This window comes from Hymenobacter seoulensis, from assembly GCF_054780535.1.
Window position 1 is genome coordinate 57672 of sequence record NZ_BAAGWD010000009.1, and the last position, 42717, is coordinate 100388.

Sequence of the window (42717 nt, forward strand, 5' to 3'; positions counted from 1 at the left end):
TTCGGCCTGGGCATTGTCGTAGCACTTAACTCAGCGGCTCATGCTACGCACTAGGTGCCGCTCCGTGAGTAAGCGTCGGTAGGCGTTACTGCAGTACTGTCCGCCCCGATCAGAGTGGACGAGTAACCCCGCCGCCGGCTGCCGGCTCAGCAGCGCTCGACGCAAGTTACTCACGACCAGTTCTTCAGGCATACTACCGAGCACCTGCCAACCGACCACGCGTTTGGTATAGACATCCTGAAACGCGGCCAGATAGGCCCAGGCGCCATTTTGCAGCGGTAAATAGGTAATGTCGCCCACCCATACCTGGTCGGCCGCAGTGGGCGCTGGCCGGTCCAGCACGTGATTCGCCGCCACGCGCGGACCATGCTCGCTTTGGGTCGTGCGGGGCACAAATGCCCGCGGTTGCACGGCCACGAGCTCGCGTCGGCGCAAGGCGTGGCGGATACGATGACGACCAATCCGGTGCACTTGCGCCTGCAGTTCGGCCCGTAAGCGACGGGTGCCATAGCGTCGTTTATGCTGCACAAACGCCTGACACAATGCCTTTTCCCACGCCGGCACGCAGGAGCGAGCTGCTGTTTTTTGCCGCCACCGGTAGTAGCTGGCCACCCCCACTCCAACTACTTGACAGAGCCGACGCACGGGTTGCGTAGCTTTTTGCCACTTGTAGAGTAGTTTAGGGCTGATGCCGAGCTGCCGAGCCGCGGCTTGGGTGCTACGGCTTTCACCAGCCAGGCGCAAGGCTTCCGCTCGGAAGGCCTCATCCTAGCGGCGGCGCTTGCGGGGCGCACTGTTGGTTGGTTTCGAACTCAGGACAGAAGGAAGTTAACGCCCTTTTCTGTCTCACTTAGTTAGACCCTCTCATACTACCCTCAAACCAAGCTAGCTATTTGTGCTTATTTCTTCTCCGGCGTCCCAGTAGGCGAGTAGGGGAAGGGTAGGGTTAAGCGAATTTCATGGTCTTGCCCCGCCAGGTTGCGATAGCGGGCAGCGCGCATCACCCGCAATGCTTCTTCGTCACAGCCATAGCCTAGCCCGCTAACGACGACAACGTTTTGCGGGACCCCTGCCTGGTCGATCAGCAATTGTAAGGTCACCTCTCCGCGCACGTACTGAGCTTGAGCCGCGGCCGGATACCGTAACTAAGTCAACGCTTTGCCGGGCATCCCCAACGCAAGCGGCGCTGGTGGACCGGCAGTAGGACAGGCTCGTGCGGTACGTAGCCTGTACCGAGTTTGTATCCGTTGAAATGCTACATTTAGGACGTACTATTCTTTCTGGCTTCATGGCAACGCTACCGGCCCCTGCGTTTGAAATTCATTTAAATGAGGAAACTATTGCGCGTTACCTCGCGACGCATACCGGGGATCCGGAAAGTGAACTAGAAACGTTGTCTACGTTTCTCGCCTCTGAATTTCAGCGCTTCTATCATCAGTATGGCTTCCTGCCGGGCGCCGGAGACTATTACACGACCGCTGAAGGGAACACGTTCGTAGTGCGCCTGCGCGGATACGACGCCGAAAGTCAGACGCTCTTTCTAGTGGTGGATGAAGCCACCCAGAGCCGTGTCACGGAACACTAGAAGCGATGCAGATTCTCTGTATGGTATACGCCCCCGATGTTTACTTACCAAAGTATTCTCCATACTGCTGTAAGTGAGGGGCTAGAAAAAGTGAGGGGCGGCCAAGTAGAAAAGGTGTACGCATTGATGCTGAAGTTCCCGAGCCGATCATACGCCAAAAAGAGGTTGAAGCTCCCACTTGCTTACATCGGTACCATGCAAAAAGCCCTTCGTGCTTCACGAGGGGCTTTTTTGAAATCATGCCGGAAAGCATATACACACCTGATACTTTCCATGTGACTAAAATACATTATAAAATCAATATTATTATAGGCCTTGTTGCAAAAGTGCAGTATGGACCAATGAACGGCCCCAAGTACTTGTCGGGAGTTCACCCTATTGTTTGGCTTACCGGAGTGTACACGTAACCACGTCCTGAGAGTACAGGCCATTGCGGCTACGTACTGGACTTTGGCGGCCCTTGCTTGCCCTTTTTATTGCTATGCTGCAAGCCGTAATTAAGCTACCCAGAACCGAACAAGGTGTTGACGCGAGCCGCCGCATCGGATGGCCTACCTGCGTGGCTAAACGCGTGATCATCCGCTCATAATGGGCTTCGTAACGGGTATGGTACGGCCGCTTTTGCCGTACCATCTTCCCTTTACACTGCGCGGCCAGTGGGCAGCGTTTCCATTCAGCGGCCTTGGCCATGTAGCGTTTCTTGGGATTGTCTTGCGCATCGACGAATACCATGTGGGTAAAACCGACGTGTTCGACTTCATACTGGCCATGGACCGTCGTCTACTGGGGTGCGGATAACAACGAGCAAGCGTTGCTTTACCCTAAGGTTTTACCCACCTATTCCTTCTCAACGGATCCCAATGCCCACTACACACTACATTCTACTACTACCCTTCGGGAAGTAAACTGCCAAGCAAAATGCATACATTAGCTTAAGCATATATAATGCCTCGGGGTACCGGGCAGCCTCTATAGCCTCCCAAATCAGGCGTTAGGTTCCGCTCTGTCCAGAGTGCCGTATGCCTGTCTGCGGATGATAGCTGGGCAAGTGCCCCGTAGCAGCCAGGGCCGCCTCAGTTGCCACACCTCAGCGCTCACTTACTCGATAAATGGAACAGGAAGCGATAAAGCACTTCACGAAGACCTATTCGGTTTTAATCTGTGTGATTATTTCCGTGTTACTGATGGGGATCGCCACCCTGCTTTATCCGGGCGGCTCTCTAGTGGACCACAACTCGGAAGGGTTTGACTGGTCAAGGAATTTTTTTAGCAACTTATTTGCGGCCACTGCCCTAAACGGAGCCAAGAACACGGCCCGACCGTGGGCAATCGGTGGGATGGCCTTCCACTCCTTTAGCTATGGCCTGTTTTTTATGCATATGTCCCAAAAAATACCGGATAGGCACGCGTCTACCCTCTTAAAACTTATCGGGGTTGCCACCATCGCCTTTACCTTCTTAATTGTCACGCCTCTACATGATGTCATGATACTGCTAGCGGGTAGCTTGGCTCAGATTAGCCTGCTCACCATTACCCTCAAGCTCTTTCAGACCAAGCGGCAGGTGCTTAAAATCGCGTCAAGTAGTTGCTTTTTGACCTTTTACTATGTTGCCTATTTATATGGGTCTGGTGATTGGGGCATGTTAGCCATTATGCAGAAGATATGGGTCCTCAGCTCCATCGCCTTAATCGTGGCCTTAGAATATGGTACCCACCTAGAGGACTTTACACTCCGTAAACGGGATGAACAACAACTGCAGGGGACGAACGCCTAAGCTGAGGTGGTCTAGGCAAGGCGGACAGCAGAAGAACGTATATTCCTTCTGGTATGACAACCAAAACCAGCGGGGCGTCGCCCGATCAAGGGTGTACATTCGACGAGGCCTTTAAGGCTGAAGCGTTGCATTTGACCAGCGAGAACCGCAGCACCCAGGCGGCCACCCGGCAGTTGGGTATCAGCCCCCAGCGTCTCTACCGTTGGCAGCAGGCGTAGCTCGTGGTCGAAGTGGGCAGTGAAGAAGTGGCCCGCGACCGGGAGGTACGCGCCCTGCGTGCGGCCAACAAGCGACTGGCGCAGGAGCTGGACATTTTAAAAAAAGCTTTGGTCAGTTGCCTGCTATAAACGTAGGCTCGGCCAACCGACCTGGTGAGTACCTATCAGCATATCGCCCAAGGGGCCGACTGGGTGCCCGTGCGCCAGCTCTGCCAGGTGCTGGGGGTGGCCCCGGCCGCCTACTACGCCTGGCGGCGTCGTCGGCAGGCGCCAGGTGTCGAACCAGCCTGGCAAGTGTCCGTGCGCGAGGCGTTTGCCAACCACAGCCAGCGCTACGGCACCCGCCGGCTGCGGGCCGAGGTGTAGGCTGAAGGCCATGCCCGAAGACTTGGTCAGGGAGCCTTGCGCCGGGCACTCGTAGCGCGACGTCCGCTGGCAGGGCTCATCGTGCACTCCGACCAGGGCACCCAGTACACAGCTACCCGCTTCAAGCACCTACTGGCCCGGCAGAGGGCTCTGTAGAGCAGGAGCCGGCTCAGCTAGGACAACGACCACGCCGAATCATGTGGGAGCCGCTTCAAAGCCCATCTACTCGACGGCGGCAGCTTCCCCGGTCTGGCCGAAGCCAAGCTCGAAATCAATCACCACATCGCCTACTACAACGCCGAGCGGCGGCATTCCGCGCTCGGTTATCTAGCCCAACCACTTCGAAACGCATCTTCAAACAACGTCCCAATTGTGTCCGGCTTCGCTGGACCACCTCAGTGCCACGCGAAGTAGCCTAGCAGCGCCTCCACCAGGTCGGTCAGCAACACAACCGATGAGCAGGAAAAGGTAGGCAAAGGTCATACCTTATGTGAATCATCGTTAACTCTTTGCGGTCTGGCTGACGGGCTGTTCAGTTGCAGGTGGCAGGTTAAACTTTGTGATCCGTTGTATTAACCTTGTCCACCTGCTCGTTTTAACTTGCCATGCTCGCTCCTTCATTTTTTCGCTTGTATTTGTTCGCCCTCGCCCTGGCCGGCTGCGGCGCAAAACAAGTGCCCCTAACGCCCGTCGAAGAAGCGCGATTGCAAGCGCTGGGGGTACAACTGGGCAGTGAGGTATCCTTGCAGTACGACTACGATGCCGTTACCCGACACCAACCAAACGGTACGGTTGTGCTAGTCGTGAGGTGGAATGTGGTAAGCACTCGTGAAGCACCAGTGTGTAGTGCTGATTCACTGGCCTTGCAACAACAGGCGGCGGGCCTGGCCAGGAAGTTAGTGCCGCAGTTGCGCTTTGCCCAACACCATCAACGCATCGCCATCATATTTAATGCCACGGCTCCCTTAGGCGACAATGGCTTCACTCAGTTGTGCCGCCGCGTAGTAGTGGCATCGTTGCGCACTAAACAGGTGGTCTTTCGGAACCAGCAAGGAATTATATAAATACTTCTTCCGGTAATCGCTTGGTGGCTTAGTAGGGTCAGGGGCTACTAAGCCTTCGCAGGGCAGAATGAGTTTCCTAACTATCTATAAATCCTATAAGATTTATAGATAGTTAGGAAACTAAACTAATAGGTTATTATAGAACTCTCGCTTATATAATAAGCCAATCACTTCGAGCAGGGCGGCCAGGAAGCCAGCCAGCGAGCAGCCCCAGGTACCCTGCCTGGCCGGCTCATGATACAGCGCGTACTCAGTCACATTGACTGTATCTCTCTGCGATTACTCTTTCTGGAGCCCAGCGCCCAAGGTATTAGCGTGTAAGGCCAGAGTTTCTTGTACCTGCTGGCGTACCCGGCGGTAGTTTTCCTGCACTACCTCTGCAAGTGCAGCCGTGCAATCCTCTTCGTCGGTGCCAAACGTGGCGACGGGGTGCAGCGGAAAGCGCTCCGGGGTAGCATCAGCCCGGGAAATGACGCCCTGAAAGAAGGTGCGCTCGGTTTCCACGGTCTGCCCGATAAACTCGCCCTGCTGCAGGCCGATGGCGTCCTGTACCCGCACCAGGTTGCGTTCCTGGTAGCTGGTGCTCAGGTTGGAGCTGTGGCTGCCGTGGCCTCCTGCCCCGCCCTGGCTTTTGCCGGTGCTGCTGCTGTGCATCTGCTTGTCCTCGCGGCCCACGAGCTCGGAGATGAACTTGGCCGTGTCAAGCGAATTGACCTTGCCGAAAAACTGGTTGTTGAGATTAGAGACCATAACCTTCATCTTGTCAGGGCCATAGGCATCGGTCATTTGCGCCAGGTCCTGGGTCATGTAGATAGTGGCCACCTTGTTGCTGCGGGCCGTGGCCGGCAGCAACTCCAGCCCCGGCACGTACACTGTGGCGGCCTCGTCGAGGAACACGTAGCTGCGGTGCTTGTGCTGCTGGTTCATGAGCTTGATGGCCACCGTAATGATGCAGCTCACTACCGGCGAGAAGGTTTCCTTCAGCGTCGGGTCGTTGCCGATGCACAGCAAGGCCGGCGCCTTTGGGTCGTTCAGGTTCAGCGAGAACCCCTCCCCTTTCGCCTCATCGGGCGTGAGTACCCACACGATTTCCGGGGAGTTGATGCGGTTCAGGATCACCTGCAGCGTGCCCACCACGGCGGCCACCTGCTTTTCGGCCCGTTGCTCCACGGCCGTCACGATGCTGCGCACCATGCCGGCGCACTCGGGGTCGGTTTCCAGCATGCTCAGCACGTGCTTGAAGTCCTTGTGGATGGCCGTGGCCACCACGTGCGGGATGGTGCAGTAGCGGGGGAAGTGCTTTTTGTAAAACCAGATGATGCCCGTCAGGTAGGCCACGGCGCTGATGTCGAAGAACTCCATCTTGCGGATGCTGGCCGGATTCAGGTTGTTGATGATGGCCCGCGAGTACTCCTCGGCAAAGGCTACCACCGGCATGTCCTCGGCCCGCAGCGGGTTCACCCGCTCGCTCCGGGTCAGGTCGCGGAAGTTGATGACGTGCAGCACCACCGCCAGCTCGGGCTCCCCAGTGGGCAGCAGCCGCGGCGGGTCCTGCCGGCGTCCGGCCAGCTCCAGGGCCTTCTGGGCCACTTCGGCCAGCACCGGAAACTTGAAGTCGTAGATGAGCCCGGCAAAGTTCTTGGCCGCCAGCTGCTCAATCACTGGCTCGCCAATGGAGTAGGTCTTGCCCGCCCCGGCGCCGCCGAGCACCAGCACGCCCCGGTAGGGATTGGGTACGTTTACCCAACCGCCCCCTTCCGTGGGCAGATTGAACCCGTCCGATGTTTCGAGCTTCTTGCGCTCCACGCTCAGCCCAAACGCCGGGCTTTTGGTGGCCGCCCGCAGCAGCCCCACCACCAAGCCGCTGGCCAGCGCTACTGTGATTGCGACGGGGTAGCCCACCCGGATAAAGCCCGGCGAGTAGGAAGATACGGTCAGCAGCACATAGGCGCTCAGCAGAAACAGCCCCGCGCAGCTGGCCATGACAATGCGGCCGGCCTGGGGCCGCAACGGCTTACGCCGGGTCGGGCCGCCGGGCTTGCGCTCGGGCGCCGGCAGCACGAATACCAGCACCCCGGCCGCGAGCAGCACCAGCGCCCGCAAAAAGATGCCGGCCGCGTCGTAGAGCCGGCCCGCCTTGACCAGCAGCTTGCCTTTGAATCCCGGCCCGGCGGTGGCCACGCGCAACGCGGCCGCCCCTCCCCTGCTTACCACCTGGTCGCCGGTCCGGCTCGTGGCCGTGGCCAGCTTGGCGGCCGGCTGACCTACCACCGGCGCCGCTTGCCGCTGCAGCCGCGCCCGGCGGGCTGCGGCTCGCTGCTGGTTGATGACGGCCATCCGGGCCACCAAGCGCTGGGCGGGCATCAGGCGGGGGGCCTGCGCGGCCTGGTGCTGGGCGGCGCGGGCCGCCGCTAGTTCCGCCGGGTGCTGCAGCACGTGCCATTCGCCGGCCAGCAGGGCCAGCAGCAGCACGCCGATGAGCAGGCTGATGGAGTGGAACTGGGCCGCCGGTCGAGGGGGTAAACTGGTCATAGGAAAGTAGAAATAGGGAGGTGATTGCTGGCGGGGCTTACATGTCGATGTCCAGCTCCGCGCCGCGGCGCCCGGGCTTTTCGGCCACGTGCTCGGTGCGCTCGTCCTGGCCGGCCTGGGCGCGGCGTACCAAGTGCTGCACCGCGTGCAGGGCCGTTGCGGCCTGTCGCTGCGGGGCCGCGGCCTGCTCCCGCCCCGTGCGCAGCAGCTGCAGGCCGTTGTCAATGGGCCGGCCGTCGCGGGCCCGTTCCTCGACCCGGGCCAGCATCCGGTAAAAGGTCTTGTCAAATGCCCGGGCCACGGCAATGTTCTGCACTGTGTCCGGCGCCAGGTGCTGCTCGCGGGGCACCAGCAGGTTGATGCGCGCCACCCGCTGGGCAATCTTCTCCAGCCGGCCCGCGTCGTGGGTGGGGTCCCGCTCCCGGTTTCCCTTGGGCCTCAGCTTCTCATGCTCCCGGGCTACGTAGCCAAACTGCTGCTCGAACTGCCGGCCCGCCGCGGCCTGCCAGCGCATCAAGTCAAACCGCTGCCGGCGCCCGCCGGGGTTAAGGGTGAGCTTCTGCTCGGCGTCGCGGGCGCTCACGATGACATGCACGTGGGCCTGCAGGCCCTGCCGCTTCTCCCCTACTTTGGCCGTGCCGGCCAGCACTTCGGGGTCCGTGCCCCGGTGGGTACGGTCCTGGTGGAGCAGGGCGCCCCACACGATGTCCGGGCTGCCCAGCTGCCGGCCGCCGGGCAGGGTAAAGTTCTGCGCGTACTGCTGCATCACGGCCCGCGTGTAGGCCCGGAGCTTGTTGGGGTCGCTGCCAATGTGGGCCAGCTCCTGCTCGCTCGGGCTCAGCACCAGGGAGTAGAATTTGGCCTCGCCGGTCCGCAGGCCTTTGACGTTCGTGTCGATATTTTGCTGCATCTGCGCGGCGCTCAACTGGTCCGCGTCGGCGCTGAAAAACGAGGCTTCTCGCCCCTCCCCTACCGCCTCATGCTGCAGGTACTGGAGCGTCTGCGCGCTGCTGCCGGTGTTGGTATAGGCGGCTTTGCCGTGCGTTTTGGGATTGATCAATTTGACGTACATCCGAGCGTATAGGGTGTTTTACTTGCGTATTGGGAGTGCTTTTTCTTGCCTATTGCCCCTGCCCTGCCGTTGCTTCATCCGGCTTACTGCGCTTACCTAGCCCTGCTTTTTGGGCCGCTTCCACGGCTTCTTTCACCTGCTTTTCCACCGCTTCTTCGTTGCGCTGGCGCAGCAGTTGCAAGGCCTGCTGCTGCCGTTGCAGCTGCGCCTCGCTGAGCGTTTCCAGCTGCGCGTTGAGGTTGCCCACCAGGATTTCATTCAGGCGTAGCACCCGCTCCAGCGTGATGCGGGTGCGCAGCATTTCCTCCAGCATGGCCGTGAGCAGCGTGCGCTCCTGCTCCTGCATAAACCCGAACATCCGGTCCCCGAGCTTCTTTATTTGCTGCATGATGAGCTGCCCCTCGCGGGCCTCCGTCTCCCGCGGGTCCAGCCCCCGGGTGGCAAAGTATTCCACGGCCGCGCTGGCGTACACGCCCAGGCTGGCGCCGACTTCTGCCGCGGCCGCTTCGGCCTTGCGGTGGGCGTTGTTGTCCAGCGTGACCCGCTTGCGTAGCTCCATGTTCATCGTGTTCTTGACTAGTGTAGCAGCCTTGTGGGCCATTTTTATTGCTTTAAATCAGATACTTACCATCCTATGGCCCACAAATCAGCTCTGCTGATTTACAAACCACTCAAGACTAGCGCGTTAGCTCTAGAATTGGGGTGTTCTTCTTGCTGAGACTATTCTATGGTTAGCAAAAAGTTAGTAATAAGCTAGTACGCAGCTTTGCACTTCTGTGTTAGGAACTGGTGCTTTTTTCCCTACTGCCCCCTTCGCGTGTGCTCTGCTGGCTGCCCGAATGGGTGTTAGTCCGTGTTCTGCTGGGCTGCCCAATGGTGCTGATTTGGCACTTGGACAGAGCCTCCTTGCCTTCCTAATAGCCGCTTGGGGCCAATCAGCCGGTCTTTTTAATAGGTGTCCCTCTGCTTGTAGTTCTGTAGTTCTGCATTTGTGTATTTCTGTTGCTACAAGCAAAGTAGTCACGCCTTTGTGGCAGAGTTAGCGTTAATATTTCTGCTTTTCTGTTGTTCTGCTTTTCTGCAGCTATACTAAGACTCCCCTATTCAAATTAGGATTCTCCTTTCTACTTTTCTACAATCCTGCTTTTCTGCATTTCTGTTGCCGACAAGACATAGTACCGTTTGACGCGGTTTGCAGATTGATTATTCTGCAGTCGTACAGTTCTGCAGAACCACCTTTCTATCAATCTGCTTTTATGTTATTATACTTTTCTATTTTTCTGTTGTTTTGTATTTATCCAGGATAACTAATCAACAGAAATGTTATTCTGTTTTATTGCATATCTGTTTTACTGCGTAACAACATTTCTGCTTTTTAGCAAAAGTGTGGTTCTGTGTTTCTGCTTTTCAATTACTTTTAGCTCGTCATCCCGCTGGTCCTCGTGACCGGCCGCTCCTCACGCCCTCAACCCCGCACCAACTATGTCCAAGGTTATCAGCTTTGCCACCCAGAAGGGGGGCTCCGGAAAATCCACCCTGGCCCTCGTGCTGGCCGCCCCGCTGGCCACCGAGTACGGCCTGCGCATCGCCGTCCTGGACTGCGACTACCAGCAGAGCATTGTTAAGACCCGCGAGCAGGTGGACGCGGCCAACTTCGCCAAGCTGCGCGCAGCCAACCCCGACGCCCGGTATCCCTACGACGTGTACCCCTGGCAGCTAAGCCGGATTTTTGACTTCATCGACAACCCTGAGCACACCTACGACCTGATCATCATCGACGTGCCCGGCCGGGCCGACGGCGACGACGTATTCAACGCCCTGACGGCCTGCGACGCGGTGATTGTGCCCCTGGTATCGGATTACCTGGACCGGGCCTCCACGGCCGAGTTCATGACCATCCTGGAGGCTATCAAAAAGGCAGCCGACGACGCCCAGATTGACTTCCAGTACTACGGCCTGCCCACCAAGCGCGTAGCCGGGCAGCGGGAGGAAAAAGAGATGGATGAGTACATCGATGGGCTGGGCCTCTCGCGCTTCAACTCCTACCTGGGCCATCGCAAGGCCTACACCCGGGCCTCCACCCTCTACAGCCTGCTGAACCCGGCCTGGTCCCGCTTTGCCGGCGGCACCAAGGACTCCAGTGACGAAATCCGCCGCGTCTGTGAGGAGCTTATCGAGCGCTTGGGCTTGCCTGACCGCCGCGCCACGGCCGGCGCTTCCGTATCTACCACTTCAACCGCCGCGAACTAATGGGCTTCGAGAAACCACAAATCACCCCGCGCCGCCGCATTGAAGTGCCGGAAGAAGCCCGCCAGCAGGCCCGGGCTGGCATGGGAGGGGAGGCTCTGCTGACGGCTTCCACCCCCCCGGCGCCACTAGAACCCATCGCTTCCCCAGCTCCGGTAGCGGCTGCCCCCACTTTAGCTCCGGAGCCCGCTCCGGTAGCTGTTGCGCCGGCGCCTTCTGTTGCGCCAACAGCTGCCCCCGCTGCAGCCCCGGCCAAGTCCTCTACCCGGGGTCGCAAGCCGGCCGCAGTTGCCGCGCCCGCCCCAGAAACCGACGTGCCTCTGCACACGGTCCAAATCGCTAAATCCGTGGTGCAGGAGATTAAGATGAGTTTGCTGCTGGCCGCGCCGGGCCCGGACACCCCTACCAACATCAAGAATTACCTGGAAGCGGCCCACCGGCACTATGATGCGCACCTGCGCAAAACCGGCAAGCTGCCACCCGCGAAGTAGGGTAGGGGCACCCGGTAACTTAATCAGTAAAGCCAGCTTCCTCGGGAGCTGGCTTTCATTTTGGGCGGTGGGGGAGGGGCCAGCGTTTACGCCGCGGGCGTACCCAACAGAAAATTAGGGGATGGACAGCACCTCCGTCAGGGTGTGGTAGAGGGCGGCTTCGTCAAACGGCTTGGCCACGCAGGCCTGCATGCCGGCGGCCAGGCACTGCTGCCGGTCCGCCTCGAAGGCGTTGGCCGTCAGCGCCACAATGGGGACGCCGGCCCGGGCCGGGTCGGGAAGGGCTCGGATGGCAGCCGTGGCTTCCAGCCCGCTCATGCCGGGCATCTGCACGTCCATGAGCACCACGTCGTAGGCGTGAACCGCGGCCAGGGCCACGCCCGCCGCGCCGTCTTCCGCCTCGTCGTACCCCACGCCCCATTCCGTCAGCAGTAGTACGGCCACTAGGCGGTTGATTTCGTTGTCTTCCACTAGCAGCACGCGGCGGCCGCGCAAGGCCGTGTAGGGGGAAGCGGCGGGGGAGTCGGCTGAAGCAGGGGCCAGGCCCTTGGCCCGGGGCAGGGTAATGGTGAAGGCAAAGGTGCTGCCCTGGCCTAAGGTGCTGGTCACGGTCAGCTCGCCGCCCATTTGTTTCACCAGGGCCCGGCTGATGCTCAGTCCCAGGCCGGTGCCGCCAAACTGCCGGGAGGTATCGGCGTAGGCCTGGGTGAAATCCTCAAAGATGCGCTCCAGCTTGTCCGGGGCGATGCCCACGCCCGTGTCGCGGAAGCTGAACTCGATGGTCAGGGTGTCCTCCGTTTCCCCGACCTGGTAGCCGCTAGCCGTAATTTCTCCGCCCGAGGGAGTAAACTTAATGGCGTTGGAGAGGAGGTTAAGCACTACTTGGCTAAGCCGCTGCAGGTCGCCGACAACTTGCGGGTTAGGGCAGGAGTCCTGCAAGCGGTTGGCCACCACCGTGATGCCCTTCTCCTGGGCCTGCTGTAGCAGCGGGGAGGCGGCCTGGAACAGCATCTCGCACACGTCAAACGCATCCTGGGCCAGCTCCAGCTTGCCGGAGGTGATCTTGGCCATGTCCAGCACGTCGTTGATGATACCCAGCAAGTGCCGGCCCGAAGTCTGGACAATCTGCAGCAGCTCCTGCTGGCGGGCATCGAGCGGGGTTTTAGCCAGCTGCGCCGCAATCCCCAGCACCCCGTTCAGGGGGGTACGGATTTCATGGCTCATGTTGGCTAGAAAATTCGCCCGGGCCGTGGCTGCAGCTTCCGCCGCTTCGCGGGCCTGCTTGAGCTCGGTCACGTCGGTGCTGACCGCCAGCACGTGCCGTGCGCCGCCTTCCCAAACGAGGGGCCGCTTCGCGGTTTGCAGGCAATGGTTCTCCCCGCCGGGCAGGGCAACCTCTTCCTCCACCATGAGCTGCTGCCCCGTGGCCAGCACCTGCGCGTCGGCCGCGGCCGACGCCGCCTGCTGCTCGGCTTGCCGGGCGGCTACCTCCGGGGTGGGGGCAGCCTTCGTCAGCAGCTCGGCCAGCTCCTGCGCGGCCCCGTTGCGGTACACGTAGCGGCCGGCCGCGTCGCGCACGGACACCAGGCAAGGCAGGGCGTTAAGGACCTGCTCGGTGAAGGCCTGCTGGCTGGCACGCTGGCTTTGAGCCTGGACCCGGTCAGTGACCTCGGTCACATACAGCGTCACCTGCTGCACTGTCTCGTCGGGCACTATGCATACGGAAAAGTGGCGGTCGGCCGCGGCCACATCGCGCCGCAGCTCGCGGCCCGTGCGCAGGGACTCTTCCACCCAAGCCTGCACGACCGACAGCAGCTCAGTCCCGGTGGCCAACTCCTGCTGCAAGCGCTCAGCGGCGGGGTTGGCGTACAACAGCCGGGACCCGGCCTGCAGCCGGTAGATGGGGTTGGGGTTCTGCGCCAGGATACGGTGGAGCTGGCGCTGCTCTACTAATTCCTGGGTTAACTCGTCCAGCGCCGCGTGGGCTTCCGGCAAAGTCGCTGGGCGCTGGGCGGCAGTGGATTGCAAATTCATTGTGGTGAGCACTGGCAGCGAGTGTGTCATTTTGCGCGCCGTGCCCGGCAAAGGTCGCCCGGATCACTGTCTTGTGCAACTCCCTATCCCTCAACTCCGGATGCCGTGTGGCAGGGTAGATGCCTGCCTCGTACGTCCGCCGATCATTGCCGGGATGAGCGCCGCGATCAGGTCATTGCGGCGGATTGTATTGAGCCTCTGGTACGGCAGGCGCGCCCGAAGTCCCTGCACTTTTCATTTTGGGCGGTGGGGGAGGGGTTCGCCCTGGCCCCCTGGCGGCTGGGTCAGGCACCACCTCCCCCTTCGAGTAGTGCTATATTTCACGTAGATGCCGTCCATAAGGCATAAACGGAGTTCTGCCAGTACATTCTACTAAAATTGACTTTCTATCCCGAACAAGAACTCCTTGGTCTGTGCTACTGCTGTTTCCTATCGGCCTGACAGGGTGTGCCGTGAATGGGGCCCTTCCGGTGGGGGAGTATACCGAAACCCGTGGTCCGGGGATGTCCCTGTTTTCCGCCCGGCACCTGCATCTCTATCCCAACCGCCAGTTTGAGTATGTCCCGTGGATGGATATGGAAGGAGCCGGTGGGCAAGGAAAGGGTGCGTACTCCCTGCGGGGCCGTCAACTCCAGCTGGTATTCGATGGAGAGACTGGGGCCGTGCAACTCTCCGTCCAGGTCCATCCGTTACCTGGCTCCCCAGCTTCCGATTCGATACTGGTTTGGGTAGACCTGCACGTTGGGCAGCAAGCCGCGGAAGGCCTGACCGGGTCCGCCTATGATGCCGCGGGCCGGATCCTTACCAGCGCCTCCAGCAACTCGGCTGGTCGGGCAGATCTACGCCTGTCCCGAGCGCAGAATCCCAGCCATTTTACAGTTAGTGGCTTGGTTTTCAACAGGTAATCCAGGCGTGGCCGCTTACCTCCACGGCCTACCGGGTACACCTAGCTGGCACACCACAACCGGTTTACCCAGCCGGGACCACGCTTTCCTTTCACGTGCTCGACCAAGAGCCGGCAAATTCAGTAGCTTGCCCTCTAGGTTGTACGGACAATTAACGGAGCCATAATAGGGCTGAGACAAAGTGTATCATACCCAAAAAGCTGCTGGCGGTTTTATCGTAGCGCGTGGCCAGCCGTCGAAACTGCTTGAGGCGACTGAAAAAGCGTTCAATTTTGTTCCGGTCGCGGTACAGGTTGCGGTCAATCACGCGGTGAGCCAGGCGATTCTTTTTGCTGGGAATCACGACGTGGGCCCCGATGGCAGCTACGCTAGCAAGTACCGCGTCCGTGTCATAGCCTTTGTCGGCCAGCACATAACCGGCTCCGTGGGCGGCGAGCAGCAGCTCGGCGGCGCGTCGGCAATCGGCTTGCTGGCCCGGCCCCAGCACGACGCGCAATGGGTTGCCCAACGTGTCGACCAGTACATGCAGTTTGGTGGTCAGCCCGCCGCGACTGCGGCCAAGGGCTTCATCGCCGATTCGGCTTTTTTTCGGCTGCCCGCCGCTTGTGCATGGGCCCGCACCACGGTGGAATCGAGCATCACCCAGTCCAGATCGGGCTCCTGCACGGCCTCGAATAAGCGTTGCCAAATGCCTTTTTGCGCCCAGCGCCGGCTGCGTTTGCGCAACGTATCGTGCTTGCCAAAGCGGGCCGGCAGCGTGCCCCAAGCTCAACCGTGGCGCGCTACCCAGAACACGGCGTTGAGAAAAAGGCGGTTATCGGCACCTGTTCGACCCACATCGCCGGCTTTGCCCGACAAATGGGGAGCCAAGGCCGCCCACGCACGGTCACTAATTTCATCCAGATGGCTCACGAAGGCAAAGATAATTGTCCGTACAGCCTAGGCCCTTGCTGAAACCGAGGTGTACCAGCTGCTCAGCCACGCCCGGCAAGCCAACGGGGTGGCCCACCTCACCGGCCTGCTCGTGTACCGGGACGGCCGGTTCGTGCAAGTCCTGGAGGGGCCCGAAGCCCAGGTGCGGGCCGTGTACGCCCGAATTGAGCGAGACCCCTGCCACACCCAAGTCATGGTCGTAGGGGAGGCCGCCGACCAATCCCGCCACTTTGCCCGGTGGAGCATGGCCTGGGGGCGGGGCAGCGAACCAGCCGTGGCCCGCCTGTTTGAGGCCGCCCTGGCTCCGGCCACGGTGGGCAGCGACCTGCTGCGAGAAGTGCTGCTGCAGGACGTGGAGCTGTCCCTGGAGTCGCTGCAGGCGTCGGTGGCGCAGGTGACCCGCTCGGCGCCACTTCTTTAGCACTGGCCTGGGAGGCTACGGAAGGTCAATCAGGAAGCTGGAGTCCTCGTTCTCGAGGCTTTCAAGTTGCATGTTGTCCTGGGCAACCGCACCAGCTGGTGGGTAATGAACGGGTCCAGCCCCGTGATCTCTTCCCCGGCCCCAGACCATAAAGTGCATTTGTTCAGCTTGTAAGCGGTTTTTTAAAAGCGGAAATTGGCGAAATGAAACCGTCTGTTTCCTCTCACTTGCACCAGCACCGGGACTTGCTCGACACGGAGCACGGCCGGCAACGACTTGTAACGGTGGCCTTGCGCCTGGCGGAAGGCACCCGCTTAATGCCCCAGCCCTACGAACGCATGCTGCTCGACCAGTTTGTGCGGGGAAATTTGACCCTGGACCAAGTAACCGCTTACTTGGAGGCACAGGAGCCCGAGTAGAAGGGGCGAGTATAAAAGCCCCCTCCACCAGAAAAGTACCACGCCGGATGGCGCGACGCGGCTGGCCGAAAACCAGTGCGATTCCGGGAAGTGTCCGAGATCACCGATTATGTCAAGCAGCTGCTACGTAGAACAGGTACTGCTAGACCTTATCCCGTTCGCCGGGGCGGGTGGCGATGGGGTGGCATCAAGTCGCAGTAACCCATGCCGCCTGACCAATTCCGATCGACTTAAAACGAGAGTCTAGTTAAGGTCATGCGAGCGGGAACGGTAAAGCGCGCTTCGGGCAGTACTGTCCCCTGCTCATGCACAATGCCTTCCGTAGGAGTCAATAGGAAAGACAGGTGATCGGTGTCCAGGTCTGAAAGGGACAAGAACACACCCAGCCCCGGCACCGGGTAGTAGGGTCGGTGTTGAGGTGGTCTAGGCAAGGCGGACAGAAGAAGGACGTATATTTCTTCTGTTATGGCAACCAAAACCAGCGGGTCGTCGCCCGACAAACGGCGTAAATACAACGAGGCCTTCAAAGCCGAGGCCCTGCGCTTGGCCGGCGAAAGCCGCAGCACGCAGGCCGCGGCGAGGCAATTAGGCATCAGTCCCAAGCTGCTTTACCGCTGGCAGCAGGCGCAGCTCGTGGCCGAGGTGGGCAGTGAAGAAGTGGCGCGCGACCCGGAGGTGCGCGCCCTGCGGGCCCGTCTGAAACGGGCCGAGCAGGAGCTGGACATTTTAAAAAAAGCTTTGGTCAGTTGCCTGCTATAAACGCAGGCTCGGCCAACCGACCCGGTGAGCACCTACCAGCACATCGCGCAACGCGCTGCCCAGGTGCCCGTGCGCCAGCTCTGCCAGGTGCTGCGCGTGGCCCCAGCTGCGTACTACGCCTGGCAGCGCCTCCAGCAGGTGCGGGCAGTAGAGCCGGCCTGGCAAGTGGCCGTGCGCGAAGCATTTGCCCACCACAGCCAGCGCTACGGCACTCGGCGGCTGCGCGCCGAAGTGCAGGCCCAAGGTCATGCGGTCGGCCGCTGGCGCATCCGCCGCGTGCTCAAAGCGCACGGCCTGCGCGCCCAGCCGCCGCGCTCGTTCGTGCCGCGCACCACCGATTCTAACTTGGCCGTGCGGGCCGCGCCCAACCGCTTGCTCGGCCAGCCGGCCCCCACCGCCCCCAACCGGGTGTGGGTGGGCTCTCGTCACGTACCTGCCCCGCCAGGGCGGGGGCTGGCTCTACCTGGCCGTCTGGCTCGTCCGCTGCTCGCGCAAGGTCGTGGGCTGGGACGTGCGCTCCCGCGATGCCAGAAGACCTGGTCAGCGAGGCCTTGCGCCGCGCCCTCGTGGTGCGCCGGCCCCCGGCCGGACTCATCGTGCACTCCGACCAGGATAGCCAGTACACGGCCACCCGCTTCAAGGCCTTGCTCACGCGCCACGGCGCGCAACAAAGCATGAGTCGACGCGGCAACTGTTATGATAATGCCCACGCCGAGTCCTTTTGGAGCCGCTTCAAAGCCGAACTGCTCGACGGCGGCAGCTTCCCGGGCTTGGCCGAAGCCAAGCTCGAAATCAGCCACCACGTCGCCTACTACAACGCCGAGCGGCGCCACTCCGCCCTGGGCTATCGCGCCCCCAACCACTTCGAAACCCATCTTCAAACAACGTCCCAACTCTGTCCGGTTTAGCTAGACCACCTCAGCCTATTTAAGGCTCGTATATCCCCGTGACCCCTTCGCTGGATTTAAGCACCATTCTGTTTGCCGTTAGCTCTATAATATCCCAAAAAAAGAATGGTAAACCCGAGATGGGAGTCAAGATGCGGGTATTTTGTAAGCAGAAAGGGATATTCTGTTGAGGAGCAGCATTAGGGATCATTATGTATTCACAGTCGCGAATGGCTAGCCCGTTATACACAACTGTCAAATTGCCGTTTGTCTCAAACGTCCAAGTCCAAGTGCGCCCATCTGCATAAGGGCGAATGGTTGTACAACCGACCCCACCAGTCATCCGCCAGACTTTAGTTCCTCCTCCTGTAAGCAACTGCATCTTCGGGTCTGTGGCGGGGAGGCAGGTGGCAGTGGCAGTGGCGGTATAGGTAACACTTTCAATTTGCCACGGGCTACAATCCCGGTTGACGATGGTCGCCTTAACGATTTGCTCCCCCACTTCCGGCCCCAAGGTCCACGTCCAGGCGGATTGAAATGCGTTGGTTTGACTGGTCTCCTTCTGCACCTTGCCCGAACCTTTCACGTATTCCCATCTAATGTCGAAGCGGTGCAGCAGGACGGGTAGGTTGTCGGCTAGATCCAGCAAACTTATAGTTAGGGGCTTGGGGAGATCTTTGCTGGGAGGAGCGGTCTGCCCATTTCCATTATTGTCGGTGATGACCTTCAGCTTGGGAACCACGGCCTTCGTGATAAAATTGACCCGCTTTAGCTGGGTAAAGTCGCTGTTCAGAATTTGCGCGGTGGCCTGCTGGGTGCCGCCCGGTTTGTCGCTTAATTTCCACGTGACTTGCGTATTGCCTTTCGCATCGGTGGTCGTCAGCCGGCCGGTGAAGGCCGGGGTGCCCGTCAGCAGGCTGCCTCCTCCTTCTTTTACATCCCAGAATACATCGACGCCGGCAATGGGCGGGGCAATCAGGTTGTAGGGGTAATACTGCGTGTCCTCGCGCAGCCGCACTTTCGTAGTCAGCGTATCACACACGTAGTTGGTCGCGCGGCTCGCGGCGTCGGTTAGTGCGTTGTTCTTTTCGATGGTAAAGCAGTTCACCATCCTGGTTTGCGTTTCTTTTACGAAAACAAACTTGCACCCGTCCACCGTATGGGCCCGTGCTGGCCACTCCACAAAAAAGCGGGCCGTGGGGGCCGCATCGATCACATTCTTCAGTAGGGTAACCTGTTTAAACGCCAGGCCCAGAAAGTCTTTGGCATCGGGAGCAATGTTGCAATTGCCAAACATGCCGGAAGCTTCACTAAACACCGGCAGCAAGACGTCCAGGAGCTGGTTGGTGGGCGCACCCGCATCCGTACGAATCTTCTGCTTAATGGCTATTTTAGCTATCCCCACTTGCGCTTGGATCATGCCATCTACGCATTCTTTCAGGTCCTTGGAAATCCCGCGTAGGCCCAATAGATTGGTGACTACATTGTCAAAAAAGGAAATGACCAGGTCCCGGTTGTTCACGTCAATCGCAGCCTCATCCTCCGGGGTATCATCCTTGGCCAGGCCGCTCCGCAGCTTGATGAGATACTCTCCCTGCTCCGCCTTGGCGAAATCATAGGATACCTGCGTCGCGGCATCGCTCTCGCCAATGAGGTCTTTCCAGGGTGATTCGGCTAACGAGGAGCCCGCTACCATCAGCTTCTTGACCAGCGTCTCTGCGTTGCCTTTTTTGCGGTAGATGCCCACGGCATAACTATAGGAGGTGGTGTTACGCAGCAGGAGGGTGGAGCTACCTTGGGCTATCATATCCACTGGATCCAGAACGGTGGGCCTAGCCGCCCGCTGGCGAACATTGTTAAAGCTTTTCTTGGCCAGCGCCACCACGGTCGTGGCAATGTCCCGGTTGGCGGGGTCGTAGAGGTCGCCCCCTCGCTTAACGAGGGTACTAATGTGGGCGGTGAGCGTGGCGAATTCCGGTTCTTTTCGGTAGGCTTGCACAAACGCGCCCTTCTCACGGGTAGGTACGGGCCGCAGCCAGGGGTACATCATGACCAGGGCCAGCGCGGTCGATTCACTGTTTAGTTGGTAGGTGGGGTTCTTCCCGTAGAAAGTGCCCAGCAGCAGCACGCGCTGGGCGGCGGTGGTCAAAATGAGCAGGTCCTCGGCCGTGGAGTCCATTACCAGCAACTCAAAGCTGCCGGCAGCGTTTGGCGTGGCTTTATCCAGCAACGAGCGCACGGTGAAGTCCGTTAGTTTGACAGCGCTTCCCGCGGGCAGACTCACCTGGCCCTGGATGAGCTTGGCGGATAGCCGGACGTTGCCAAAGATATACGCCGCCTTCACCCCGGAAAACACGGGGGAGCAGCCTTCTTCCGTAATCTTGGCGCGGTAATAGGTCGTCTGCTGCGGCTGCAGGGCCACCTCCTGGGTGGTTCCATTGGGGATAGCCGACCAGTTCCGGCGGTCCAAGGATTGCTCCCACTGGATGCTGCCCCGGTACTGCTCCAGGTGTAATTTGAACGGCTTGTTGGTTTGCCCGGAAGCGAGCTGGGAACCGAGTAACAGGAGCGCGGCACAAAGCCACCGCAGGGGCGGAAAAGGGTAGAGAGCGAGCATAGTCAGGGGGGAGGATAGCGTGGGGCTCAGTGCACCTGCAACTGGAAGACGCGGTTCACGTCACGGCCCGTGAGCCGCACAAAGTAGAGGCCCGCTGCGGTTGGGGGCATGGCAATCAGGCGCACCAGTTTCTGGTTGCTGGCGGATACCACCTCAGAGTATACCTCCTGGCCCAGGGCCGAATACACGACTAGTTGCAGGGGCCCAGTTCCCACAGGCTCGTCGGAGGCGACCGTGAATGCCCCCCCGGTGGGGTTCGGGTAGAGCCGTAGGCCGAAGCGGTCCTGCGTGGGAAGGGTGGCCGTTATGGCGGCTACCGTAACGGTCACGTGGTCCACTTTTTGGCAGCCGCCTTCTTGACTCACCGTTAAGGTATACACGGTAGTCTGGGTCGGTGAGGCCGTCGGGCGAGCCACGTCCGCCCGGCTGAGGCCCGTTACAGGCGTCCAGGCGTACCGGAAGGGGCCCATGCCTCCGGTGGCCGGGGTGGTTCCTCCCAGCACCACTTGCTCTGCGGGCCGAATGGTTTTGTCGGGCCCCGCATCAACGAGAAGTGGAGGGGCTTGACTTACGGTGAAAAGCAGGGTCGACTGAGCGGCGCTGCGCGATGCTCCCGCCAGCAGCAGGAACAGCAGACAGTAGCAGTGTCTCATGAAGCAAGGAAAAGACGGGGTAGGTAGCGACGTAGTGCACCTCTAGAGTGGGGGAGGGAATGCCCTCGGAAAACCTCCCGATTAAGGAGGCGCTCAGTTGACGGGGCGTCAACCTGCGGCCGGGCTGTTGCAATGCACAGGGCGGCGGAAGGCCAAGCAGATCAGGTGCTTGGGGTACGGGAGCAAGCAGTGCGCTCTAGAAAGCGAGCCGATGGTTACTATAGTAGAAGGTAAGAAACATATTAAATATTACCAATATAAATTAACATTATTATCATATACCAGCTTGAACTACTGGAGGTTGCGTGGTATGTTATTCCTCTGGATGTGGTGGTTCTGCACACCGGAGAAAGGCAATGTGCGACGAAAGAAGCCGAGCAAATCAGCTGCTCCCATTATCCATCAAACGGTAGCTCGCGGCTAGGTATAGAGAGGCTTTAGCGAGGTAACCCAAGTGAGGCTATTGCTCAATCAACATCATACAGGCTAGTTGTTACCCGACGAAGTAGGCCGTTGCTCAGTGCGATCCTCTCAGCCTTGCTAGAATATCATAAGTAATTAATATTAACTAAAATAATATTTTATATAAATTTAATTATAAATACATGGGTATATTGGGTCAATCCTGCTTAGGGAAGCATATACCTTCTGACCACCTTACCCATGCTGCTACTCCGACGCCTGTTGCTTCTGCTGCCCGTTCTCGCTATTCTGAGTTGTGAGAAATCGCCGACTGATCCCGTAGCCCCGACGCCGGCCCCTCCGCCTCCGGTAGCTCCTGTTCCCCAAACCAGCCGCCCGATCACCGTTGTGGTGGGGGCCGGGTATGATCTAAGCAACACGCAGGCCTACGGCTTTGGGGATTCACTGGCTATGGACCAGGCGGAGAAGAAACTCACCGTTCCCCGGGGGCAGGAGTCCGTCCTCTATTTTCTGGATAAGACGACCCAAGACATTATGGCCGTGACCCGGGTGGACACCACCCAGCCGCAGGTCCTGGTGAATGCCGCTACCGTTACCCACGGCTTGCTGGACCTGTTGCCGGCGTATTCCCTGCTGTCGGAGCCGCAGCGCCTGCAGTTTGAACGGGAAGGCGTGACGGCCCAGCCCTATAAAGAGCTGGTAGCCGCAGTCGATCATTTACTCAAGCAAAAGCAATCCGTTTACTCCCTGGACCCCACCTACCGAAGCCACTTCCTGGCCCTGAACAAGCACCTGCTCAAGACCTACCTGGGACTCGACCCGCCTGCCCCCGGTACGGGCGGTAAGCCCTCAGGGGATAAGGACATGACCGAGTGGATTACCTCGGACAACAAGGCGACTCTAATCAACCAGGTTCACAGCTACACGAAAGCCACCTTTGTGCCCATCAAAGGCGGGGCCAGTACATCCTTTATCTTAAGCCCGGACCCTGTACGCCCCTTGGCCTATTCCAAGCAAGTCATCACGACGCTGAAGGATGACTGTTACACGCTGTATCTGAATCAAACGGATGAAGACGTAAAGAACAAAAACCTTCTGGCTTTAACGACCAAGCTGACCAGTGTGATTCTGGGGCATCTGCTTTCCTACAGCAAAGGAGGCGGCACGGACCGGAACGAGTGCATTGGATCGCTCACCCGCTCGCTAAACAATACAGTCGGGGCAACTGTGGCCAATGCCGCCAACAAGGATGCCGCGGGCATACTCAAAGACGCTATCAAATTCGGCTTTAAAAACGCCAATAGCTTCCTGCTCAACTCGTCCTGCCAAAAGGCTTTTCTGAGCCCCAAAGCGTTGGCCCTGGTGCTGGTGAAACGTAACAATATGATTCTGAACTTTATCGATGGGGCATTTCTAGCCTACGATATGGCCGAAACCCTGCCGCTGGCCCTGTCCTTTACCTCGATTAAAGTAAACCTCTCCGAAACGATGCAGTTTTACCAAGGCCAGCATATGCCGGCCTGCGTGAAAGTGGAAAAGGAAGGCACCCTGAAAGCAAGCTATCTGCCGGAGGAAGTAGTCGAGCCCAGTGTGAAGATGCTGCCGCAGTCGTTTTACTCCACCTGGACCAAGTCCGGCTTTACGATCAAGTGGACTCTGGATCCGGGTCATGGCAAAACCAGCCAGTATGAAACGGATACAGATAAAAATGGGCTGGGCACGGTAAAATGGACGTTACCCAAAGAAAAGGGCAACTATGCGCTCACGGCGGAGCTAAAAGATAAGGAGGGGGACCATCTGGCAGGCAGCCCCCTGCGCTATGAAGTCACGGTGGGAGTTGGCATTAAAGAAAAGTGGCGGATGACGAAAGAATGCAATGAGTTGACGGGTGACTGCCAATCAGAGGATGAGCTTGGATTGATATTCTACACCAATGATAAATGCGAGTTAATTGATTACGACGGAAACGGAGGCAATTCAGCCCCTATTACGTATCCGGGCACCTATACCATGACCGATAAGCTGATTACGATCAACGCGGTAACCAATAATGGCCCCCAAACGGTTGCCTGGCCTATCATTTCCAAAACAGCCCAGGAGTTAGTGATCCTGAATAGGCGCACATCCGAGGGTAACTTGATCTTTTATTTTAAAAGAGAATAACTTAAAAATCTACCAAGGACCCGTGCCCCCCTCCCAATAGACACTGTCTAGGGTTAAGCAACAGGAAGAGTAGGTTCAGGATCGAGCCGCTCGAAATCGGCGCTAAACCTGGATCCAGGCTTTAGGCCCAAAGGTCGTAGTTCCCGGTGCATGAGTAAGCGTAATATGTTTAATGCGAATAACGCAACCTTCAGCTCAGCAGTGGGGTGGGGGTTGCCAATGAGAAAATTAAACAGGCACAGGGGCAGTTCCTTTTTCAGTTATCACTCCGGGCCGGGGGCCCAGTTAATGGCGACGCTTTGCATCCAAATGGATCTCAGCAAAAGACTGGCAGCCTAAACTTCCGCTTGAGGGGTAGCGTGACAATCGCTAGAAGCGGTGGCTGTTCCATGTGCAGCAAGGAAATGCGAGGGACAGCTGCGGTTGCTTCCATTTTCCGGTTTGAACCCGCACCCCATACCTTTGCACATGGGCTCTGGCAGGGGGAATAAACCGGCCGGCGCCAGCTCCCACCATGATGCATCCTCACGCAAGCCCGCCCTTCGCAGGCGACCCTCGCCCACTTTCCGCGCGTTGCAGCGCGTTTCTGCTGCTGCTGGTCCTTACCGCGTTTAGTCTTCCCTCCCGGGCGCAAACCTCCGCGTGGGCCTGGGCCGTGACACCGGATGCGTCGGCCCCTTCTTCATCGGTTCAGGTCCGCAGCGTGGCCACCGACGCCAGCCGAAATGTGTACCTGACCGGTGACTTTTACGGCACCGTTCGCTTTGGCACTACCACCCTCACGGCCCCCAATAATTATTACCGTGCCTTCGTAGCGAAAATCTCACCCACGGGCACCTGGCTCTGGGCCGTGGCAGCGTACAGCCTGACCGGGTCGGTCACCAGCGCTACGGTTGCGGTCGCCCCCAGCGGCACGGTGTATGTGGGCGGGGACTTGCAAGGCGCCGCAGTCTTTGGCACCCTTCCCCCCCTGGCTTACAGCGCCGGGGTAGATCCCTACGTGGCCCAGCTCGATCCCGGGACGGGCGCCTGGCGCTCGGCGGTGCGGGCAGGGGGAAGCGGGTCGGTCTATACCACTGCCCTGACGCTCGATGCGCAGGGTAGCGCCTACCTCACCGGTTACTTTTCCCGCCGCGCCACCTTTGGCGCCACCACGTTTGTGAGCCCCAACTTTTTCGAAAATACGTTTGTAGCTAAACTCAGCGCCGAGGGCGTCTGGGAATGGGCTGCCCACGGCTTGGAGACCGGCCACGGCCGGGGCTACGCCCTGGCGACGGACCCCGCTGGCAACGTGTACTTAGGGGGAATGTTTGCCGGCACCGCCCGCTTCGGCAGCACTCAGCTGGGCAGCGTCGGGGGCGACGACAACTTTGTTGCCAAGCTGGATGCCCAGGGCCATTGGCAGTGGGCCGCTACCGGGGGCGGCAACAGCAATGACTTTGTTGCGGCGCTCGTAGCCGACGGGGCCGGCCATGTGACGTTGAGTGCAACATCGATTTCGCGCACGGCAGCCTTTGGCGCTACAGTACTGACCAACCCCAGCACCGAGTCTTTCGCCTACTTAGCCCAGGTAAATGCCAACACCGGGGCCTGGAACTGGGCCCTGCTGGCCCCGCGCCAGCTGGCTCAAAGCCTGCACCTAGATACCCGAGGCAACGTATTGACGGCCGGTTCCGTGGTCGGCCCCTACACGTTTACGGGCACTACGGGCCAGCTGCCCATGACTGCCGCCGGGGGACGCGCTTTTGTGGGTCAGCTCAGCCCAGCTGGGGTGTGGCTTGCCCTAAACGATCTGCGAAGTGACGAAGCGGTGCGCCGCTTCGCCCTGGACAACGCTGGCACGGCCTCTTTGATGGGTAGCTTTACCGGGCCCACCGCCGTGTTCGGCCCCAGCACGTTGCCCAGCAGCGGCTATTATTCCAGCTTTTATCTGGCGAAAGTACACCACCTGGTGCTGGGCGCCCGCTCACCCACGTCGTTGCCCACCCTGGAGCTGTTTCCGAACCCGGCCGCCAGCGAAACAATAGTAAAAACTGACGGGCAACGGCCGGCCACCCTCACCGTGACAAATGCACTGGGTCAGGTTGTGCTCACGAAGGAAGTGCCAAAGGCGGAACTGCAGACCAGCCTCCAGACTCAGGGGTTTGCCCGGGGTCTTTACCTGGTGCAGGTAACTTCCACCGCGGGCACCACTACGCGCAGGTTGGTGCTTGACTAATGATCGCGTGAACCCTCCTGGAGGTGATGCCAGACTAAACTTCGTTACCTGCTACCTATGCTAGCCGTAACGCATTCCGACGGCACCAGACGCAACACGTAGCAAAGTTGCGCCTGACCGTTAATCTGCTATTGAGTGGCTGTATAAGTCCCTTGCCACCTTATTGCTTTTGGTAGTGGAAATACGTATCCCCATCCTCCCGCCAGATAAACACGAGCTGCTGATCGGTTTTGGAGTCAATATCATAGTGCCAGGTATGTGCTCCATCTTCATCCACGAATGAGATCGTGATTAGCTTATCGGTCATGGTGTACGTGCCTTTTCTTCTAATAGGAGGGGTTCTTTCTGCATATGATTCCTCAAATTTCCCGTTTTCATACAACGTTAGCACTTTACTTTCCTCTGCTGCATAGCAATTATCCGTGCCAACGGTACACATCTTAACATACTTCCATCTTTCCTTAATTGCTGCTCCTGATTGGGCGCTAAACGTGGCCGTGGCCCCACTGACCACCGAACCATCCGCATTCTTGACGGTTGCTTCCACGAGCTGACTGCCCGTGGCATCCGCCTTTAGGGTCCAGGCCACCTGCGCGTTGCCCAAGGCATCCGTCTTCGTTTGCGGGGCACTCAGCGAGCCGCCTCCCGCTTTTACGTTCCAGGTCACTTCCACGCACGCCAAGGGCTTGCCGGCGGCATCAAGTGCCCGTACTTGCAATGGCGTAGGAAGCACTTGACCGGGCTCCCCCGACTGGTTATTGCCGGCCACTATAGCAAGGGCTTTGGGCGGGGGTACCAGCAGCGTGGCTTTCACCTCTTTCTCGGCACTTCCATACCGGCTGGCCACCTTCAGGCGAAAGGTAAAGGCCAAGGGACCAGGGGCCACACACGGGGCCGTGAAGGTGACCAGCTGCCCTTTGGGGCCCTTGGTAAGCAGCATCTTCACGCGCGGATCACTTAGATTATCCACCGTAAAGCCAGAAACCGCCAGTGTTTTCTGCTGGGTTGCCGGCAGGGGAAGCAGGGGCAAGTCGGGCAGGACCTTTTCCATGGCGTGCAGCGCACGATTGTAGGCGTTGATGTTATCTAACAGGGGTTTAAAACTTGGCACCAGCTGGTCGGCGTCTTTGCCTGGATTGACCAGAATCACCAGGGCACTCAGATTATACTGTTGGCCGGGTACCAGAGCACCCTCTCCCCGTTTCTCCGCATTGATGTCTTCAATTCCTTTCAGTCCGAACTGCAGATCGGACAGGTTATTGCGGCGTTTAAATTCTTCGGTTAGCCCGGTTTGGGCCTCGGAGTTAAAGGTTTTCACAAAGGCGGTTGCTTTGTCCAGATACCCGGGCCTACTGGCCGCGGCGGCTTGGGCCGCCGCCCAGGCCGCCTCCAGCTTCCCCACGTAGGTGGTGGCCTTCGCCAGACTTTTATCCGCTACTTCTCCCTCACAGGTCCGAAGCTGCCAATCCAACTGGCGGGTGTAGTCCGATTCCTGCGGGCCATAGGAAGCTTTCTCTTTTCTAAGCTGGGCACAGGGATCGTCCGTAGCTCCCTTGCCCGCGTTAATGTAAGGCGACTGTTCAACGGCCGTCAGGTATTCCTGCAGCCAGGAACGATTAGCGGCCAGCAGCTGCAGGTAGAGCACCTTGTCGTCAGCTGAAAACCCGGCCCAATAGGCGGGAATGCCTGATAAGGATTCTTTAGCGACTGCTTTCAGGCTGGCCGCTTCGGCCGCCGTCAGCAGCTTTTCGGCTACGCGCTGGTCGTAGCTCGCCGTTAGGCGCTTTAGGCGCTGCGCAAGTTCTTCCTCATAGGCGCGCAGGGCGGCGTCGGGGTTGGGCACGGGGGCAGGAGCCGTGAGGGTCAGCGCCACGGTATTCTGGGCAAAGGCCGCCTTCAGGGGGTACGTGCCCGAGGGCAGGGTGCCCGGCACCAGGAACGAGAGGGTGTTGGTTGGCGCGTGCACGGCCGCCAAGAGCTTGGTAGTGCCCAGCTCCACCTCATAGGTAGCCGCGATCAACGAAAAGTTGCTGACCGTGACTTGGACCAGCTCATAGCCCGTGACCTGGGTTCTAGACACCACGAGCTGACCCGTAGCGGTTGATTGAGGCGTAACCGCTGCCTCCTCCTTGGAAGAACTACAGGCAGAAACCAGAAACAACAGGAGGCAGAGGAGGAATAGATTTCTCATAAAGACTGAGTAGGAGGGTGCGCTAGAGAAGGCGCATAGACTTTTTAAATGTCAATTATTTATTTGAATAATTATTATTTATTTTTACTAATATTAATCCTGTCTAGCCTACGCAAACGGTGCTATTGACCTTCTATAGCACCGGTTACCAAGGCAAGTAAGGCACCCCACTCGTGGCGTCTCCCTTCAATCCGGCTTTCTGAGCTTTATAGCCTTGGTTGTGGGTAGAGTGGGTAACAGTAGGAGGGAAGCCGCGATTGCTGACTACTTCATTTCCCTTCTCCTATGCGTTACCTCTTCGTACTTGCTTTCGTGTTAGGAGCCGGCTCTCTTCCCGTGGTGGGGCAATCGACGCTGCACTTCACTTTGCTCCAGCCCCCGCCATTACGGGTGGATGCCGGGCCGGATAAAAGTATTTCCCAAGGCGCGAAGGTGACCCTGGGTGGCACTCAGCCCGCGGCAGGGGGATCGGGCACCTATACGTATGCCTGGACCCCTACCACGGGCCTGGACCGAGCGGATACGGCCAACCCCGTGGCGTCTCCGGAGACGACCACGCGCTATGAGCTTACGGTCAGCGACCCGAGTGGCTGCAGCAAAACCGACCAGGTCACCATTACGGTTAACCTGGTTACCGCTGCGCTCACCCCGGCGGACCCGCTCGGCCTGCGCCTGTATCCCAACCCCAGCCACGGGCAGTTTACCCTGGCCTCGGAGCAGCTAGCCGCGCCGGGGCCGCTGCTGGTGGAAGTCTACAGTTTACTTGGCCAGCGGATCTACACCGAAACCTTTAAGGCCACGGGGCAAAAGCTGCAGCAACCTATCCAACTGCCGCCGCAGGTGCAGGGCCTCTACCTGCTGCGACTCACCGGCCGCCAGGTAAACCAGACATTTACCCTGCTGGTGCAGTAAGCGGGATCCCTCAAACTTCACCGGAAAGGCCCCTTGAGCAATTGCTCCCAGCAGGAGCGCATTTTCGCATCTCGGACTGAGGGATTCACCCACGTTTCGTCTCTCTTACCGCTGGGGAGCACAACGGGGATAATTCGGTAGGAAGCCTACCAGTAGCCAGTTACTTCTAGCTCGTACTTTTCACCTCGCCGCTCAACTGTATATGGGGCACGTCTACCTTTCCTCGCACCGCTGGCTGTTCTTCCTCCTGGTCCTGCTGGCCGCAACTTCCGCCCGCGCCCAGCAACCAAGCAGTAAGCCCTTCATCCTGCAGCTGGATAACTACCGGGGCCAGATCCAGTGGGAGCAATCGACCAACCGGCAGACCTGGCAGCCGGTCCCCAATGGCACCGGGAGCAAGCTCCGGCTGACCCCCACGCAAACGACCCTTTACCGGGCCAAAATCACGGAAGTTGGGTGCGCACCCATGTACTCCAACGTGAAGGCGGCCTTCTTTGATGGCCGAACCATGGTGAGCGCCAAACTGGCCGTGGGCCGCGTGGTGTTGCCCGCCGGCGCCACCGTCGCGGCCAGCTCCTTGAGTGTAATGACCTTTCTGGAAGAAAAGAAGCTTTCGGCCCAGGGCACCTTTCAAGTGCTGCTGCCCGACTCCGTGCAGGAGGACGTGTTCCTGGTAACCAACGCGAAAGAAGAGGTCGTTATGCTCGGCCATTACGTGAGCCAGCAAGGGGGCTACCTGCTCACTACCGAAACCACGGCCGATGCCTTGCTTACCATGTACCCCACCCTGAGACCCGTTGCCGTCGCCGACAAGCCCAAGTACACGCAGTTATACCGGAAAGAACCCGAATACCCGCAATTAGTCGCCCAGGTAACGGCCCTCGCCAAACAGGGGCTGCCCTTGTACTCGGAGCAGAACACGGGACTGATTAAGGCTCTAAGTGTCTTAGTAAAAAAGCCCTTTAACGATACCCGGAACCGGCCCACCTTGTTCGACGGACTTATCATTCGCAATGCCTTTACCAGTTCCGTATCCATTAAAAACGTGGCTGATTTCAGCTATACCGGGCGGATCTATCAAAAAAAGGATGGCAAGCCCCTGGGCGAGATGTTTACTATCCCCGGCAAAGCGATCGTCGGCTCGGCCTTGACGGGTCATATTGTGAAGCTCTTTAGCCCGCCTAAGGTCAATGTAACCCGGGGTGAAGTTGTGATTGATTTAAAAAATACGCTCAACGCCCAGCCGGGCGAGTATGAGATCCGCGCCCGCAGTGGATTAGCGGACAAAAGCAGTCCGGAAAATGACGCCGCCCGCATCCACAACATGCTGGAGGTGCTGGCCTTAACGATTGCCAACTTATCGATCCCGGCATCGGCCGTCGATAATGAGTGCACCAAGGCACTTGTAGGTGTATGGGCAAAGGAAACTGATTCGTTCGCGCTGGATGATGCCATCCGAGAAAAGGATCTATTCGGAAAATATGTAGCTCCGATTTTAAAAGAGTTGGCGAAAGCCCCGGCCTCCTGCGCCCTAAACGGTGCCGGCAAGACGGCCAGTAAACTATTTGGAGGCATTGTAATCGCGGAAACCCTGGTCCCCTTGGCCTGGTACACGGCCGACTGGAGCGTATCATCGGCTACCATCGATGGGTGCCAGTATCTGAATCCCGATTACGAGACATCCAACTGCTTTGTGCTGGAGAAAACCGTCACCGTCAAAGACCGCTACTTTCCGGGCGACACCCTGGAGATCACGGTCAAAGCCGTGGACAACAAAAAGTACTACCCCTATACCGGGGAGCGGGCCGCCTTCCGGAAGTTTACCTGGCTGAAAACGGGCAGTTCCGGCTTTATTGAGCCGGGTAAACCCGGGCAAGTAGAGCTCTACCCGGACCGCACCCTGGCCAATGGGGAGGCCACGATTAAATGGGTGCTCTCCTGCGAGCAGGAACCCAATGCCGTCCGAACCTGGGTAAGGGGAGTGGATGCCACGCTCACGACCGATGTAGTCGCTACCAAAACGGTGGTTCCTCCCATGGAAATATTCAAAACAGGAGACTTCCAGCAGGGGGAAAAAGGAAAGGTATTGCCGAAACCCATTTTCTTTTTGGTGCGAGACAAATCAGATAATCTGCCAGTGAAGCTGAGCCGGTTTACGATAAAGTGGGAGAAGTATACCAATGGCAGCTGGGAGGAAATCCAAGGCACCAGTGTAATTAAGAATACGCCCAACGCCACCCCCTTCAACGTGTCGAAATACTGGACGTTAGAAAATAAAGAAGGGGAGCAGAAGATCCGGGCGACGCTGAAGGATAAGTGCGACAACAACTGGGCAGTAACCGGCAACCCGGTCGTGTTTACGAGCGATTTCGACTCCACCAAAATCTATGAAGCCGCCGCCCTGGGGACGTGGACCGTGGTCCGAGAAGCGGAGCCCAATATTCCGGCTTCTGCTCCCTACACGTTTAAGCTATTTGCCGGAGGCAAAGGAGTGTATATCATGCAGGACCCTGGTTTCGAAGGAGAATGGCCCATCACCTGGGCGATCACAAAAACCAGTGAAGGCTATATTCTAAAGGAAGGGGGCTGGTGGCATTATGCCTTCAATGATGACCGCTTCACCAAGCATACGCGCTTAGGGTATCCTGTCACGGGCTTTAAAGTATTAATGCGATCGCCGGGGTCCACGGAGTTTGACACGGTGACTCAGACTTATAAAAAGCAATGAATTGGACAATTGACTTCAACCTGATATACTCCTAGTCATCGAAACGTCCGTCCCAAGGGCGGATTTGTCTGGCGGCAATATACAGGTAGAGAAGCGGCCCACCGGCACTACGACGCGCACCTGCGTAAAACCGGCAAGCTGCCGTCAGCGAAGTAGGTCTGCAACAATAGCGGCTCGCGATAAGCAATTCCTGCATCCGGGTAAGGAAGATGCGGCCCAATAGGCGTGGTCTCTGGCGAAACTTTCGAGCATCAAAAAAACCCTCGCGCCCAACCTTCAGGAGTTGGGACGAGGGTTTTTGCTTTACAGGCGGCGAAAGCCGTCAGAATCCAACGATGAGGCTGTAAACAGCTCACAGCGGAAGGGCCTTAGTCGCCTTTCTTGTGCTTGTGAGGCTTTAGATCGGGGTGTTTTCTGGGTATTTTCCTTTGTAACCCGCCTTTTTTCGTCGGGAGTACCATCTTGCTTGTTCGGTTTTGGTCCAGGTTTGATAGCCATAGTGACAAGTGGGGTGTAGGATTACAGGTTGGGGTTAAAGCCTTGCAGTAAAGGATTTTTCTATCGACAAGGAATAAATCGAAGATAATAACTTGGGGCAGTCCTATACGGCCTAACGCCAATCACTGGGGTTAGTGGGCAGTGGGGAGGGGAGGAGTTGGTTGTCTCCGGTTCAAAAGTAGGGTCAGACAGGCACTCCATCTCTCACATTTTATAAGCAGTGTCGCCGAAGCTGCTTTCTAGCGCACTGCATCGCAGACTCATCACCCGAGGCCGAAAAATCCAACTAATCTGCCTGGAGAGCTCAAAAACGCGTCTCGGAAAGACAAAAGCGTGGTTTTACTGTCGTTGCTGACTCCGGGTTTCGCTTATAAAACGTGCTAGTTGGCTTTCCCAAAGAAACGGGTGACTTATAAAACGTGGTAATTCGTTATTAGTCAGAAGTTAGTATAAAGTTAGTAATCGCTAGCCACTCCCTGAAAAAAGCCGAAATGACTTATAAAAAGTGGTGTAAGAGTGTGAGCAGCCTGGGGGACTGCAGTCAACTGGAGCTACTTATAAAACGTGGTTTTAAGCGGGCAATCTTATAGGAAGGCTTAAAAAAGTGCAATCCCTGTATTCGTCAGGCCAGTCTCCCTTTTTGTTGTTTTCTTGTTTGTTCTGGTCCGTGGTTTGAACCACCACTCTAAAAGCCTTTTCATAAAGGCATCATCAACCTTTGTGAATTATTTGTTAGTACTTGTCTATTTGTAGGGCTCACAACGAGCTGATATTCAGTAGTATATAAAGGTATAAAACCACTTTTTATAAGCGAAAAACCACTTTTTATACTTTTAAATACCACGTTTTATAAGTGAACTCTCACGTTTTATAAGTCTATGCACCACGTTTTATAAGTGAAAAACCACGTCCAACTACCACTGTGGTTTTTTATCCACGGGCGGCTTACATTTGCTTTATCCCCCCGTCCTTATATCCTAGTTTATGAAGCCCGAAGATACTGCCGCTATACTTGTCGAGCCGGTTCCGGTTGTCCGCCAGCACAACGCCATTACCCAGGCCCGCTACGACTACACGGCCTGCCAGCTGGATATCTTCTTCTACCTGCTCTCCCGGCTGCGCCGGGACGACACCCCGGACCAGGAGTACACCATCTACGTGAAGGACGTGGAGGCCCTGACCGGGCGGCAGTGGAATTACCAGCAGCTACGCGAGGCGACGGCCGACATGGGCTCGCGTATGTTCGAGGTAGAAAACGAGCGGACCTACCAGCAGCTCTGGATGTTTCAGCGGGTGGAGTACATCAAGGGCAAGGGCTGCCTGCAGATTCAGCTGGCCGCTCCCATTCGGCCTTTTCTCTTCAATCTCAAGGAGAACTTCACTTCCTACCAGCTACACTCGGCCTTGAAGCTGAGCAGCAAGTACGCCAAGCGCATCTACCAGCTGGTGAGCCAGTGGAAGGATAAGACTACTACGCGCACCTATCCGCTGGATGAGTTCAAGCAGATGCTGCACCTGAAAGATCCCAAGGGCAAGGAACCGGAGCTGTTTCAGAACATCAGCCAGCTCAAGGCCCGGGTGCTCGACATTGCCGTGCGTCAGGTCAGCGAGCACACTGACCTCAAGATTGATTACCAGCTGCTTAAGAAAGGGCGGGCCTACGACGCCGTGCGCTTCACCATTGCCCGCCAGCAGCCCCAGCAGCTGCCCATTCCCTTTGAGCAGCCGGAAGAGGATGTCCGGGCCTTCTCGGCCAAGCAGCACCTGGAGGCCCTGGGCATCACCCAGCCCCAACTGGTAGCCACCATCCTTGGGGACCCCAAGCACCTGGACCAGCTGTTCAAATTTACCTATCAGCTCAAGACCGATAAGGTCAAGGCGACGAAGAACCCTGGGGGCCTGTTTTTGAAGATCTGCGGCCTGCGCTAGGCGGGGCCTTGGTTTAAAGTTTGGTACAAAGGGAAACCGGGACTTCCAGTCGAAAGCAAAGAGGGCTGCTAAATCGAAGCGAAAGCACCTTTTAGGGTGTCGTCCGAGAAATCGAATAGTACAACAACCTGGCCTGTAAAGTAGCCTACAACCTCGACCATGCGTTGTCGGTGTAGTGTTCCCGTAGTATAGCCATGCTATAGGAACGCTGATCTCGCTTGGGTACCGGACCGAATGGCAGGGCTACTATCATCAGTTGCAACAGGCCAGCAGCCCCGATGCGAGGTACTTCCGCGCGCTGCGCCACCAAGCCCACGACACCGTCGCGCGCTTGGTGGCGCAGCTGCTGGACCTGCCACCCGACACGGCACAACAGCTACGGGATGAGCACCGTAGGTGAGCTGCAAAAACGGGCGCGGGTGCGGCAGATATCCGAAGCGGAACTGCTTGTTGTGGTACGCACCAAAGCCGGAACGGAACCCGCCGCCGATCCCCCCGTTTAAGCTTGGTTTAAGCTCTCGGGTGCGCACCGGCGCTAGGCGGGATGCCGGTTGCCAGCCGGGCAAGGTGCTACGGCCTACCTTTGGTTAAGGGCAGGTGACGGGGCGGACTCGCCCCCACGCCTTACCGCCTCCGTCGACACTGTTGTTTATTGCTCAATTCCCTTTTTTTGCCCCCATGCCTACTTTGCCGGTACCTGCTCCGCTCCGTTCCCTGCCCCCCGATGCGCTGCTGAGCGATTTGCTGGCCGTATCCATGACCGGCGTTATTTACTACACCCCCCTCTACGACCCCAGCGGCTCGGGGGAGATTGTGGACTTTCGCTTCGAGTATCTGAACCCCACGGCCCAGCGCATGATGCACATGCCCGAGGTGCCCACGCTCACCCATAACGAGCAGTGGCCCCAGAGCAAGGCTCACGGTACGTTCGACTTTCACGTCGACGCCTACGTGAGCGGGGAGCCGCGCGAGTACAACATCAACTACCAGGCCGACGGCTACGACAACTATTATCGGCTGGCCGCCCGCCGCTCCGGCGACGGGATGTGGGTGAGCTTTACCGATACGGCCGACCAGCCCCGCTCCCCCGTGGAAGTGGCCCTGCGCGACGCGCAGGCCCGCGAGAAAACCGCCCGCGCCGAGGCCGAAGCCCAACGCCAGCGCCTGCACCACATCTTGATGGAACTGCCGGCCAGCGTGGCCACCTTCCAGGGCCCCGCTCACGTGTACACCCTGGTCAGCCCCGGCTACCAGCAGCTGTTTCCGGCCCATCGCCTGCTGGGGGTGCCCATCCGCGAGGCGCTGCCCGCCCTAGCGGGTCAGCCGTTCCTCGATCACCTGGACCAAGTGTACCGAACCGGCGAGCCGTACTATGGCACCGAGGAAGAATACCTGCTGGACTATGCCGGCACGAACACGCCCCAGCGGCGCTACTTTAACATCTTTCTGCAAGCCTTGCGCGCTGCCGACGGGGCGGTGAACGGCATTCTGAACTTCTCCTACGACGTGACCGAGCAGGTAGAGGCCCGGCGGCAGCTGGAGCGGCTCAATCAGGAGCTGGAGGCGCGCGTGCAGGAGCGCACCCAGGCCCTGCACGCCAGCAACCAGCAGCTGCAGCGCACCAACGTGGACCTGGACAACTTCATCTACACCGCCTCCCACGACCTGCGGGTGCCCATCACCAACATTGAAGGGTTGGTGCACGCGCTGCAGGCCCACCTGCCCCTCACGATACAGGCCTCGCCCGAAGTCGGGCCGGTGCTGGCCATGATGGAGCAGTCGGTGGAGCGCTTCCAGCGCACGCTGGCCTACCTCAGCGATGTGGTTAAGCTCCAGGAAGAAGACGGCCAGGCCGTGGCCGAGGTGGCCCTGCAGCCGGTACTGGACGACGTGTACCAGGATCTGCTGCCGCTGCTAACCGAACACGGGGTGCAGCTCAGCGTCGACGTAGACCCTGGCTCCACGGTAGTTTTTTCGCCCAAGAACCTGCGCTCGGTGGTCTACAACCTGCTCAGCAACGCGGTGAAATACCGCCACCCCGACCGCGTGCCGGCCGTGCGCATCAGCTGCCACGAAGCCGATGGATATACGGTGCTGACCGTGACCGACGAGGGGGTGGGCATCCCGGCGCACCGGCACGCTGAGCTGTTCCAGCTGTTTCGCCGGCTGCACAGCCACACCCAGGGCTCGGGTATTGGCCTCTACATGGTCAAGCGCATGGTCGACAACGCCGGCGGGCGCATTGAGGTGGAGAGCGACACCGACCGCGGGGCCTCGTTCCGCGTGTACTTTCCGCGCTAACGACCGTATAGCAGGGGCCGCCGGCGCCCCTCACCGTTCCGCCCCGGCCCCTGCTTATGACGCCCTTGTCGTGCGTGCTGCTGGTCGATGACGACCAGACCACTAACTACCTCAACCGCACCCTGCTCACCCGCCTGGGCGTCACCGACCGTATCCTGGTGGCCGAAGACGGCGAGCAAGCCCTGCGCGACCTGCGCCAGCACTGCGTGTCGCCGACGCCCAGTTGCCCGGTACTCATCCTGCTGGACGTGAACATGCCGGGCATGAGCGGTATCGAGTTTTTGGACCACTACCGGCAGCTGCCGCTGGCCGAGCAGCGCGCTATTGTCATCATGCTGACCACCTCGCTGCACCCGCGCGACGTGCAGCGCGTCGAGCAGCTCCAACTCGTATCGGGCTTCCTGGCCAAGCCCCTGACGGCGGAGAAGGTGGCCGCCTTGCTACGGACCCATTTTCCCCAACACCTGCCGGCCTCCTAGGCCACCGGGCCGCCCTGGTCTCGCCGCCCGCCCGCGACCATCCATGAAGAAGGCCTTCCCTGCGGTTTCGCGGCTTGCAAGCCAGATGCGGCGACCCTGCAGCGTCACCCTACGTGTTGATAGGCAAAAGTGATGGGCTGGCAGCGGTGGTTGGGGCGCTGATAAACCGCCCCGTAGGTAGGGTCTTTGGGGCATGGCCAGGCGAACTGACAATGTCCAGCTAAGGGCCGGGTGTTTCTACCCAAAGGAAAGACAACAGAAGGCCCAAGAGGGAGCCAGTACATCGCTGGCTGGCGGTGGTTTTGCGATTTTTTTAGCCCCCCCAACCACCCATATCGTGCAGCTGCACCACGGCCGGCTGGGGGTAGGCAGCCGCCAGGGCGCAGGTACGTGCTTTTTCGTGGAGATGCCCCCGGACGGCGGCGACGAGATTGAATCAGGCGGGCAGCAACACGGTAAACGTTGTGCCCTGGCCGGGCTGGTCGCGCACTCCGACCAGGGCAGCCAGGACACGGCCACCCGCTTCAAGAACTTACTGGTCCGGCACAGGGCCGTGCAGAGCATGAGCCGGCGCGGTAACTGCTATGACAACGCTCACGCCGAATTGTTTTGGAGCCCCTTCAAAGCCGAACTGCTCGACGGGGGCAGCTTCCTCGGGCTGGCCGAGGCCAAGCTCGAAATCAGCCACCACATCGCCTATTACAACACCGAAAGACGTCATTCGGCGCTCGGCTACCTTGCCCCCAATCACTTCGAAACTCATCTGCGAACCACGTCCCAATTCCGTCCGGCTTAGCTGGACCACCTGACTGCCTTTCTGGCCCCTGAGAGTAACTTAAGCTCGTCGACAAGACTCCCATTAAGTACAAGTTTACGGCTGCTGCAAACAGGTTAAAATAGATAAATCCTTTTCCTCGACTAAGACCATAGGGAACAGCTATACTACCAACTCCTGCACCCTAGAGTTGGCGCTTACATATAGATTCTCGTCAAAAATTAATATTATATATTGCTTTGTTTTTATTTATAGATAGCATTATTTACATAAAATATTTCTTTTCATTCACTTAATTGAGTTTAATCATGGTGACACTTTACAGGACTTTTTCAACACCCCTCGCTGCTCAGTTCCAGCAGGAGAAGGAAATGAAGCAGTTGCCGCCCGACGGGATAGCCTGCTCCCCGTCACCCAACTGATAGGTACTGGCGCTCCCCGCCTACAGTACCCTTGTGCTCGCTTCTCTCTTCTCTTCCATCTCCCTGGTCCTGCCCTATGAACTGCCGTCACTGTGAAACCGAACTCCACCACGTGTTTGCCGATTTAGGCCATTGCCCGCCTTCCAACTCTATGCTCACGGCCTCACAACTAGCGGAACCGCAGGTGCAGTATCCGCTGAAGACGTACGTCTGCCCCCAGTGCTTTTTGGTGCAGATTGGGGAAGTGAAAAAAGCAGTGGAAATCTTCGACGAAGACTACACTTACTTCTCGTCCTATTCGACGAGCTGGCTGGCCCATGCCCGGCGCTACGCAGACATGATGATGCAGCGTTTTGGCTACACCAAGAATTCCCTAATCGTGGAAGCAGCCTCCAACGATGGCTATCTGCTTCAGTATTTTAAGGCCTATGGCATTCCCGTACTCGGGGTGGATCCCACAGCCAATACCGCGCGTATTGCCGCCGGGCGCGGGGTACGCACGGTGGTAGACTTCTTCACCCTAAAGCTGGCCCACGAGTTGGCCGCCACCGGGCAGCAGGCGGATTTGCTGATTAGCAACAATGTGCTGGCCCACGTGCCGGACATCAACGACTTCGTGGGCGGACTGCAAGCGGCCCTGAAGCCCACCGGAGTCATCACCCTGGAGTTTCCCCACTTGCTGAACCTGGTGGAGCAGTGTCAGTTCGATACGATCTACCATGAGCACTTCAGCTACCTGTCGCTCAGCACGGTGGCGCGCATTTTTCAGGCCCACGGCCTGACCCTGTTCGATGTGGAGGAACTCCCCACGCACGGCGGGTCGCTGCGCATTTTCGCCCGCCACGGGGCCGACCACACCAAGCCCGTGACGCGGGCCGTCCGGGAGCTGCTGGCCCGTGAGCAGGCGGCGGGCCTGCTCACGCTGGCCTATTACCAGGATTTCCAGCCGCGGGTGGACACCATCCGTGCCGATTTCCTCCGGTTTCTACTTGAGCAGCGCCGCCGCGGCAAGCGGGTGGTAGGCTACGGCGCGGCGGCCAAAGGCAATACCCTGCTCAACTACTGCGGCGTGCAGAACACGGATCTGGTAAGTTTCGTGGCCGATGCGTCCCCGTACAAGCAGGGTAAATACCTGCCGGGAAGCCACATCCCGGTGGTGTCGCCGGAGCTCATCCGCGCCGAGCAGCCTGACTATGTAGTCATTCTGCCCTGGAACCTGCGCGAGGAAATTGCCGAGAGCCTCTCCTTTATTCAGGAGTGGGGCGGTCAGTTCGTAGTAGCGGTTCCCTCCCTGCAGGTGTTCAGCTATGTCAGTAGTCCCGCCCTGGTAGCGCACGCTTGAGCTCCGTGCGGCAGCGTCCGGTCCCTGTGGTCCCTGGTTATCCCCCTGCTGAACTGGTGCAGCTACTCGTGCTGGTGCTGGCGTTGCCACCCATTATACTGCTGCGCGAGTTGCAGGTGCGTTCCCGCGCACCGCTGGTGCCCGGGCCTGTCCCCGCCGAAACTACGGCGTTCACCTCCTGATCAACCTTTACCCGCGACTATGAACACTATCTCCCTCAACTCAAATGTTACGGACGAACAACGGCGCCAACAGCTGTTTGACGGTCAACTCTTCGTATACACCCCGGGGCCGAGCGCAACCGCCCTGGTGGACTTCGCCCGCCACCTGATCGAAAACGCTTTCGGGAAGCTGGACCCGCTCACGGCCCAGCACCAGTTGGCGCCGGAAGCGTATGAAGCCTTGCTTACAACGTTCAAGCCCACTTTTATTAATCATGCCGAGTCCAAGCGACTCGTGCGAAACCTATTAGTAGAGATGGGCTGTGATCCGGACCTGACCTATTTTGACGTGCCCCGCATGCGTACGGCTACCAGCCACGGCTACCTCAACCGGGGAATTTCGTACGCCTTCGAAAGCCACCGGGACACGTGGTTCTCAGGACCGCTGTGCCAAATCAATTGGTGGCTTCCCATTTATGAGTATGAATCCGGCAACTCTTTGGCATTCCACCCGGACTACTGGAACCGGGCTATTGCCAATGGCTCCCTGGGCTACAACTGCCACGAGTGGTATGCGGAAGGGCGGCGCATCGCCCAAACGCCCGGGATGCTGGACCGCCGGGTACGTCCTGAGCCCCACGAAAAACTGATCTTGGACCCCCAGGTACGCCTGGTTACCCCACCCGGCACCCTAACGGTCTTCTCAGCGGCTCACCTGCACTCCACCGTCCCTAATTTTACCGGAAAAACCCGCTTCAGCATCGACTTCCGCACGGTGCACTCCGGGGACCTGCGGCATAGGCACGGCGCGCCCAACTACGATTCGGCCTGCACGGGCACCACCCTGGCCGACTACTTCCGCCTATCTGACCAGCAGCGCTTGCCCGCTGAGTTGATTCACTCCTACGAGGGCGGCACTCCCCTGCTCGAGCGGACCTGGGTAGACCTGGTTTCCTCTCCACTGTCCTGATCGCTTGCTGGCCAGCGGCGGACGAAAACCCTTAAGCAGGTTACCCTTTGCCAGTAGCACTCATCCGGGGTAGCTAGGTCTTTCGCTGGCCTAGCTACCCAATTACCAGTCCCCTATCACTACTGGGAGCCTGCTGCCGGCTCATGACTGCTAAGCAGTAAGTTCCCCGTGCGTAGTGGCGGGCTGCTATAGTATGACGTCAGTTAGCCGAGTTAACAGGCAAATGCAGGGGCTGCGACAGCCAAGGAGTACTCATCAGCAGCAGTTTAAAGCCCCCCCGTACCGGCCACCAGCGGGCCGGTATGTGGAGGTGAGCTAAAGCAGGCAGCTGGAAAAGCGTGAATACGCGCTGGGCCCCCGCCCAATCCCGTTGACGCAGGCAGCGGTACGTCCCGGCCAGGATAAACTGATGCAGGAAATGCGACTGGGCGCGCACCAAACGATCCGGGGCCAAACACTGCATGGCCTGCGCCTTGAGAAACAGCCGCAACAGGAGTTCGATGCCTGCTTCGCTAAAGAGCGTGGTCGTTTCCGCTTCAGGGTGTACCGTGTACGCCGCCGGGCTGCCGGGAGCGCAGTACAGGCCGTGGCGCGCCAGCAGGCGCACCCACAGATCCGTGTCGTCCGTACCCAGCTGAGCCGGGTCTAACCCTAATTCGCAGCAGCTGCGGCGGTCCGCTACCATGGCCGGAATCCGGATCAGCGAGGAGTTGGTCAGCACCGCTTCTACCGCCGCTACGGGCTCCAGGTACCGGGCCCGCGCTACGCGCTGCTGGGAGAGCACCCGTTTGGCCGGATCCACGACCGCTACCCCGAACAAGACGGCACCGTAGGGCTTGGGCAGGGTCAGGAGCGTCTGTAGGATCAGCGGCAGGCCACCGGGCAGCAAATAATCGTCGTCGTGCAGCATGAGCAGGTATCGTCCCCTGGCCCGGCGCATGCACGCCTGCCAGTTGGTGGTGGAATTACCACCCTCGCGATTGCGGTAGTACCGCCCCTGCGCAGCTGGCTGACGCGTCAGGGCGTACTGCGCCACCAAGGGGGTCTGCCAGTCATCCGCGGGAGAGTTATCGGAAATCAGCAGTTCAACGTGGGGCGGCAAGGGCCCAATGGAACGCAGGGCGCGCGCCAGCAGGGTGGGGCGGCGATAGGTCGGCACGCAAATACTGAGCAGGGGGAGCGAGTACGTTATGCGCATAACTAGGGCAGGAAGCTACTCCAAGAAGAGTGGCAAGGAAGAGTACCCGCGCCGGGTGCGATGGTACGGGCGGACGGGTTACTTCTTAGCGCCGCCCCGGCGACAACAGGGCAATTGGGTAAAGCAGCAACGATTCGAAGGCCACCTACTAGCAACGGGGTGAAGCTGCTACGGGCAGCGGAAGCAGAGGAGAGGACAGCGACAAAGGATATTTTGGCAGATCAGGGTCGTAGCGTGGGAGCAGGCAGCGGATACGTAACCAGCTCCCATGTGATGAATACAGCCAGACTTAAAATCAAGAGCCATCCCAGCCGATAATAGCGGGAGTTAGTTCGCACCCGGCGTACACGTTGTTCCATTGGAATATAAAGTTTTCTATGAAGGATACCGCAAAAGATACGGGTTTTTTTGAATAATACTATTATTCATTTTAAATATATATAGATAAGTTACTTTAACCTTCTACTGACGTATCGAGCCGGTTGGTACCGGTAACGAAGAGGAATAAGGAGAATAATAGGGGCACTTAGTTTTGATAAGCAGTCTGTTTTAGCCATTTTACAAATGGCTACCTTAGCCGCCTTCCCACCTAACCTTTCCCCACATTGGAGGCACCCTTTTACCCCATGCTCGTAAAGCGACCAGTCACCCGCAGCGGATGCGCAAGGTCGAAAACGCCCTTCTGAGCCAACCCTTGGCTGGTCATTCCCTGAGGCCAGCGGCGCTGATAGACTGGCAGCAGGCCTAGCTAATGCGGAAAGGAATCTGCACGGAGTTTGTACCAGTCGAAATGCTACATTTAGGACGTACTATTCTTTCTGGCTTCATGGCAACGCTACCGGCTCCTGCGTTTGAGATTCATTTAAATGAGGAAACTATTGCGCGTTACCTCGCGACGCATACCGGGGATCCGGAAAGTGAACTAGAAACGTTGTCTACGTTTCTCGCCTCTGAATTTCAGCGCTTCTATCATCAGTATGGCTTCCTGCCGGGCGCCGGAGACTATTACACGACCGCTGAAGGGAACAC

The 42717-nt window shown here is 58.6% G+C and carries 35 protein-coding genes and 4 pseudogenes; 27 read left to right on the forward strand and 12 right to left on the reverse strand.

The genetic code is table 11. The annotated features are described in order from the left end of the window. Positions 1-30 precede the first annotated feature (30 nt). The 3 genes and pseudogenes from ACYVHC_RS20855 to ACYVHC_RS20865 form a co-directional block, all read right to left on the reverse strand. On the reverse strand, positions 31-645 hold the full coding sequence (locus ACYVHC_RS20855) for an IS3 family transposase (protein ID WP_460615673.1): 615 nt from the start codon (positions 643-645) through the stop codon (positions 31-33). 21 nt (positions 646-666) lie between these two features. Then, positions 667-753, reverse strand: a pseudogene (locus tag ACYVHC_RS20860) (hypothetical protein); the annotation flags it as partial. A 146-nt stretch (positions 754-899) separates the two neighbouring features. Further along, positions 900-1130, reverse strand: a pseudogene (locus tag ACYVHC_RS20865) (energy transducer TonB); the annotation flags it as partial. Between the two features lie 158 nt (positions 1131-1288). On the opposite strand from ACYVHC_RS20865, the gene ACYVHC_RS20870 reads away from it, so the two are divergent. The 7 genes and pseudogenes from ACYVHC_RS20870 (at position 1289) to ACYVHC_RS20900 (ending at position 5008) form a co-directional block, all read left to right on the forward strand. Next, a complete protein-coding gene (locus tag ACYVHC_RS20870) occupies positions 1289-1585 on the forward strand; it encodes a hypothetical protein (protein ID WP_460615674.1) in 297 nt (98 codons plus the stop codon). A 606-nt stretch (positions 1586-2191) separates the two neighbouring features. Then, a complete protein-coding gene (locus ACYVHC_RS20875; protein WP_460615675.1) occupies positions 2192-2383 on the forward strand; it encodes a hypothetical protein in 192 nt (63 codons plus the stop codon). Between the two features lie 311 nt (positions 2384-2694). After that, on the forward strand, positions 2695-3360 hold the full coding sequence (locus tag ACYVHC_RS20880; RefSeq protein WP_460615676.1) for a hypothetical protein: 666 nt from the start codon (positions 2695-2697) through the stop codon (positions 3358-3360). Between the two features lie 53 nt (positions 3361-3413). Further along, positions 3414-3578 (forward strand): transposase, encoded by a 165-nt coding sequence (locus ACYVHC_RS20885; protein WP_460615677.1) that lies wholly within the window; start codon positions 3414-3416, stop codon positions 3576-3578. A 153-nt stretch (positions 3579-3731) separates the two neighbouring features. Beyond that, positions 3732-3944, forward strand: a complete 213-nt coding sequence (locus ACYVHC_RS20890) for a hypothetical protein (RefSeq protein ID WP_460615678.1) — start codon at positions 3732-3734, stop codon at positions 3942-3944. 189 nt (positions 3945-4133) lie between these two features. Further along, a pseudogene (locus ACYVHC_RS20895) lies at positions 4134-4358 on the forward strand (integrase core domain-containing protein); the annotation flags it as partial. 191 nt (positions 4359-4549) lie between these two features. Further along, the gene (locus ACYVHC_RS20900; protein WP_460615679.1) at positions 4550-5008 is read left to right on the forward strand and encodes a hypothetical protein; all 459 of its coding nucleotides are present in this window, start codon (positions 4550-4552) and stop codon (positions 5006-5008) included. 279 nt (positions 5009-5287) lie between these two features. On the opposite strand, the gene ACYVHC_RS20905 is transcribed toward ACYVHC_RS20900, so the two are convergent. Genes ACYVHC_RS20905 through ACYVHC_RS20915 form a run of 3 tightly spaced genes read right to left on the reverse strand, consistent with a single transcriptional unit; the run spans position 5288 to position 9213 of the window. Next, positions 5288-7540 (reverse strand): TraM recognition domain-containing protein, encoded by a 2253-nt coding sequence (locus ACYVHC_RS20905; protein WP_460615680.1) that lies wholly within the window; start codon positions 7538-7540, stop codon positions 5288-5290. Between the two features lie 37 nt (positions 7541-7577). Then, a complete protein-coding gene (locus ACYVHC_RS20910) occupies positions 7578-8612 on the reverse strand; it encodes a DUF5712 family protein (RefSeq protein WP_460615681.1) in 1035 nt (344 codons plus the stop codon). A 49-nt stretch (positions 8613-8661) separates the two neighbouring features. Next, positions 8662-9213 (reverse strand): BfmA/BtgA family mobilization protein, encoded by a 552-nt coding sequence (locus ACYVHC_RS20915; protein WP_460615682.1) that lies wholly within the window; start codon positions 9211-9213, stop codon positions 8662-8664. Between the two features lie 881 nt (positions 9214-10094). Between ACYVHC_RS20915 and ACYVHC_RS20920 the strand changes: the two genes are divergently transcribed. Beyond that, entirely contained in the window at positions 10095-10862 is a 768-nt protein-coding gene (locus tag ACYVHC_RS20920) for a ParA family protein (protein ID WP_460615683.1), read from the forward strand. Then, the gene (locus ACYVHC_RS20925) at positions 10862-11350 is read left to right on the forward strand and encodes a hypothetical protein (RefSeq protein WP_460615684.1); all 489 of its coding nucleotides are present in this window, start codon (positions 10862-10864) and stop codon (positions 11348-11350) included. The genes ACYVHC_RS20920 and ACYVHC_RS20925 overlap by 1 nt, the downstream gene beginning before the upstream one ends. Positions 11351-11464: 114 nt before the next feature. Here ACYVHC_RS20925 and ACYVHC_RS20930 read toward each other — a convergent pair whose 3' ends face one another. Together ACYVHC_RS20930 and ACYVHC_RS20935 are read right to left on the reverse strand one after the other, a co-directional pair. Continuing rightward, positions 11465-13384 carry an ATP-binding protein gene (locus ACYVHC_RS20930; protein WP_460615685.1) on the reverse strand — a complete coding sequence of 640 codons (1920 nt, stop codon included), beginning with the start codon at positions 13382-13384 and terminating at the stop codon, positions 11465-11467. Positions 13385-14440: 1056 nt separating this feature from the next. Continuing rightward, positions 14441-15201, reverse strand: a pseudogene (locus ACYVHC_RS20935) (IS5 family transposase). A 49-nt stretch (positions 15202-15250) separates the two neighbouring features. Here ACYVHC_RS20935 and ACYVHC_RS20940 point away from each other — a divergent pair. The 5 genes from ACYVHC_RS20940 to ACYVHC_RS20960 all read left to right on the forward strand — a co-directional run bounded on the left by ACYVHC_RS20940 (position 15251) and on the right by ACYVHC_RS20960 (position 17729). Beyond that, on the forward strand, positions 15251-15643 hold the full coding sequence (locus tag ACYVHC_RS20940; RefSeq protein WP_460615686.1) for a BLUF domain-containing protein: 393 nt from the start codon (positions 15251-15253) through the stop codon (positions 15641-15643). 203 nt (positions 15644-15846) lie between these two features. After that, positions 15847-16062, forward strand: a complete 216-nt coding sequence (locus ACYVHC_RS20945; protein ID WP_460615687.1) for a hypothetical protein — start codon at positions 15847-15849, stop codon at positions 16060-16062. 465 nt (positions 16063-16527) lie between these two features. Beyond that, positions 16528-16821 (forward strand): transposase, encoded by a 294-nt coding sequence (locus tag ACYVHC_RS20950; RefSeq protein WP_460615688.1) that lies wholly within the window; start codon positions 16528-16530, stop codon positions 16819-16821. A gap of 24 nt (positions 16822-16845) precedes the next feature. Then, positions 16846-17499 (forward strand): IS3 family transposase, encoded by a 654-nt coding sequence (locus tag ACYVHC_RS20955; protein WP_460615689.1) that lies wholly within the window; start codon positions 16846-16848, stop codon positions 17497-17499. Then, positions 17391-17729, forward strand: coding sequence for an integrase core domain-containing protein (locus tag ACYVHC_RS20960; protein WP_460615707.1), 339 nt, complete (start codon positions 17391-17393; stop codon positions 17727-17729). The genes ACYVHC_RS20955 and ACYVHC_RS20960 overlap by 109 nt, the downstream gene beginning before the upstream one ends. Positions 17730-17748: 19 nt before the next feature. Here ACYVHC_RS20960 and ACYVHC_RS20965 read toward each other — a convergent pair whose 3' ends face one another. Beyond that, entirely contained in the window at positions 17749-20325 is a 2577-nt protein-coding gene (locus ACYVHC_RS20965; RefSeq protein WP_460615690.1) for a hypothetical protein, read from the reverse strand. A gap of 26 nt (positions 20326-20351) precedes the next feature. After that, the gene (locus ACYVHC_RS20970; RefSeq protein WP_460615691.1) at positions 20352-20978 is read right to left on the reverse strand and encodes a T9SS type A sorting domain-containing protein; all 627 of its coding nucleotides are present in this window, start codon (positions 20976-20978) and stop codon (positions 20352-20354) included. Positions 20979-21641: 663 nt separating this feature from the next. Here ACYVHC_RS20970 and ACYVHC_RS20975 point away from each other — a divergent pair. Both ACYVHC_RS20975 and ACYVHC_RS20980 read left to right on the forward strand, forming a co-directional pair. Continuing rightward, positions 21642-23564, forward strand: coding sequence for a hypothetical protein (locus ACYVHC_RS20975; RefSeq protein ID WP_460615692.1), 1923 nt, complete (start codon positions 21642-21644; stop codon positions 23562-23564). A gap of 514 nt (positions 23565-24078) precedes the next feature. Then, on the forward strand, positions 24079-25782 hold the full coding sequence (locus tag ACYVHC_RS20980; RefSeq protein ID WP_460615693.1) for a T9SS type A sorting domain-containing protein: 1704 nt from the start codon (positions 24079-24081) through the stop codon (positions 25780-25782). 160 nt (positions 25783-25942) lie between these two features. Here the strand turns inward: ACYVHC_RS20980 and ACYVHC_RS20985 are convergent, their stop codons facing one another. Beyond that, entirely contained in the window at positions 25943-27973 is a 2031-nt protein-coding gene (locus tag ACYVHC_RS20985; RefSeq protein WP_460615694.1) for an Ig-like domain-containing protein, read from the reverse strand. Positions 27974-28258: 285 nt separating this feature from the next. Here ACYVHC_RS20985 and ACYVHC_RS20990 point away from each other — a divergent pair, with 285 nt between their 5' ends. From ACYVHC_RS20990 to ACYVHC_RS21035, 10 genes are all read left to right on the forward strand, one after another. Continuing rightward, positions 28259-28885, forward strand: a complete 627-nt coding sequence (locus ACYVHC_RS20990) for a T9SS type A sorting domain-containing protein (RefSeq protein WP_460615695.1) — start codon at positions 28259-28261, stop codon at positions 28883-28885. 202 nt (positions 28886-29087) lie between these two features. Continuing rightward, positions 29088-31613 (forward strand): hypothetical protein, encoded by a 2526-nt coding sequence (locus tag ACYVHC_RS20995; protein WP_460615696.1) that lies wholly within the window; start codon positions 29088-29090, stop codon positions 31611-31613. A gap of 1482 nt (positions 31614-33095) precedes the next feature. After that, positions 33096-34040: a replication initiation protein gene (locus tag ACYVHC_RS21000; protein ID WP_460615697.1), complete on the forward strand. Its 945-nt coding sequence runs from the start codon at positions 33096-33098 to the stop codon at positions 34038-34040. Between the two features lie 256 nt (positions 34041-34296). Then, complete coding sequence (locus tag ACYVHC_RS21005; protein ID WP_460615698.1) at positions 34297-34440, forward strand: hypothetical protein; 144 nt, start codon at positions 34297-34299, stop codon at positions 34438-34440. A gap of 278 nt (positions 34441-34718) precedes the next feature. Beyond that, on the forward strand, positions 34719-36341 hold the full coding sequence (locus ACYVHC_RS21010) for a sensor histidine kinase (RefSeq protein ID WP_460615699.1): 1623 nt from the start codon (positions 34719-34721) through the stop codon (positions 36339-36341). A 56-nt stretch (positions 36342-36397) separates the two neighbouring features. Next, entirely contained in the window at positions 36398-36820 is a 423-nt protein-coding gene (locus ACYVHC_RS21015) for a response regulator (RefSeq protein ID WP_460615700.1), read from the forward strand. 337 nt (positions 36821-37157) lie between these two features. After that, the gene (locus ACYVHC_RS21020) at positions 37158-37616 is read left to right on the forward strand and encodes an integrase core domain-containing protein (protein WP_460615701.1); all 459 of its coding nucleotides are present in this window, start codon (positions 37158-37160) and stop codon (positions 37614-37616) included. Between the two features lie 477 nt (positions 37617-38093). Next, complete coding sequence (locus ACYVHC_RS21025) at positions 38094-39359, forward strand: methyltransferase domain-containing protein (protein ID WP_460615702.1); 1266 nt, start codon at positions 38094-38096, stop codon at positions 39357-39359. Between the two features lie 26 nt (positions 39360-39385). After that, positions 39386-39541: a hypothetical protein gene (locus ACYVHC_RS21030; RefSeq protein WP_460615703.1), complete on the forward strand. Its 156-nt coding sequence runs from the start codon at positions 39386-39388 to the stop codon at positions 39539-39541. Between the two features lie 19 nt (positions 39542-39560). Continuing rightward, positions 39561-40490 (forward strand): hypothetical protein, encoded by a 930-nt coding sequence (locus ACYVHC_RS21035; protein WP_460615704.1) that lies wholly within the window; start codon positions 39561-39563, stop codon positions 40488-40490. 199 nt (positions 40491-40689) lie between these two features. Here the strand turns inward: ACYVHC_RS21035 and ACYVHC_RS21040 are convergent, their stop codons facing one another. Next, positions 40690-41688, reverse strand: a complete 999-nt coding sequence (locus ACYVHC_RS21040; RefSeq protein WP_460615705.1) for a glycosyltransferase — start codon at positions 41686-41688, stop codon at positions 40690-40692. A gap of 826 nt (positions 41689-42514) precedes the next feature. Between ACYVHC_RS21040 and ACYVHC_RS21045 the strand changes: the two genes are divergently transcribed. Further along, positions 42515-42717: hypothetical protein (locus tag ACYVHC_RS21045; RefSeq protein ID WP_460615706.1), on the forward strand; the 203-nt coding region annotated here is incomplete at its 3' end.

What these genes read in the sequence shown, in the direction of transcription:
- ACYVHC_RS20870 (WP_460615674.1), top strand. Translation starts at nt 1,289, where the DNA reads ATGGCAACGCTACCGGCCCCTGCGTTTGAAATTCATTTAAATGAGGAA.
- ACYVHC_RS20875 (WP_460615675.1), top strand. Translation starts at nt 2,192, where the DNA reads ATGGTACGGCCGCTTTTGCCGTACCATCTTCCCTTTACACTGCGCGGC.
- ACYVHC_RS20880 (WP_460615676.1), top strand. Translation starts at nt 2,695, where the DNA reads ATGGAACAGGAAGCGATAAAGCACTTCACGAAGACCTATTCGGTTTTA.
- ACYVHC_RS20885 (WP_460615677.1), top strand. Translation starts at nt 3,414, where the DNA reads ATGACAACCAAAACCAGCGGGGCGTCGCCCGATCAAGGGTGTACATTC.
- ACYVHC_RS20900 (WP_460615679.1), top strand. Translation starts at nt 4,550, where the DNA reads ATGCTCGCTCCTTCATTTTTTCGCTTGTATTTGTTCGCCCTCGCCCTG.
- ACYVHC_RS20905 (WP_460615680.1), bottom strand. Translation starts at nt 7,540, where the DNA reads ATGACCAGTTTACCCCCTCGACCGGCGGCCCAGTTCCACTCCATCAGC.
- ACYVHC_RS20910 (WP_460615681.1), bottom strand. Translation starts at nt 8,612, where the DNA reads ATGTACGTCAAATTGATCAATCCCAAAACGCACGGCAAAGCCGCCTAT.
- ACYVHC_RS20915 (WP_460615682.1), bottom strand. Translation starts at nt 9,213, where the DNA reads ATGGCCCACAAGGCTGCTACACTAGTCAAGAACACGATGAACATGGAG.
- ACYVHC_RS20920 (WP_460615683.1), top strand. Translation starts at nt 10,095, where the DNA reads ATGTCCAAGGTTATCAGCTTTGCCACCCAGAAGGGGGGCTCCGGAAAA.
- ACYVHC_RS20925 (WP_460615684.1), top strand. Translation starts at nt 10,862, where the DNA reads ATGGGCTTCGAGAAACCACAAATCACCCCGCGCCGCCGCATTGAAGTG.
- ACYVHC_RS20930 (WP_460615685.1), bottom strand. Translation starts at nt 13,384, where the DNA reads ATGAATTTGCAATCCACTGCCGCCCAGCGCCCAGCGACTTTGCCGGAA.
- ACYVHC_RS20945 (WP_460615687.1), top strand. Translation starts at nt 15,847, where the DNA reads ATGAAACCGTCTGTTTCCTCTCACTTGCACCAGCACCGGGACTTGCTC.
- ACYVHC_RS20950 (WP_460615688.1), top strand. Translation starts at nt 16,528, where the DNA reads ATGGCAACCAAAACCAGCGGGTCGTCGCCCGACAAACGGCGTAAATAC.
- ACYVHC_RS20965 (WP_460615690.1), bottom strand. Translation starts at nt 20,325, where the DNA reads ATGCTCGCTCTCTACCCTTTTCCGCCCCTGCGGTGGCTTTGTGCCGCG.
- ACYVHC_RS20970 (WP_460615691.1), bottom strand. Translation starts at nt 20,978, where the DNA reads ATGAGACACTGCTACTGTCTGCTGTTCCTGCTGCTGGCGGGAGCATCG.
- ACYVHC_RS20975 (WP_460615692.1), top strand. Translation starts at nt 21,642, where the DNA reads ATGCTGCTACTCCGACGCCTGTTGCTTCTGCTGCCCGTTCTCGCTATT.
- ACYVHC_RS20980 (WP_460615693.1), top strand. Translation starts at nt 24,079, where the DNA reads ATGATGCATCCTCACGCAAGCCCGCCCTTCGCAGGCGACCCTCGCCCA.
- ACYVHC_RS20985 (WP_460615694.1), bottom strand. Translation starts at nt 27,973, where the DNA reads ATGAGAAATCTATTCCTCCTCTGCCTCCTGTTGTTTCTGGTTTCTGCC.
- ACYVHC_RS20990 (WP_460615695.1), top strand. Translation starts at nt 28,259, where the DNA reads ATGCGTTACCTCTTCGTACTTGCTTTCGTGTTAGGAGCCGGCTCTCTT.
- ACYVHC_RS20995 (WP_460615696.1), top strand. Translation starts at nt 29,088, where the DNA reads ATGGGGCACGTCTACCTTTCCTCGCACCGCTGGCTGTTCTTCCTCCTG.
- ACYVHC_RS21000 (WP_460615697.1), top strand. Translation starts at nt 33,096, where the DNA reads ATGAAGCCCGAAGATACTGCCGCTATACTTGTCGAGCCGGTTCCGGTT.
- ACYVHC_RS21010 (WP_460615699.1), top strand. Translation starts at nt 34,719, where the DNA reads ATGCCTACTTTGCCGGTACCTGCTCCGCTCCGTTCCCTGCCCCCCGAT.
- ACYVHC_RS21015 (WP_460615700.1), top strand. Translation starts at nt 36,398, where the DNA reads ATGACGCCCTTGTCGTGCGTGCTGCTGGTCGATGACGACCAGACCACT.
- ACYVHC_RS21025 (WP_460615702.1), top strand. Translation starts at nt 38,094, where the DNA reads ATGAACTGCCGTCACTGTGAAACCGAACTCCACCACGTGTTTGCCGAT.
- ACYVHC_RS21035 (WP_460615704.1), top strand. Translation starts at nt 39,561, where the DNA reads ATGAACACTATCTCCCTCAACTCAAATGTTACGGACGAACAACGGCGC.
- ACYVHC_RS21040 (WP_460615705.1), bottom strand. Translation starts at nt 41,688, where the DNA reads ATGCGCATAACGTACTCGCTCCCCCTGCTCAGTATTTGCGTGCCGACC.